General features: G+C 72.4%; 53 protein-coding genes and 4 pseudogenes (1 of these 57 running past the window's edge). 27 read left to right on the forward strand and 30 right to left on the reverse strand.

Annotation, left to right across the window (positions count from 1 at the left end):
* Positions 1-312 (reverse strand): annotated as a pseudogene (locus A6A08_RS28550) (ABC transporter ATP-binding protein); the annotation flags it as partial.
* Between the two features lie 225 nt (positions 313-537).
* Here A6A08_RS28550 and A6A08_RS03640 point away from each other — a divergent pair.
* The 3 genes from A6A08_RS03640 to A6A08_RS03650 all read left to right on the forward strand — a co-directional run bounded on the left by A6A08_RS03640 (position 538) and on the right by A6A08_RS03650 (position 3,292).
* Positions 538-1,491, forward strand: coding sequence for a GlxA family transcriptional regulator (locus tag A6A08_RS03640; protein ID WP_073701264.1), 954 nt, complete (start codon positions 538-540; stop codon positions 1,489-1,491).
* Between the two features lie 48 nt (positions 1,492-1,539).
* Positions 1,540-2,205 carry a DJ-1/PfpI family protein gene (locus tag A6A08_RS03645; protein WP_242422097.1) on the forward strand — a complete coding sequence of 222 codons (666 nt, stop codon included), beginning with the start codon at positions 1,540-1,542 and terminating at the stop codon, positions 2,203-2,205.
* Positions 2,206-2,305: 100 nt separating this feature from the next.
* The gene (locus A6A08_RS03650; protein ID WP_073701266.1) at positions 2,306-3,292 is read left to right on the forward strand and encodes a DUF2332 domain-containing protein; all 987 of its coding nucleotides are present in this window, start codon (positions 2,306-2,308) and stop codon (positions 3,290-3,292) included.
* A 60-nt stretch (positions 3,293-3,352) separates the two neighbouring features.
* On the opposite strand, the gene A6A08_RS03655 is transcribed toward A6A08_RS03650, so the two are convergent.
* A complete protein-coding gene (locus tag A6A08_RS03655) occupies positions 3,353-4,342 on the reverse strand; it encodes an adenosine deaminase (protein ID WP_073701093.1) in 990 nt (329 codons plus the stop codon).
* 202 nt (positions 4,343-4,544) lie between these two features.
* On the opposite strand from A6A08_RS03655, the gene A6A08_RS03660 reads away from it, so the two are divergent.
* From A6A08_RS03660 to A6A08_RS03670, 3 genes are all read left to right on the forward strand, one after another.
* Positions 4,545-5,711 carry an aminotransferase class V-fold PLP-dependent enzyme gene (locus A6A08_RS03660; protein ID WP_073701094.1) on the forward strand — a complete coding sequence of 389 codons (1,167 nt, stop codon included), beginning with the start codon at positions 4,545-4,547 and terminating at the stop codon, positions 5,709-5,711.
* A 129-nt stretch (positions 5,712-5,840) separates the two neighbouring features.
* Positions 5,841-6,650 (forward strand): MerR family transcriptional regulator, encoded by an 810-nt coding sequence (locus tag A6A08_RS03665; RefSeq protein WP_242422098.1) that lies wholly within the window; start codon positions 5,841-5,843, stop codon positions 6,648-6,650.
* 10 nt (positions 6,651-6,660) lie between these two features.
* Positions 6,661-7,221 (forward strand): hypothetical protein, encoded by a 561-nt coding sequence (locus A6A08_RS03670; protein WP_073701267.1) that lies wholly within the window; start codon positions 6,661-6,663, stop codon positions 7,219-7,221.
* Positions 7,222-7,357: 136 nt separating this feature from the next.
* Here A6A08_RS03670 and A6A08_RS03675 read toward each other — a convergent pair whose 3' ends face one another.
* Positions 7,358-8,548, reverse strand: a complete 1,191-nt coding sequence (locus A6A08_RS03675) for an FAD-dependent oxidoreductase (RefSeq protein ID WP_073701095.1) — start codon at positions 8,546-8,548, stop codon at positions 7,358-7,360.
* On the reverse strand, positions 8,545-9,120 hold the full coding sequence (locus A6A08_RS03680) for a TetR/AcrR family transcriptional regulator (RefSeq protein WP_073701096.1): 576 nt from the start codon (positions 9,118-9,120) through the stop codon (positions 8,545-8,547). Before A6A08_RS03680 ends, A6A08_RS03675 begins: the two co-directional genes overlap by 4 nt.
* A 190-nt stretch (positions 9,121-9,310) precedes the next feature.
* Between A6A08_RS03680 and A6A08_RS03685 the strand changes: the two genes are divergently transcribed.
* Positions 9,311-10,327: a MerR family transcriptional regulator gene (locus A6A08_RS03685; protein ID WP_073701097.1), complete on the forward strand. Its 1,017-nt coding sequence runs from the start codon at positions 9,311-9,313 to the stop codon at positions 10,325-10,327.
* A gap of 169 nt (positions 10,328-10,496) precedes the next feature.
* Here A6A08_RS03685 and A6A08_RS03690 read toward each other — a convergent pair whose 3' ends face one another.
* Complete coding sequence (locus tag A6A08_RS03690; RefSeq protein ID WP_073701098.1) at positions 10,497-10,877, reverse strand: Hsp20/alpha crystallin family protein; 381 nt, start codon at positions 10,875-10,877, stop codon at positions 10,497-10,499.
* 106 nt (positions 10,878-10,983) lie between these two features.
* On the opposite strand from A6A08_RS03690, the gene A6A08_RS03695 reads away from it, so the two are divergent.
* Positions 10,984-11,427: a pyridoxamine 5'-phosphate oxidase family protein gene (locus A6A08_RS03695; protein WP_073701099.1), complete on the forward strand. Its 444-nt coding sequence runs from the start codon at positions 10,984-10,986 to the stop codon at positions 11,425-11,427.
* A gap of 211 nt (positions 11,428-11,638) precedes the next feature.
* Here the strand turns inward: A6A08_RS03695 and A6A08_RS03700 are convergent, their stop codons facing one another.
* Entirely contained in the window at positions 11,639-12,670 is a 1,032-nt protein-coding gene (locus A6A08_RS03700) for an aminotransferase class V-fold PLP-dependent enzyme (protein ID WP_073701100.1), read from the reverse strand.
* A gap of 12 nt (positions 12,671-12,682) precedes the next feature.
* Complete coding sequence (locus A6A08_RS03705) at positions 12,683-13,663, reverse strand: phosphotransferase family protein (RefSeq protein WP_073701101.1); 981 nt, start codon at positions 13,661-13,663, stop codon at positions 12,683-12,685.
* Between the two features lie 212 nt (positions 13,664-13,875).
* Between A6A08_RS03705 and A6A08_RS03710 the strand changes: the two genes are divergently transcribed.
* Complete coding sequence (locus A6A08_RS03710; RefSeq protein WP_158069253.1) at positions 13,876-15,117, forward strand: MFS transporter; 1,242 nt, start codon at positions 13,876-13,878, stop codon at positions 15,115-15,117.
* 32 nt (positions 15,118-15,149) lie between these two features.
* On the opposite strand, the gene A6A08_RS03715 is transcribed toward A6A08_RS03710, so the two are convergent.
* Positions 15,150-16,334 (reverse strand): GDSL-type esterase/lipase family protein, encoded by a 1,185-nt coding sequence (locus tag A6A08_RS03715; protein WP_073701103.1) that lies wholly within the window; start codon positions 16,332-16,334, stop codon positions 15,150-15,152.
* A gap of 82 nt (positions 16,335-16,416) precedes the next feature.
* The gene (locus A6A08_RS03720) at positions 16,417-16,986 is read right to left on the reverse strand and encodes a TetR/AcrR family transcriptional regulator (RefSeq protein ID WP_073701104.1); all 570 of its coding nucleotides are present in this window, start codon (positions 16,984-16,986) and stop codon (positions 16,417-16,419) included.
* A 462-nt stretch (positions 16,987-17,448) separates the two neighbouring features.
* Between A6A08_RS03720 and A6A08_RS03725 the strand changes: the two genes are divergently transcribed.
* Positions 17,449-18,432, forward strand: a complete 984-nt coding sequence (locus A6A08_RS03725) for an NAD(P)/FAD-dependent oxidoreductase (RefSeq protein ID WP_073701105.1) — start codon at positions 17,449-17,451, stop codon at positions 18,430-18,432.
* A 108-nt stretch (positions 18,433-18,540) separates the two neighbouring features.
* Here the strand turns inward: A6A08_RS03725 and A6A08_RS03730 are convergent, their stop codons facing one another.
* From A6A08_RS03730 to A6A08_RS03740, 3 genes are all read right to left on the reverse strand, one after another.
* Complete coding sequence (locus tag A6A08_RS03730) at positions 18,541-19,248, reverse strand: helix-turn-helix transcriptional regulator (protein ID WP_073701106.1); 708 nt, start codon at positions 19,246-19,248, stop codon at positions 18,541-18,543.
* A gap of 121 nt (positions 19,249-19,369) precedes the next feature.
* The gene (locus tag A6A08_RS03735; protein ID WP_073701107.1) at positions 19,370-20,146 is read right to left on the reverse strand and encodes a putative protein N(5)-glutamine methyltransferase; all 777 of its coding nucleotides are present in this window, start codon (positions 20,144-20,146) and stop codon (positions 19,370-19,372) included.
* Positions 20,147-20,277: 131 nt separating this feature from the next.
* Positions 20,278-21,228 carry a ribonuclease Z gene (locus tag A6A08_RS03740; protein ID WP_073701108.1) on the reverse strand — a complete coding sequence of 317 codons (951 nt, stop codon included), beginning with the start codon at positions 21,226-21,228 and terminating at the stop codon, positions 20,278-20,280.
* A 407-nt stretch (positions 21,229-21,635) separates the two neighbouring features.
* On the opposite strand from A6A08_RS03740, the gene rox reads away from it, so the two are divergent.
* Positions 21,636-23,060: a rifampin monooxygenase gene (gene rox, locus A6A08_RS03745; RefSeq protein WP_073701109.1), complete on the forward strand. Its 1,425-nt coding sequence runs from the start codon at positions 21,636-21,638 to the stop codon at positions 23,058-23,060.
* A 27-nt stretch (positions 23,061-23,087) separates the two neighbouring features.
* On the opposite strand, the gene A6A08_RS03750 is transcribed toward rox, so the two are convergent.
* Entirely contained in the window at positions 23,088-23,681 is a 594-nt protein-coding gene (locus tag A6A08_RS03750) for a hypothetical protein (RefSeq protein ID WP_073701110.1), read from the reverse strand.
* Positions 23,682-23,788: 107 nt separating this feature from the next.
* Here A6A08_RS03750 and A6A08_RS03755 point away from each other — a divergent pair, with 107 nt between their 5' ends.
* Complete coding sequence (locus A6A08_RS03755; RefSeq protein WP_158069254.1) at positions 23,789-24,370, forward strand: DUF3995 domain-containing protein; 582 nt, start codon at positions 23,789-23,791, stop codon at positions 24,368-24,370.
* Here A6A08_RS03755 and A6A08_RS03760 read toward each other — a convergent pair.
* Complete coding sequence (locus A6A08_RS03760; RefSeq protein WP_242422115.1) at positions 24,346-25,506, reverse strand: MFS transporter; 1,161 nt, start codon at positions 25,504-25,506, stop codon at positions 24,346-24,348. The genes A6A08_RS03755 and A6A08_RS03760 overlap by 25 nt on opposite strands.
* Before the next feature lie 610 nt (positions 25,507-26,116).
* Between A6A08_RS03760 and A6A08_RS03765 the strand changes: the two genes are divergently transcribed.
* The gene (locus A6A08_RS03765) at positions 26,117-26,536 is read left to right on the forward strand and encodes a VOC family protein (RefSeq protein WP_158069255.1); all 420 of its coding nucleotides are present in this window, start codon (positions 26,117-26,119) and stop codon (positions 26,534-26,536) included.
* Positions 26,537-26,863: 327 nt separating this feature from the next.
* Positions 26,864-27,280: an FMN-binding negative transcriptional regulator gene (locus tag A6A08_RS28565; RefSeq protein WP_242422116.1), complete on the forward strand. Its 417-nt coding sequence runs from the start codon at positions 26,864-26,866 to the stop codon at positions 27,278-27,280.
* Between the two features lie 34 nt (positions 27,281-27,314).
* Here A6A08_RS28565 and A6A08_RS03775 read toward each other — a convergent pair whose 3' ends face one another.
* Both A6A08_RS03775 and A6A08_RS03780 read right to left on the reverse strand, forming a co-directional pair.
* Entirely contained in the window at positions 27,315-28,556 is a 1,242-nt protein-coding gene (locus A6A08_RS03775) for an MFS transporter (RefSeq protein WP_073701112.1), read from the reverse strand.
* Positions 28,557-30,134: 1,578 nt separating this feature from the next.
* Positions 30,135-30,995: an alpha/beta fold hydrolase gene (locus A6A08_RS03780; RefSeq protein ID WP_073701113.1), complete on the reverse strand. Its 861-nt coding sequence runs from the start codon at positions 30,993-30,995 to the stop codon at positions 30,135-30,137.
* Between the two features lie 141 nt (positions 30,996-31,136).
* On the opposite strand from A6A08_RS03780, the gene A6A08_RS28570 reads away from it, so the two are divergent.
* Together A6A08_RS28570 and A6A08_RS28575 are read left to right on the forward strand one after the other, a co-directional pair.
* Complete coding sequence (locus A6A08_RS28570) at positions 31,137-31,493, forward strand: hypothetical protein (protein ID WP_242422099.1); 357 nt, start codon at positions 31,137-31,139, stop codon at positions 31,491-31,493.
* Complete coding sequence (locus A6A08_RS28575; RefSeq protein WP_378697646.1) at positions 31,494-32,066, forward strand: recombinase family protein; 573 nt, start codon at positions 31,494-31,496, stop codon at positions 32,064-32,066.
* 42 nt (positions 32,067-32,108) lie between these two features.
* Here the strand turns inward: A6A08_RS28575 and A6A08_RS03790 are convergent, their stop codons facing one another.
* Positions 32,109-32,774, reverse strand: a complete 666-nt coding sequence (locus tag A6A08_RS03790; protein WP_199866832.1) for a hypothetical protein — start codon at positions 32,772-32,774, stop codon at positions 32,109-32,111.
* 251 nt (positions 32,775-33,025) lie between these two features.
* Between A6A08_RS03790 and A6A08_RS27365 the strand changes: the two genes are divergently transcribed.
* Positions 33,026-33,655 (forward strand): hypothetical protein, encoded by a 630-nt coding sequence (locus A6A08_RS27365; RefSeq protein ID WP_143181662.1) that lies wholly within the window; start codon positions 33,026-33,028, stop codon positions 33,653-33,655.
* Here the strand turns inward: A6A08_RS27365 and A6A08_RS03800 are convergent.
* From A6A08_RS03800 to A6A08_RS29305, 3 genes and pseudogenes are all read right to left on the reverse strand, one after another.
* Entirely contained in the window at positions 33,607-36,138 is a 2,532-nt protein-coding gene (locus A6A08_RS03800; protein ID WP_143181663.1) for a Tn3 family transposase, read from the reverse strand. The genes A6A08_RS27365 and A6A08_RS03800 overlap by 49 nt on opposite strands.
* A 10-nt stretch (positions 36,139-36,148) precedes the next feature.
* Positions 36,149-36,490 (reverse strand): annotated as a pseudogene (locus tag A6A08_RS28580) (DUF4158 domain-containing protein); the annotation flags it as partial.
* Positions 36,454-36,642 (reverse strand): annotated as a pseudogene (locus A6A08_RS29305) (DUF4158 domain-containing protein); the annotation flags it as partial. The pseudogenes A6A08_RS28580 and A6A08_RS29305, both read right to left, overlap by 37 nt.
* Before the next feature lie 410 nt (positions 36,643-37,052).
* Here A6A08_RS29305 and A6A08_RS03805 point away from each other — a divergent pair.
* Positions 37,053-37,559: a GNAT family N-acetyltransferase gene (locus tag A6A08_RS03805; RefSeq protein ID WP_073701115.1), complete on the forward strand. Its 507-nt coding sequence runs from the start codon at positions 37,053-37,055 to the stop codon at positions 37,557-37,559.
* A 415-nt stretch (positions 37,560-37,974) separates the two neighbouring features.
* Here the strand turns inward: A6A08_RS03805 and A6A08_RS03810 are convergent, their stop codons facing one another.
* The 3 genes from A6A08_RS03810 to A6A08_RS27885 all read right to left on the reverse strand — a co-directional run bounded on the left by A6A08_RS03810 (position 37,975) and on the right by A6A08_RS27885 (position 39,880).
* Positions 37,975-38,835: a phosphotransferase enzyme family protein gene (locus A6A08_RS03810; RefSeq protein WP_073701116.1), complete on the reverse strand. Its 861-nt coding sequence runs from the start codon at positions 38,833-38,835 to the stop codon at positions 37,975-37,977.
* Positions 38,836-39,077: 242 nt separating this feature from the next.
* Positions 39,078-39,680, reverse strand: coding sequence for a bifunctional 2-polyprenyl-6-hydroxyphenol methylase/3-demethylubiquinol 3-O-methyltransferase UbiG (locus tag A6A08_RS03815; RefSeq protein WP_073701117.1), 603 nt, complete (start codon positions 39,678-39,680; stop codon positions 39,078-39,080).
* A gap of 32 nt (positions 39,681-39,712) precedes the next feature.
* Positions 39,713-39,880 (reverse strand): hypothetical protein, encoded by a 168-nt coding sequence (locus A6A08_RS27885; RefSeq protein ID WP_158069257.1) that lies wholly within the window; start codon positions 39,878-39,880, stop codon positions 39,713-39,715.
* A gap of 118 nt (positions 39,881-39,998) precedes the next feature.
* Here A6A08_RS27885 and A6A08_RS26945 point away from each other — a divergent pair.
* From A6A08_RS26945 to A6A08_RS03830, 3 genes and pseudogenes are all read left to right on the forward strand, one after another.
* A pseudogene (locus A6A08_RS26945) lies at positions 39,999-40,292 on the forward strand (helix-turn-helix domain-containing protein); the annotation flags it as partial.
* A 140-nt stretch (positions 40,293-40,432) separates the two neighbouring features.
* The gene (locus A6A08_RS03825; protein ID WP_073701118.1) at positions 40,433-41,200 is read left to right on the forward strand and encodes a hypothetical protein; all 768 of its coding nucleotides are present in this window, start codon (positions 40,433-40,435) and stop codon (positions 41,198-41,200) included.
* Complete coding sequence (locus A6A08_RS03830) at positions 41,197-41,628, forward strand: hypothetical protein (protein ID WP_073701119.1); 432 nt, start codon at positions 41,197-41,199, stop codon at positions 41,626-41,628. Before A6A08_RS03825 ends, A6A08_RS03830 begins: the two co-directional genes overlap by 4 nt.
* Before the next feature lie 890 nt (positions 41,629-42,518).
* Here A6A08_RS03830 and A6A08_RS03835 read toward each other — a convergent pair.
* The gene (locus tag A6A08_RS03835) at positions 42,519-43,382 is read right to left on the reverse strand and encodes an inositol monophosphatase family protein (protein WP_073701120.1); all 864 of its coding nucleotides are present in this window, start codon (positions 43,380-43,382) and stop codon (positions 42,519-42,521) included.
* Positions 43,383-43,619: 237 nt separating this feature from the next.
* Between A6A08_RS03835 and A6A08_RS03840 the strand changes: the two genes are divergently transcribed.
* Together A6A08_RS03840 and A6A08_RS03845 are read left to right on the forward strand one after the other, a co-directional pair.
* Entirely contained in the window at positions 43,620-44,234 is a 615-nt protein-coding gene (locus A6A08_RS03840; protein WP_073701121.1) for a helix-turn-helix domain-containing protein, read from the forward strand.
* Between the two features lie 156 nt (positions 44,235-44,390).
* Positions 44,391-45,155, forward strand: coding sequence for a cyclopropane-fatty-acyl-phospholipid synthase family protein (locus A6A08_RS03845; RefSeq protein WP_073701122.1), 765 nt, complete (start codon positions 44,391-44,393; stop codon positions 45,153-45,155).
* A gap of 75 nt (positions 45,156-45,230) precedes the next feature.
* Here the strand turns inward: A6A08_RS03845 and A6A08_RS03850 are convergent, their stop codons facing one another.
* From A6A08_RS03850 to A6A08_RS03860, 3 genes are all read right to left on the reverse strand, one after another.
* Positions 45,231-46,805 carry an MFS transporter gene (locus tag A6A08_RS03850; RefSeq protein ID WP_073701123.1) on the reverse strand — a complete coding sequence of 525 codons (1,575 nt, stop codon included), beginning with the start codon at positions 46,803-46,805 and terminating at the stop codon, positions 45,231-45,233.
* Positions 46,806-46,963: 158 nt separating this feature from the next.
* On the reverse strand, positions 46,964-47,749 hold the full coding sequence (locus A6A08_RS03855) for a maleylpyruvate isomerase family mycothiol-dependent enzyme (protein ID WP_083608838.1): 786 nt from the start codon (positions 47,747-47,749) through the stop codon (positions 46,964-46,966).
* Between the two features lie 148 nt (positions 47,750-47,897).
* The gene (locus A6A08_RS03860) at positions 47,898-48,623 is read right to left on the reverse strand and encodes a Mut7-C RNAse domain-containing protein (protein ID WP_073701125.1); all 726 of its coding nucleotides are present in this window, start codon (positions 48,621-48,623) and stop codon (positions 47,898-47,900) included.
* A gap of 39 nt (positions 48,624-48,662) precedes the next feature.
* Here A6A08_RS03860 and A6A08_RS27370 point away from each other — a divergent pair, with 39 nt between their 5' ends.
* Both A6A08_RS27370 and A6A08_RS03870 read left to right on the forward strand, forming a co-directional pair.
* Complete coding sequence (locus tag A6A08_RS27370; protein WP_242422102.1) at positions 48,663-48,818, forward strand: hypothetical protein; 156 nt, start codon at positions 48,663-48,665, stop codon at positions 48,816-48,818.
* A gap of 33 nt (positions 48,819-48,851) precedes the next feature.
* A complete protein-coding gene (locus tag A6A08_RS03870) occupies positions 48,852-49,394 on the forward strand; it encodes an MOSC domain-containing protein (protein ID WP_073701127.1) in 543 nt (180 codons plus the stop codon).
* Positions 49,395-49,455: 61 nt separating this feature from the next.
* On the opposite strand, the gene A6A08_RS03875 is transcribed toward A6A08_RS03870, so the two are convergent.
* Positions 49,456-49,881 carry a DNA-binding protein gene (locus A6A08_RS03875; protein ID WP_073701128.1) on the reverse strand — a complete coding sequence of 142 codons (426 nt, stop codon included), beginning with the start codon at positions 49,879-49,881 and terminating at the stop codon, positions 49,456-49,458.
* A gap of 57 nt (positions 49,882-49,938) precedes the next feature.
* Positions 49,939-50,691 (reverse strand): SDR family oxidoreductase, encoded by a 753-nt coding sequence (locus A6A08_RS03880; protein WP_073701129.1) that lies wholly within the window; start codon positions 50,689-50,691, stop codon positions 49,939-49,941.
* A gap of 205 nt (positions 50,692-50,896) precedes the next feature.
* Between A6A08_RS03880 and A6A08_RS03885 the strand changes: the two genes are divergently transcribed.
* Both A6A08_RS03885 and A6A08_RS03890 read left to right on the forward strand, forming a co-directional pair.
* On the forward strand, positions 50,897-52,279 hold the full coding sequence (locus A6A08_RS03885; protein WP_073701130.1) for an FAD-binding oxidoreductase: 1,383 nt from the start codon (positions 50,897-50,899) through the stop codon (positions 52,277-52,279).
* 158 nt (positions 52,280-52,437) lie between these two features.
* Positions 52,438-53,139, forward strand: coding sequence for a hypothetical protein (locus tag A6A08_RS03890; protein ID WP_073701131.1), 702 nt, complete (start codon positions 52,438-52,440; stop codon positions 53,137-53,139).
* A 159-nt stretch (positions 53,140-53,298) separates the two neighbouring features.
* On the opposite strand, the gene A6A08_RS29205 is transcribed toward A6A08_RS03890, so the two are convergent.
* On the reverse strand, positions 53,299-53,988 hold the 3' portion of the coding sequence (locus A6A08_RS29205; protein WP_338013114.1) for a histidine phosphatase family protein. 201 nt of this gene lie beyond the right edge of the window; 690 of the gene's 891 nt are visible here — the last part of the coding sequence; its start codon lies beyond the right edge, outside the window; it ends in the stop codon at positions 53,299-53,301.

Consider the following 53,988-nt stretch of genomic DNA (forward strand, 5'->3'; position numbering starts at 1 on the left):
GTGGCCGGTGATGGCCTGGGCGAGGGTGGGGTGGGGGTGGGTGGTGAGCAGGTGGGTGTTGGTGTGGGTGTTCAGGTGGCCGTGGGTGGGTGTGGTGTGGCCGGTGAGCAGGTGGGTCAGGGCGGTGGTGGCGGTGGTGGACAGGCCGACCAGGGCCAGGTGTTGTCCTGGGTGCAGGGTCAGGTCCAGGTGGTTCAGGAGGCGGGTGCGGGCCTGGGTGAGGGACACGTCGTGGAACTCGACCAGGGGTGTGGCGGGTGTGGGGGCGTGGTCGGGGTTGCGGCGTAGTCTGCCTCGGTTGGAGAGCCTCACGGGTGTCCGTTCGTGTGGTGTGGTCGTCACCTGCCTGGGATTGTCCTGCGCGGACGAGAGTTCTCGTGATCTTTGTGTGGTGTGGCTCTCGTGGGTGCGGCGCGGGACGTGGGGGGAACGGCCGGTGGGGGATGGTTGGTTCCCGGGGGGTGCCCTGGTGTGGATGGCAGGAAGGGTGGGGTGTGCGACCTTGTGGCCACGGGGGCGGGGCGGTGGGATGGGGCCATGGTTCACGAGGTGGTCGTCGTTGTCTTCGACGGGGTGCAGAGTCTGGACGTGATGGGGCCGTTGGAGGTCTTCGCCGGTGCGGCGCGGGCGCCGGGGGCCCGGTACCGGGTGCGTACCGCCTCGTTGGGGGGTGGGGCGGTGACCTGTTCCAACGGGGTGGGGTTGGTGCCCTCGGCCGCTCTGGAGGAGGTGGAGGGGATCGGCACCCTGGTGGTGCCGGGCGGTGAGGGCGCCCGGCGCGGGGATGGGGAGCTGGTGGAGTGGTTGCGGGGGCGCTGCGGGGACGCGGGGCGGGTGGTGTCGGTGTGCACGGGGGCGTTCCTGTTGGCGCGGGCGGGGGTGTTGGACGGGTTGCGGGCGACCACGCACTGGGATCACTGTGAGCGTTTGGCGCGGGAGTTTCCGCGGGTGCGGGTGGAGTCGGAGCCGATCTTCGTGCGGCAGGGACGGGTGGTGACCTCGGCCGGGGTGTCGGCGGGCATCGACATGGCGCTGGCGTTGGTGGAGGAGGACCTGGGGCGGCGGGTGGCGTTGACAGTGGCGCGGCACCTGGTGGTGTTCCTGCGCCGTCCGGGTAACCAGGCGCAGTTCTCGGCCCCGTTGTCGGCGCAGGTGGCGCAGCGTCCGGCGGTGCGGGAGGTGCAGCACTGGGTCGTTGAGCATCCCGAGGGTGAGGCGTCGGTGGAGGCGTTGGCGCGGCGGGTGGGGTTGTCGCCGCGCCATTTCGCGCGGGTGTTCGCGCGGGAGGTGGGGTGTACGCCGGGCCGGTATGTGGAGCGGGTGCGGTTGGAGGCGGCCAGGCGGTGGTTGGAGGAGAGTGATGCCGGGGTGGTGGCGGTGGCGCGCCGGTGCGGGTTCGCCTCGGCCGAGGTGATGCGGCGGGCGTTCGTGCGGGCGTTGGGGTGTTCTCCGGCGCAGTACCGGGAGCGGTTTCGGCCGCAGGGTGTGTGAGTTCTTTTCGGTGGTCCCTGTCCGGTCGGGGCGGGGAGTGGTCGTGGTGTGCGGGTGAGGGGTGTGGTCGTGGTGCGTGCGGCGATCGCGTTGTTCGAGGGTGTGACCCTGTTGGATGCGGTGGGTCCCTATGAGATGTGGGCCGGGCTGCCGGGGGTGGAGGTGGTCTTCGTGGCCGCTGGGCGCGGGCCGGTGCGTGATGGGGGCGGGACGGGCGCGCTGGTGGCCGATGCGGCCTTCGGGGAGGTGGAGCGGGCCGATGTGGTGTGCGTTCCCGGCGGTGTGGGCCAGGCCCGCCACATGGACGGCGGCCCTTTGGTGGAGTGGGTGCGTGCGGTGGACGCGGCCAGTACCTGGACGACGTCGGTGTGCACGGGGTCGCTGGTCCTGGCGGCGGCCGGGTTGTTGGAGGGGCGTCGGGCCACCTCGCACTGGTTGGCGTTGGAGGAGTTGGGGCGCCGGGGTGCCCGTCCGGTGGAGGAGCGGGTGGTGGTGGACGGCAGGTACGTCACCGCGGCGGGGGTGTCGGCGGGCATCGACATGGGTTTGGTGTTGGCGGAGCGGATGGCGGGGGAGCGGGCGGCGCAGGTGGTGCAGTTGGCCACCGAGTACGACCCGCGGCCGCCGTTCGGGGCGGGATCACGGCACACCGCTCCGGTGGAGGTCGTGGAGTGGATGCGTGCGCGTTCGCGGTTCGCCCTGCGGGGGCGGTGATGCCCGGGGGCGGGGGGTGAGTGCCGTCACGGGGCCGTGCCGGTGCGGGCGGGGTAGGAACACGGCACCTGTGTCCCCCGGTTTCGAGGAGTGGTGGTTGGTGGAGCACGTGGCCGGTGCCGGTCGAAGTGTGGAGCGCGTCGTGGAGTGGTATCGGGGTTTCGCGGAGCACTGTGCGGCCGCCGGTGCCCCGGCCTATGCGCGTATTGCCGGGGCCCTGGCCGAGGATGAGCGGGTGTTGGGGTTGGTGGCCTCGCTGCCGGAGGGCAACAAGCGCCAGCCCAACCTGTTGTTGGGGGCGGTGCGGTTCCTGGGCGGGCCGGTGTCCTCGTGGGAGGAGTTCGGGCCCTGGCTGGTGGAGCACTGGGAGCAGGTGCGCCGGGTGGTGATGCAGCGCCGTACCCAGACCAACGAGGTGCGCCGGTGCGCGACGCTGCTGCCGGTCCTGGCGGGGCTGGAGGGGCCGTTGGCGTTGGTGGAGGTGGGGGCGTCGGCGGGGTTGTGCCTGCAGGTGGACCGGTACCGCTATTCCTATGACGGGGGTGACCCCATCGGTCCGTCCGGCAGTCCGGTGGTGCTGGAGTGTGCGACCTCGGGTCCGGTGCCGGTTCCTGAGCGTGTGCCGGAGGTGGTCTGGCGGGCGGGGATCGACCTGGACCCGTTGGATGTGCGTTCGGATGAGGACATGCGGTGGTTGGAGGCGCTGGTCTGGCCGGGGCCGGACGAGGTGCGGCGGCGGGAGCGGTTGCGTGCGGCGGCGCGGGTGAGCGCGCAGGATCCGCCCTGGTTGGTGGCCGGTGACCTGGTGGAGCAGTTGCGGGTGGTGGCGGAGCGCGCTCCCGGGGATGCGCGGCTGGTGGTCTTTCACAGTGCGGTGCTGGCCTACCTGCCCGGGGAGCGGCGGGAGGCGTTCGTTGCGGCGGTGCGGGAGCTGGAGGGGCACTGGGTGTCGAACGAGGGGGCGCGGGTGCTGCCGGATCTGGTGGGGGCGCGTCCGGAGGCCGGTGGTGACTTCGTGGTGGCCCTGGACGGGCGTGTGGTGGCTTGGGCCGGTGAGCACGGGCAGTCGCTGGCCTGGGTGGGCTGAGCGGGTGGTCTCCGGCGGACCCCGACCCTCGTTGTGGTGGTGGGGCCCGCCGTGTTGTGGCTACCAGGGGTGGGGGTGGGCGTCGACCTCGGCGATGAGTTGGGCTTTGCGCCGGGGTGGCAGGAAGGAGGCGGTGAAGGAGTTGCGGGCCAGTTGGCGCAGTCGGTCGGCGCTCAGTCCCAGGTGGGTGTGCAGGGCCTGGAAGTTGTCGTGGACGTAGCCGCCGAAGTAGGAGGGGTCGTCGGAGTTGACGGTCACCAGCAGGCCGGCGTCCATGAGGGCGGGCAGGGGGTGGTGGGCCAGGTCGGGGACGGCGCGCAGGCGCACGTTGGACAGCGGGCACACGGTCAGCGGGGTCTGGGTGGTGGCCAGGTGGCGGACCAGGTCGGTGTCGTCCAGGCAGCGGATGCCGTGGTCGATGCGCTGGGCGCCGAGCAGGTTCAGGGCCTGCCAGATGTAGGAGGCGGGGCCTTCCTCGCCGGCGTGGGCGACGCGGTGCAGGCCCAGGTCTCGGGCGGCGGCGAAGACCTCGGTGAAGTTCTCGGGCGGGTTGCCGATCTCGGCGGAGTCCAGGCCCACGGCGCTGATGTGGTCCAGGTGGGGGCGGGCTTGGTGGAGGGTGTCCAGGGCTTCGGTGGCGGGGCGGTCGCGTAGGAAGCACAGGATGAGGGTGGTGCTGATGCCGTGGGTGTGTTCGCTGGTGTCCAGTGCGGCGGCCAGGCCGTTGACGACGGTGTCGATGCTGATGCCGCGGCTGGTGTGGGCCTGGGGGTCGAAGAAGATCTCGGCGTGGCGTACTCCCTGGGCGGCGGCGCGGGTCAGGTAGGCGTTGGCCAGGTCGGTGAAGTCGGCTTCGGTGCGCAGTACGTCCATGAGGGAGTAGTACAGGTCCAGGAAGGACTGCAGGTCGGTGAAGGAGTAGGCGCGGCGTAGGTCCTGGACGTCGGTGTAGGGCAGGGTCAGGCCGTTGCGGTGGGCCAGGGTGAAGGCCAGTTCGGGTTCGAGGGTGCCTTCGATGTGCAGGTGCAGTTCGGCCTTGGGGATGGGCATGGTGTGGGTGGGGTCCTTTCGGTTCGGGTGTTGTGTGGCCATTGTGGCTGATGGGTGTGGGTGTTGCGGGTCGGGGCGCGGTGGGCGGGTGGGCTGGGTCGGGTCTGGTTGGTGGTCTTCGGTGCGGGGCTGGTGCGCTGAGGGGGCGTGTGGTGGGTAGGTTCGCCGTGGTCGTGTCGTGTGGGATGTGAGGAGGCCGCGGGTGGGGATCGATGTGGACGCGGTGCGTGCGGAGACGCCGGCGGTGGCCGAGGTGGTGCACCTGAACAACGCGGGTTCGTCGCTGTCGCCGGTTCCGGTGGTGGAGGCGGTGGTGGAGCACGTGCGGTTGGAGGCGCGCCTTGGTGGTTATGAGGCGGCTGAGCGTGCTGAGGCTGCGGTGGAGGGGTTCTACACCGGTGTGGCGCGGATGGTGGGGGCGCGCCCGGAGGAGATCGCTTTCGTGGAGAGCGCCACGCGGGCGTGGGAGTTGGCGTTCGGTTCGGTGGCCTTCGAGGCGGGGGATCGGGTGTTGACCACGGTCAGTGAGTACCCCAGTAACGCGTTGGGGATGGTCAAGGCCGCCCGTGAGCGCGGGGTGCGGGTGCAGGTGGTGGAGGATGACGCGTTCGGGGTGATGGACCTGGAGGCGTTGGAGCGCGAATTGGATCGGGGCGGGGTGCGGGTGGTGGCGGTCAACCACATGCCCACGCACAACGGGTTGGTCAATCCGGTCGAGCGGATCGGGGCGCTGTGCCGTCGGGCGGGGGCGTTGTTCCTGTTGGATGCGTGCCAGTCGGTGGGCCAGTGGGATCTGGATGTGGAGCGGATCGGGTGTGATGTGCTGACGGCCACGGGGCGTAAGTTCCTGCGTGGTCCGCGGGGGACGGGGTTTTTGTACGCGCGTTCGGGTGCGGATCTGGGTGAGCCGCCGGTGGTGGACGTGTCCTCGGCGCATTGGGAGGGGCGGGGGTACCGGGTGCGTGAGGACGCGCGCCGGTTCGAGAGCTTCGAGCGCAGTGTGGCGGGTCAGATCGGGTTGGGGGTGGCCGCGGGTTACGCGGTGGATGTGGGGTTGGCGGCGATCCAGGAGCGGGTGGGGGCGTTGGCCGGCCGTGCCCGGCAGGGGTTGTCGCAGGTGGATGGTGTACGGGTGTTGGACCGGGGGGCGGAACGGTCGGGGATCGTGACGTTCGCGGTGGAGGGGGCCAGTGCGGAGGGGGTGCGTGCGGCTCTGGGGCGCTGCGGGGTGCATGTGAGTGTGTCGCGGGTGTGGAACCAGGTGTGGGAGCGCGAGGTGGCGGTGGATGAGGCGGTGCGGGCCTCGGTGCACTACTTCAACACCGAGGAGGAGGTGGAGACGTTGGTGCGCCTGGTGAAGGAGCGCTAAGACGGGGTGTGGCCCCGCCGTGGCGGGGTGTGTGGCGGCCTCACCGTGCGCGGTGGGGCCGTTCTGTGTGCGGGCGCCCCCCGGGTGGGTGTTGACCGTGCCCTTGGGGCAGGGGCCGCACTCATGGGCATGGTCTCCCACGGACACGCTCAGGGCGGGCTCTCCCCCAAGGCGCTGCGGTTGTACGAGAGGTCGGGTCTGCTGGTGCCCCACCGGGTGGATCCGTGCAACGGGTACCGGTGGTACCTGGTGGAGCAGCTGGGGCGGGCCCGGCGGATCCGGCTGCTGCGTCGGATGGGCATGCCCTTGTCGGTGGTGTCCCAGGCGATGGCGGCCGGTGGGCGGGAGGCCGCGGAGCGGGTGGAGTCGTGGTGGCGGGCCCAGGAGGAGGCGTTGCGTGCGCGGCGCGGTGCGCTGGAGGAGCTGCGCCTGTCCTGGAGCGGCGGCGACGGCGGTGGTGCGGGGGCTGGACCGGTGTGTCGGGTGGGGGTGGAGAGCGCGGGTGCGGTGAAGGTGGCCGCGATGCGGGCCCGTACCGACCAGCAGCGCCTGGTGGCGACCTTCCACGAGCGGGCCGAGCGGATACGCGGTCATCTGCGCGGGCAGGGCGCGAGCCCGACGGGGCCCTTGTGGGTGCTCTACCACGGGTCGGTGACCCCGGACGGGGCGGCGCTGATCGAGGTGGCGGTGCCCTTCATCGGTCACGCCGAGCCGTGTGAGGGGGTGGTGATCCGGTTGGAGGGCGCCCACACGTGTGCGGTGTGCCGGGTGCCGCGCCGGGACTGCTTCCCGGCGCGGATCATGGGCGCCTACGCGGCGGTGGAGCGGTGGGTGCAGGCCCGTGGCGCCCAGCCGTGCGGGGTGTTCCGGGAGGTCTGCCCGGCGGGTTGGGGGACGTGGCCGAGGAAGAGGTGTTCGCGCTGGTGGCGCGGCCGGTGAGGGGTGTGTGATGGAGGAGCGTGTGCGGCGGTGGGCGGGGCACACCCGCTACTCCGGTCCGGGTGTGTACGCCCCGGTGCTGGAGCGGTTGCCCGAGGGGGTGGAGGGGATCGGCCGGGTGGTGCGCGGTGTGCTCGCCCACTACCGGGCGGGGGGTGTGGCGTGGTCCGGGGCGCGGTTGGCCGAGATCGACCACCGGTGGGTGGAGTCGATGCTGGCCACCGACGCGGTCCGTGACGGGCGTCCGTGGGCGGCGGGGCGGCGGGTGCCGTTGGTGGGGTGCTGCCGTGACTACGTGTTGTTGGAGTTGGCCCACCGGCAGGGGGATGAGGTGCTGTTGTGGGACAGCTGGGGGGTGATGGAGCGGTGGGGTGACAGCGGGCTGGTGGATGAGGTGGCCGGTTTGCTGGTGGCGGCCGATGGGGGCGATGGTGCGGCGGAGGAGGAGTTGGCGGCCTGGTATGCGCGTGATGGGCGGTTGAGGCCGCGGGGGCGGGTGTACTGTGCCTCGCCGTCGGGGTACCGGGGGTGGGTGGACCTGGTCCGGCGGGTGGGTGAGCCCGCCGTGTGAGTGCTTCGGTGAGGGGTGCATGGTCGGGTAGAGGGGTGTGCCGGGGTCTTGCTCCTCTGATGGGCGGGTGGTGCCGTTGCGGTGCCCGCCCGAGCGGCTGGGGCGGCTTTTGCGGGTGCGGGGTGGGCTCGTGGCCTCACCTGGTCCGGCCGGTGGCGCCCAGGGGAGTGTGTTCGCGGACGGCGGGGGTGGGTTTGCCGGTGAGCACGCCGGCCAGCAGGCGGCTCACGCCCGGCAGGCCGGTCGTGTGCAGTGCGGCGCGGCGCAGGAGCAGCCGGGCGCGGGTGGGGGGCAGGAACCAGCGGGCGGTGCGGCGGGCGGCGCGTTGGCGCTGTTCGACCTCGGGGCGCCACTGCTGTTCGTAGCGGCGCAGTCCCGCCTCCAGGGTGGGGGCCGAGGCCAGGTGTTCGGCCAGGATGAAGGCTCCGCCCACGGCCAGGGAGGCGCCCTGGCCCGCGAGCAGGGAGACCGCGCCGCAGGCGTCGCCGAGCAGGACGGTGCGTGCCCGGCTCCAGTGGGGTGTGAGGGTCTGGGCGACCTGGTCGTAGTAGACGTGTTCGGGGTCGGGGCAGTGCTCCAGGGCGCGGGGGACCAGCCAGCCCAGGTCGGCGTGGGTGCGGCGGAGTTCGGCGCGGGGGTCGGCGGGTGTTCGGGGGGTGGGGCTGCGGTGCACGGTGAAGGCGGCCACGCGGCCGTCGCGCAGCCCGTACAGGCCCATCTGGGCGCCGGTGGTGTCGGTGAGGTAGAAACCGCCGTCGACCCGGGCGTGGATGCGGGGGTCGGTGAAGGTGAAGGCGGCGGTGTGGAAGCCCAGGTAGCGCAGGTGGTCGGTGTCGGGGCCCCAGAGCAGGCGGCGCACGGTGGAGTGGATGCCGTCGGCGCCGATGAGCAGGTCGCCGGTCAGGGTGCGGCCGTCGGCGAGGGTGGCCTGGACGGTGTCGCCGTGGTGGTGGACCTGGCGCAGGGGTGCGTCGTAGTGCACTTGTACGTCGTCGGGGAGGGTTTCGCGCAGGGCGCGTTCGAGGTCGGGGCGCATGAGGGAGACCATGCCCAGGTGGGAGAGCTGCTGGATGCCGAGTGTGGCGCGGGGTGTGCCGTGGTGGTCGACGAAGGTGGCGTGGTCGATGTGGTAGCCGAGTTCACGTAGGCGGGGCAGGAGGCCCATGAGGTCGGCGGCCTGGTAGCCGGGGCCGAAGAAGTCGATCATGTAGCCCTGGGTGCGTGGGCCGGGGGCCTGTTCGAGGACGGTGACCTGCCAGCCGTGGGTGTGGAGTCGGTGGGCGGCGGCCAGGCCGGCGATGCCGGCTCCGCAGACGAGGGCTCTCATCGGGGTGCTCCTGGGTGGTCGTTGGGTGTGAGGAGTCGGTGCAGGACGGGTTCGACGGTGGGGGCGGTCAGGTCGGGGTCCAGTGCGCGGTGGAGCATGATGCCGTCCAGGGCGGCGGCCAGGGTGGCGGCGGTGGCGTGGGGGTCGGGGACGTTCGCGGTGGTGAGCCAGGTGGTCAGGTGTTGGCGTAGCTGGTCCAGGACCTGGGTGATGGCCTGGCGCAGGTTCGGGTCGCGGGTGGCGGCCAGGTAGGTCTCGGTGACCAGGCGTGAGGCGGGGTCGTCGCCGGGGTAGCGGTCCAGGTCGTCCAGGATCAGGGCGAGTCCTTCGCGGGGTGTGGTGCCCTGCAGGTGTGTGGTGGCTTCTTCGGCGATGGTGCGCAGGGTCTGGGCGGCGGCTTCGGTGAGCAGGGCCTGCAGGGAGGTGAAGTGGTAGTGCACCAGGCCGGGGCCGACTCCGGCGCGTTGGGCCAGGGTGCGGGTGCTGACCGCTGACCATCCGCGTTCGCTGATGAGTTCGGCGGCTGCCTGGAGCAGGCGTTCGCGTACGTGTGTGCCTTGTGTGTTCGTCACCGTGCCACCTTTTGGTCATCTGCCCTGGGCACTTGCCTTGGTCGTTCGCCCAATTATGAGCATGGCACAGTGCCTCCGGGCGGGGCAAGGGTCCCGGCCCGGCGGTGGTGGGTTCCGTGGTCCTCGCCCTCGTGGGTGCGGGGCGGGCGGGTCTTGCGTCTCATGTGGCTTGAGGCTCCACAGTGGCCTCATGAACGACCGCGAGCTGTACCCCATCGGAGACGCCGCCCGCCGCAGCGGCCTGAGCGTCAGCGCCGTCCGGTTCTACGCCGACGTCGGAGTCGTCGATCCCACCGGCCTGACCGCGGCGGGGCACCGGCTGTACGACATCGACGCCATCGCCCGCCTGGAACTGGTGCGCACCCTGCGCGAGCTGGACACCGACCTGGAGGGGATTCGCCGCATGCTCGAGGGCGGTATGGCCCTGCACGACCTGCTCACCACGCACCTGGAGGTCGTCGAGCGCCAGGAGCGCACGCTGCGGGCCCGGCGTGCGGTGCTCAGGGCCCTGATCAGACAGGGCGGCACGATCGCGCGCGCGGACCTGATGCACCGACTCGTCTCGATGGCCGACGAGGAGCGCGAGCGGATCGTCGACGACTTCTGGAACGACGTCAGCGACGGCCTGGACGTTCCCGAGGGCTTCGTCGACCGGTTGCGGACGATGCGCCCGGTCCTGCCCGAGGACCCCACCGCCGCTCAGCTCGAGGCCTGGATCGAGCTGGCCGGGTTGGTGCGGGGTCCGGCGTTTCGCGCCGCGGTCCGCACCTACCTGCACCGGACCTACTCAACCGATGTGGGGCGAAGCGTGGCCAGCGCGCCGTTCCAGGACTTCGTGCACGGCAGCGGGGCCTCGCTCATGGAGGACCTCCTCGCCGCCCACCGCGCCGGTGAGTCCCCCCGGTCCCCGCGGGTGCAAGAGGCCGTCACGCGCTTCATGGAAGCGGCCGCGGCGCTGTCCGACGCGCCTTTCACCCCACAGGTCCGAGACCGGATGGCCGACGGGTACCGGCGGATCCCCGACCTGCTGCGCCGCATCGCCGAGGAGGACGCCGCCTGTGAGGGCCCCGTCTACGACGACACCCACGGCCGGTACCTGTCCCTGGTGGCGGTGGTCAACGGGACCGCGCCCGAAGGGAACGGACAGGATCCGATCCCCTACGTCTGGATCGCCGAGGCCATGGGCGCCCCGGTCGCCGGCTCCTGAGCTCCTCGCCGCCGCGGGACCTGCCTTCGTCCCGCGTCGGTGGCGCACGTCCCCGTCTGCGGGGCGCGGGCCGGGTGTGGTGCTTCGCGAAGGTCGCCGCAACCCGGGGGAAGGGGGGAGGGTGTGAGGTCCCCCGTGGTCCTCACACCCTCCCAGGGCCCGCGTCGCCTCAGGCGGCGCCGCCTTGGTCGATGAGGACCTTGCGCGGCCTGGCCTGGTCCGCTACCGGGACGCGCAGGCTCAGGACGCCGTCGGTGTAGTCGGCGCTGATGTTGTCCGCGTCCAGGTTCTGGCCCAGGCGTAGCCGGCGGGTGACGGTGCCGGTGGGCCGCTCGGCGACCAGGACGCGGCCCTGCTCGTGCCTGGCGGGTCGCTGGGCGCGCACGGTGAGCACGTTGCCCTGCGCCTGCAGGTCGATGCTGTCGGCGTGGACGCCGGGCAGGTCGATGCTGACCAGGAGCGCGTCCTCGGTGCGCACCACGTCCATGGCGGCCTCATGCAAGGCCGGGGAGCGGGTGACGTTGAAGGGGATGGTGCGGGTGAGAAGCATGTGATGACCCCGAAGAATCTTCCTTGATGCTGTCAGACTCAAGTTTATTGATCGACATGGGTGCGTCAAGGCGGTGTAGGGTACGCCACAACCGGGTTCTGGGATCATGGGGAACACACACCCGCCCGCAGGAGACGAGGTCGCCGTGCCCCACACCGCCGATGAGGATGCGTTCCTGGACTTTTGGCGCGAGCGCCGCCTGTGCATGCTGGCCAGCCCGCGCCCGGACGGCAGCATCCACCAGGTGCCGGTCGGGGCCACCTACGATCCCGACCGGCACCTGGTGCGGGTGATCTGCTCGGCCACCAGCTACAAGGCGCGTAACCTGGCCGCCCACCCGGGGACCCGGGTGTCGGTGTCCCAGGTCCAGGGGCGTATGTGGTGCACCGTGGAGGGCACCGCGGCGGTGACCCGGGAGGCGGACGCGGTGGCCGAGGCGGAGCTCCGCTACACCGAGCGCTACCGCGCCCCGCGGCCCAACGCCGACCGGGCGGTCATAGAGATCACCGTCACCCGGGTACTGGGCAACGTGCGTCCCGAGCGCGGGTGAGAGCGCGCCCGCCGCGGCGCGGGTCAGGGCGATGGTCCCGGCGCTGGTGGCGCCCGGTGGTGAGCGGTCCCGGTCGCCAAAGCGTGCCGTCGCCTCCGGCCCCGCCCCCGCTCCAGCGGCCGGTGTGCGGCCGTGGTGGGCGGGTGGGGTCCTCGGCGCGGAGCGAAGCGCCGCGTGCGCGCCGGAAACCGGTGGGTTCTCGCCGTCGCCGCTACCGGAGCAGGACCTTGGCGGCCCGTTCGGCGTCGTCGAGGGTGTTGTACAGGTGGAAGGACAGGCGGGTGCGGCCCCCGCGCTGGGTGGTGATGATCCCGGCCCGGGCCAGGCGCTCGGTGGCGTCGTCCTGGTCGAGGCTGGTGATCGCCGAGTGGGCCGGTTCCTGGCCCAGGGCGGCGCGGAAGTGGTCGGTCAGTGTGGTGTTGTGCTCGTGTACCCGTTCCAGGCCCACCTGGAGCAGTACCCGGGTGGAGGCGGCCGCGGCCAGGGCCGCGAACCAGTTGGGTGAGGTGTCGAAGGCCCGCGCGGTGGGGGCCAGGTCCATGTCGGTGGCGTACATGGCCGCGGCGGCCTGGCGTGCGGCGGACGGGCCGGCGTTGTTGGGGCGCAGCCGCTCGCGCAGGGAGGGGGCCAGGTAGGCCAGTGCCAGGCCGCGCGGGGCCATGAACCACTTGTAGGCGGAGGCGATCAGGGCGTCGAAGTCGGTGGCGCGCAGGGGCATCCATCCGGCGGCCTGGGTGGCGTCGGCCACGACCAGGGCGCCGTGGGCGCGGGCCGCGGCCACGATGTCCTCGGTGGGGGCCAGACGCCCGGTGGCGGACTGTACGGGGCTGAAGGCGACCAGGTGGGTGTGCTCGTCCACGGCCTGGGCCAGCTCGTCCAGGGGGACGGCGCGCACGGTGAGGCCGCGGTCGGCCTGGGCGTGCCAGGGGAAGACGATGGAGGCGAAGTCGCCCTGGGGGACCAGGACGCGGGCGCCGTCGGGCAGGCTGGCGGCGATGGTGCCCGCGATCTGGGCGGTGCTGGTGCCCAGGGTGAGGTCCTCGGCGGGTGCGCCCACCAGGGCGGCCAGGTTGGTGCGGGCCTGTTCCAGTTCCCTGCCCCAGGCGGCGGGGTCGCCGGTGGCGGTGCGCCATCCGTCCAGGGCCCGGGTCAGGGCCTGGTGGGCGGGGGCGGGCGGGATGCCGTACTGGGCGGTGTTGAGCCAGACGGTGTCGGTGTTCCACAGGTCGGGGATCGTGTCCATGGCGCGAGTGTTTCAGGTGGTGGTGGCCAGGGCGGCGTGGAGGTTGTGTTCGGCGATGGCGAGCATGCTGTCGCGGTCGGGGAAGGGGCCGTCGAGCAGGCGCAGGGGTCCGGCGACCAGGGACAGGTGCATGGCCAGGGCGTACAGGTCGGTGCGGGCGCCGTCCAGGGGCCGGGTGGTCAGGCGCGGGTGGTGGTGGCCAAAGCGCAGGCGCAGGAAGACGTGTTCCCATTCGGCGTCGAAGAACATCAGTCCCTCGATGTCGATGAGGGCGGGGATGCCGTCGGTGTCGACCAGGACGTGGTCGGGGCCGAGTTCGCCGTGGATGAGGACGTGTTCGCCGCGGGGGGTGATGCGCGCGGCCAGGGTGTGCAGGGTGTGGGTGAGGCGTTGGTGGTGTGCGCGGGCGCGGGGGTCGCGTGCGGCGGCCTCGTCCAGGTCCTGCAGGGCCCGTCGCAGGATCAGGTGGTGGCAGGAGGGGGCGGTGGGGGTGACGCCGTCCAGGACGTGGGCGACCTTGCCGAAGGCGGGGGCCTGGTGTCCGTGCATGGTGCGCAGGGTGTGGGCGAGGCGGTCCAGGACGCCGGTCATGGCTTGGGGGTCGTGGTGCAGGCGTTCTTCGAGGGTGGGACCGGGGATGTCCTCGACCACGGCCAGGGCGCCGGGGTGGTGGGTGGCGGTGGTGTCCAGGGCGTACAGGCGGGGCACGCGCACACCCAGGTCGGTCAGCCTCCGGTGGGCGGCGGTGAACAGGTGGGGGCCCGAGGCGTGGGAGAAGGGGTCGGCCGGGTCGGTGCTCTGCGCGTCGGTGGGCCAGTAGTCCTGGCTGTCGTGCCACAGGTAGGCGATGACGGTGGTGTCGGCCAGGGTGAGGCGGTAGACGCCCTTCTTGGTGCCGCCGCGCAGGCGTTGCACGGTGTGCGCGGGTCCGGGCTGGTCGAGTAGGGCGGGCACGGCACGGGCGAGGGTGTGGTGGGCGGTGGGCGCGCTCATGGTGTTCCCGGGGGTCGTGGTGGGGTGAGGGGGCATCCTCGCACGGCGCGGGCCCGGCGGGCCACGGGTTTGGCGGTGGGTCGTGCGGTTCCGGCCGGCCCCTGGAGAGGGGTGGGGGAGGGCGGGTCCGTCTCTGTCGCAGGTGCGCGCTAACGTGCCCGGGTCAGGAAACCACCGCCTCCGGCAGGCCCGTCGTCATGGAGGTCGCCCCGATGGTTCGTCGCGGACACGGACCTCCACGGCTCTACTGGGCCTGGCTGGCCGGAACCGGAGCGACGGCGCTGGGCACCCAGATGCTGGTCTTCGGGCTCGTGTGGCACGCGGCCCTGCTCAGCCCCGGTACGGCCGCGGCGGTGCTCTCGGCGCAGGTCGTGCCCCGTGTTCTGCTGACCTTGCACGGGGGCGCGCTGAGCGACCGTGTCGGGGCCCTGCCCGTCATGGTGGCCGCGAACGTGGTTCTGTGCGTCCTGGCGGCCGCGGGTGCCCTGGCCATGTCCGCGGTCGATCCCGGTCCGGCCGCCATGGTCGTGACCGCGCTGGCCCTGGGCACGGTCGACGCGGTCAACATTCCGGCTTCGGCGTCGGTTCCCAAACTGCTGGTCCCCTCCGCCGCCATGGGCCGTGCCATGGCGGCCCGGCAGATCGTCCTGCAGGGCGCCGTGCTGTGCGGGCCGCCGTTGGGAGGGGCCGCGATCGCCTTTCTCGGGTTGCCGGCCACCTACGGGGCCGGGGCCCTGGGCTACCTGGTGATGCTCATGGTGCTGCGCTTCGTGCGCTCTCGGGCACGGTTTCCGCCTCCCGCCGATGCGGGAAGGGGGCTGAACCGCCAGGTGGGGCAGGGGGTGAGGATCGTGTTCGGCACGCCGCTGCTGCGTGCGGTCGTGCTGCTCACCGGGGCCTTCGCCATGTTCGTCATCCCCTTCTCCCCGCTCCTGGTGCCGGTGGTCTCCACCGTGCGCGGCTGGGACGCGGTGGCCACGGGAGCGGCGGCGGGCGCTTTCGGCGCCGGTATGGCCTGCGTGACCGTCGTGGTCCTGTGGCGCGGGACCGTGTCGCGCGCCGGGTCGGCCGCCGCTTGGGGGATGGTCGCCGCCGGGGCGGGGGTCGCGGTCGCCGCGGCCGCTCCGGGGGCGACGGTCTTTTGCCTGGTGTCCTTGGTCGTGGGTCTGGGCACCGGCGTCTTCTCCACCCATGTCGGGCCCCTGTTCATGGCCGCCTGCCCACGGGAGGCGGTGGGGCGGGCCCAGGCTGTGGTGACCCTGGTCCAGTGGGTGCCGCTGTTGTGGGCCAACCCGCTGATCGGCGTATTGGCGCAGACCTGCCCGGTGACCGCTCTCCTGGCACTGTGGGGCGGCGGGGCGGGTGCGGCCGGAGCGGCGGCCCTGTGCGCGCGGACCTTCCGTACGGCGGTCCTGTCCCGGGGCGCCCGGGAAACCCAACGGGAGAGCGGTTGAGGCTTCGGCCCGGCGGCGCCGGAAGGGGTGCCTCAGGTGTTCTCGGTGGAGAAGGGGCCGCCCGCGCCGAAGGCGAGCGCGGCGAAGCGTTCGCCGATGCGACGGTGCGCTGCGGCGTCGGGGTGGAGCTGGTCGGGCAGCGGCAGCTCGGCGAAGTCCGCCTCGCCGTAGAGGTCGCATCCGTCGAGGTAGCCCAGGTTCGGGTCCTCGGCCGCCCGCTGCCGCACGATGCGGGACAGCTCCTGGCGGATGAGGGTGAGCGTCAGCTTCCCGGCGGCGCGCTCGTCGGGGGCGCCGGTGGCCCGGAATCGGAGGCGTCCGGTGCTCAGGGCGCTGAGGTCGAAGGCTCCGGGGCCGGGGGTGTCCTCGTGGATGGGGCAGTAGAGGGGGGAGACCACCAGCAGCGGTGCGGTGGGGTGCCCCTCGCGGAGGGTGTCGAGGAAGCCGTGCACGGCCGGGCCGAAGGCGCGCAGGCGCATCAGGTCGGTGTTGACCAGGTTGATGCCGATCTTGACGCTGATCAGGTCGGCGGGGGTGTCGCGCATGGCGCGGGCGGTGAAGGGGTCGAGCAGGGCGCTGCCGCCCAGGCCGAGGTTGACCAGTTCCACGCCGCCCCGGGAGGCGGCCAGTGCGGGCCAGGTGGTGGTGGGGCTCGCGGCGTCGGAGCCGTGGCTGATCGAACTGCCGTGGTGCAGCCACACCCTGCGCTCTGCCGGTGGTGCGGCCTGGACGGGGGCGTCGGTGCGCAGGGCCACCAGTTCGGTGGTCTCGTTGTGCGGGAGCCAGATCTCGACGTCCTTGACGCGGTCGGCCAGGCCGGTGAACCGTGCGGTGCCCACGGGGCCGGGCCGGTTCTGGGCGGTTGCGGTGCTCATGTCGATGGTCACGGTGTTGCCGCCGCTCACACTGGCCTGGTCGGTCAGGCGGCCGTCCACGAGCAGGTCGTACACGCCGTCCGGGCGGGGCGGGGCGCCCTGGTAGACCCTCTTGGTGGGCAGTGTGTCCAGTTCCACGGTGGTGGCCCGGGTGCGAAAGGCCAACCGTACGCCGGAGGGCTGGGACTCGGCCATGGCCAGCTGCGGGTCGGCGCACTGTGCGCGGGCCCGGGCGGGCAGGCGGTGGGGCAGCACGCCGTGTTCGGTGTGCTCCAGGTCCAGGGCGCCGCGTAGCAGGTCCGGGGTGATGGGCGTGGTGGTCCAGTGGTGCGGGGTGTGCATGTTCAGCCTGTGGGTCGGAGTGTGCGGGGTGCTTGCGGTGCGCTGGTCGGGTGCGTGTGGTCGGGGTGGGTGCGGGGTGTGTTCAGGGCTCGGGCCAGTTCCGCAGCAGGGCGTCCAGGGCGTCCATGGTCCGTGACCAGGTCTGTTGGGTGTCAGGGGCGCTGTGGCTGAACCCTCCGCCCATCTCCAGGCTCACGTAGCCGTGGAAGACGCTGCCCAGCAGCCGGACCGCGTGGGTCTGGTCCGGTTCGGTCAGGTCGTAGCCGCGCAGGATCGCCCGTGTCATCTGGGCGTGCCTGACGCCGGCGCTGGCGGCGGCCGTGGCGGGGTCGAGTCTGAACTGGGTCGCGGCATAGCGGCCGGGGTGTTCGCGGGCGTAGTCGCGGTAGACGTCGGCCAGGGCGGTCAGGGCGTCCTTGCCGGCCCGGCCGGCCAGGGCGTCGGCGGCCCGGTCGGCGAGTTCCTCCAGGGCCAGCAGGGCGATCCGGGTCTTGAGGTCGTGGGAGTTCCTCAGGTGTGAGTACAGGCTCGCGACCTTGACGTCGAATCGTCGTGCCAGCGCCGAGACGGTCACGTGGTCGAAGCCGACCTCGTCGGCCAGTTCCGCTCCCGCCCTGGTGAGGCGCTGCGGTGTCAGTCCTGCGCGTGCCATACCCTTCCTCCCGTATGCCTTCAACGACATTACATTTTCCTAATAGGTTTAGGCAAATTCCTGTGCCTTCATGGCGGTGGTGAAGGCGCGGTGCCCGGGGCGCCGGTACGCGTGGACGGCGTCCTTCCGGCGCATCCGGCCCGGAGAGGGCGGCGCCGGGGCGCCGAGTGTCGCGGGAGCGTGTGAGCATCGACTCCCCACCCGGCGGGGAGCAACCCCCATGCCGTGCCGGGCCTACCCGGACTCCACCGAGGACAGGGCCGGACCGACCCCGCGCACGCTCGGCGAGCGCGCCGGGGAGAGGGGCTGCGGCTCCCCCTCGGTCAGGGCGGGCGCCATCGTCCGGTGGCCGGCCGAGGACGACGGCCCGGGGTGCGCCCACACCCCCGGTTTGCTGGAGTGGCAAATAACTTTGTCAGGTCTTGGGGGCGGGCACAGCATGGGCGGTGAAAGGGGAACACCATGGACACCACCACACCACCCACCACCACCGAGAACCACCACGAGGTCGTCGTCATCGGCGGGGGCGCCGCCGGGCTCTCCGGAGCCCTGGCCCTGGCCCGCGCCCGACGCTCGGTCCTGGTCGTCGACGACGGCCGACCCCGCAACGCCCCCGCCGCGGGCGTGCACACCTTCCTGACCCGCGAGGGCACCCCGCCCACGGAACTGCTGGAGACCGGCCGCGCCGAGATCACCGGCTACGGCGCCCAGGTGCGCACCGGCCGTGTCGTGGACGCCCGGGCCCGCGCCCAGGGGGGTTTCGGCCTGCGCCTGCAGGACGGGGCCGCCCTGACCGCCGACCGGCTCCTGGTCGCCACCGGCCTGGCCGACGAGCTGCCCGGGATCCCGGGGCTGGCCGAGCGGTGGGGCCGCGACGTCCTGCACTGCCCCTACTGCCACGGCTGGGAGGTGCACGACGAGGCGATCGGCGTCGTGGCCACCAGCGCCATGGCCGTGCACCAGGCGCTGCTGTGGCGCCAGTGGAGCTGCGACATCACCCTGTTGCAGCACAGTGCCGCGGACCTGGACCAGCACGAGCGCGACCGGTTGCGCGCACGCGGTGTGCGCGTGGTCCCGGGTCCGGTCGCGAGGGTGCGGACCGAGGAGGGGCGACTGGTCGGGGTGGAGATGGCCGATGGCACCACCGTGGCGCTGAGCGCCCTGGTGGTGGCCACCCACATGCGGGCCCGGGTGCGGGGCCTGGAGGGATTGGGACTGAAGGTGGTCCCGGCCCAGGCGATGGGCCAGGTGGTGGGCACACAGGTGGAGTCCGACGCGACGGGCGCCACCAACGTGCCGGGCGTGTGGGTGGCGGGCAATGCCGCCACCCCCTTCGAACAGGTCATCGGCGGTGCGGCCGCCGGGCTGCGGGCGGGTGCGGCGATCAACGCCGACCTGGTCGCCGAGCAGGCCCGCCGTGCGGTGGAGGACCTCTCCGCCGCCTGAGCGCCCGGGGGCGCCCGGACGGGCCGCGGGGGCGCGGCCCCGGCCGTACCGTACGCGGTGGCCACAGGAGGGGCCACCGCGTGCGGTACGGGGGCGTGGCGCGGATACTCAGCGCAGTGCCGACGCCTCGATGCCCAGCAGCTCCCGCCAGGCGCGTTCGCCGTGGTCGGTGACCCTCAACGCCCGCCCCGTGCCCGCGGGCACGCACCAGTGCGAGGCCAGGGCGTGCCGGCACAGCGCGGCTCCGGCCGCACCCGCCAGGTGGGTGCGGCGCTCGGTGAAGTCCAGGCACGCGCGTACCAGCGGGCGCCGCCCCGTGCGCGGCAGGGGTATGCCGTGCTCGGCGAACCAGGCCAGTCCCGCGTCGGTCAGCGCGAACCCGGTGTCCTGGCACAGCAGGCCCCGGTGGGTCATCGCTTCGGTGAGGGCGCAGCCCAAACGTCCGGCCAGGTGGTCGTAGCAGGTGCGTGCCAGCGCCAGCGCCCGGTCCGCGCGCACGGTGCGCAGGTTGCGGGGGCGTTCGCCGACGGGGGTGGGCTCGGCCTGGGCGGCCAGGGTCTCCACCAGGTGTGCGGCCCGGGTGTCGGCCAGGCGCACGTAGCGGTGGCGGCCCTGGCGCTGCTGGGCGAGCAGTCCGCCCCGGACCAGTCTGCTCAGGTGGTCGCTGGCGGTGGAGGCGCCCACGCCGGTGTGGCGGGCCAGCTCGCCCGCGGTCCAGGCCCGCCCGTCCAGCAGCGCCAGGCACATCCGGGCGCGGGTGGGGTCGGCGAGCAGGGCCGCCAGGGCGGCCAGGCGGTTTCCGTCAGGGGCGTGCATGCTCTCCAGGATGGGGCGGGCACCGTGCGGCGGCGACCGAAGCGTCGCCGCCGCGGTGCGTTGCACGGGGCGGGCGGATCCGCGCACGGCGCGGTGCGGGTGTGCGCCCGCCCCCGGGGGGTCAGCGGGTGCCGGTGAGCACGGTGGCCTCACGCTCGGGGCAGCAGGACACCTCGCAGGACAGGCCGCCCCGGGCGAAGGCCTGCCTGGCGGCGCGGACCTGGTGTTCCTGCACCTCCACCAGCAGGTGGCCGCCCGGAGCCAGCCACCGCCCGGCCTGGGCGGTGACGCGGCGGACCAGGTCCAGGCCGTCCGCGCCGCCGTCCAGGGACCGTTGGTTCTCGTGCACGCGTGCTTCGGCGGGCAGCAGGGCGATCCGGTCGGTGGGAACGTAGGGCACGTTGGCGACCAGGACCTGGACGCGCCCGCGCAGCCGCTGCGGCAGGGCGCGGTACAGGTCGCCGTGGTGCACCCGATGGCCGGGCAGGTTGCGTCGGGCGCAGGCCACGCTGGCCGCGTCGATGTCGGCGGCGTGCAGGGTGATGTCGTCGCGTGTGTGGGCCAGGACCGCGCCCAGGGCACCGGAGCCGCAGCACAGGTCGACGGCCACGGCGCCGGGGGTGAGCAGGGAGGCGGCCTTGCGGGCCAGGAACTCGGTACGGGGGCGGGGGACGAACACGCCCTCGTCCACCTGTAGGCGCAGTCCGCAGAAGGCGGCCCATCCCAGGACGTGTTCGAGTGGCAGGCCCGCGCAGCGGCGGTCGGCCATCGAGGCCGCTTCTTCTGGGGTGCGCGCTGTGGAGGTGATCAGGTGTGCTTCCTCCTCGGCGAAGACGCAGCCCGCCGAGCGCAAACGTGTGATCAGGGTGGAGGAGGGTGAAGAGGGTGGGGACGCCACGAAAGCCTTCCAGGAGACTGTCGGGCGTTCCGTCAGGACGCGGTGGTGTGTCCTGGGGGTGGGAACGCCCAGCCTGCGACAGGGGGAATCGTTCTCACCTCCTCGGCCGGTCCTTGCGGTGCCCGACAACCCTATCCCATAGGGGTGGCGCGGTCGGGGTTGCGGGGCGGGAGCGGTATGCGTTGCAGGTCCTGGGCCAGTACGACGGGTCCGTCGAACTCGGCGGCGGCCTGGGCGAGGAAGCGGGGGTCGTCCTGCTGTTCGTAGCGTTCGGACAGGTGGGTGAGTACCAGGGTGCCCGCCCCGGCTCGGGCGGCGATGCGTCCGGCCTGGCGGGCGGTCAGGTGGCCGTAGGAGCGGGCCAGGTGCTCCTCGGTGTCCAGGTAGGTCGACTCGATCACCAGCATGTCGGCGCCGTGCGCCAGTTCCACCGCCTGGTCGCATTCGGCGGTGTCCATCACGAAGGCCAGCACCTGGCCCCGGCGGGGGCGGGCGCACTGGGCCAGTTCCACCCGGCGACCGTCGTCAGTGGTGACGGTGCCCTGGCGTTGCAGGAGCCCGATCATGGGGCCGTGTACGCCGTGGGCGGCCAGCTGGTCGGGCAGCATCCGCCACCCGTCCGGTTCGGCCAGCCGGTAGCCGTAGGCGGGGGTGGAGTGGCGCAGTGGCAGTGCGGTGATGTGCACGTCCTGCTCTCCCAGGGGGCAGGACCCGATGCCGCCGACCGGTTGGGCCACCACGACGTCGGTGTCGCGGAAGGAGGTGGCGTGGCGTAGCCGCTGCCAGTACTGCTGCCCCTGGGCCGGGTAGGCCACGCGCACGGGGTGGGGCACCTGGTCCCGGGCGATGCGCTGGATGGTTCCGGGCAGTCCCAGGCAGTGGTCGCCGTGGAAGTGGGTGATGCAGATACGGGTGATGTCGGTGGCGGCCAGGCCCGCCAGGCTCATCTGGCGCTGGGTGCCCTCGCCCGGGTCGAACAGGATGCCGTGGTCGTCCCACCGCAGGAAGTAGCCGTTGTGGTTGCGGCGGCGGGTGGGCACCGCGCTGGAGGTGCCGAGGACGACGAGTTCGCGTACGGACATGGGTGGGATCCTGCCACAGGCGCCGGCCCGGCCGCGCACGGTGCGTGGGCGCGGCCGTGGGGGCGCGTCACCGTCTCGGGAGGGGGCCGTCCGTCCGCGGGGATGGGAGGAGCAACGGCAGGGAGGTCTTTTCACTCCCTGCCGTTTTCAATGTACAGCGCACCCGGGGGCTTGCGGCAAGACCCGGGGCGTGGCGCAGAATCTCCTCGACCGAGGCGGGGACCCGCGCGGATCAGGACAGGATGGGCGCGGTGCGTGTGCTTTTCGAGGTGCGTCGCGCGGGAGGTCGGATTCATCGGTGGGATCTGTGGTGCGGTTGCGGGGGCCCGGCGCGCGGGTGCGGGTGTGCGCGGTCGGGCTGTGCGGAGCGGCCGGCCCGAACGCAGCCTTGTCGAACGGGGGATGTCATGGTTGACGTGGTCATCGTCGGTGGCGGGCCGACCGGCTTGATGCTGGCCGCCGAACTGCGGCTGCACGGTGTGCACGTGGTCGTGCTGGAGAAGCTGACCGAGCCGACCGGACAGTCCCGCGGGCAGGGCCTGCACGCGCGCAGCGTCGAGGTGATGGACCAGCGCGGGCTGCTGGAGAGGTTCCTCGCGGTCAGTGAGAAGTTCCAGGTCGGCAGTCTGTTCGGGGGGATCTCCAAGCCGTGGCCGGAGCGGTTGGACACGGCCCACCCGTACGGCCTCGCCACCCCGCAGCCGGTCACCGAGCGGCTGCTCGGCGAGCGTGCCCTCGAACTCGGTACCGAGGTGCGGCGCGGCTGCGAAGTGGTCGGGCTGGGCCAGGACGGGGACGGGGTGACCGTGGAGCTGGCGGACGGTGCGCGGCTGCGCTCGCGCTACCTCGTCGGGTGCGACGGCGGCCGCAGTGTGGTGCGCAAACGGCTCGGCGTCGGTTTCCCCGGCGAACCCGCCAAGGTCGAGACGCTGCTGGGCGAGATGGAGGTGGCCGAGGATCCGGAGAGGATCGCCGCCGTCGTCGGGCAGGTCCGCAGGACCCAGTTGCGGTTCGGCCTCACCCCTTCCGGGGGCGGGGTGCACCGCGTCATCGTGCCCGCCGAGGGGGTGGCCGAGGACCGTGCCGAGCCGACCTTGGAGGAGTTCAGGCAGCGGTTGCGGGCTCTGGCGGGCACCGACTTCGGTGTGCACTCGCCGCGCTGGCTGTCCCGGTTCGGCGACGCCACCCGCCAGGTCGAGCGCTACCGGGTGGGCCGGGTGCTGCTGGCCGGCGACGCGGCGCACATCCACCCGCCCACCGGCGGGCAGGGGCTCAACCTCGGTGTGCAGGACGCGTTCAACCTCGGCTGGAAGCTGGCCGCCGCGGTCCGGGGCTGGGCGCCGGAGGGGTTGCTGGACAGTTACCACGCCGAACGGCACCCGGTGGGCGCCCGCGTGCTGGACAACACCCGTGCGCAGATCACGCTGCTCGGGACCGATCCGGGTGCGGCGGCGCTGCGGGAGCTGTTCTCGAGGCTGTTGGACTTGGAGGAGGCGAACCGGTACGTGACCGGGCTCATCACCGCGGTCGATGTCCGCTACGACTTCGGTGAGGGGCATGGGCTGCTCGGCAGGCGGATGCGGGACGTGGGGCTGAAGCGGGGGCGCCTCTATGAGCTGATGCACGGCGGTCGCGGGCTGCTGCTCGACCAGACCGGCCGGCTCTCGGTAAAGGGGTGGGCGGACCGTATCGACCACGTCGTCGACGTCGGCGGGGAACTGGACGTGCCCGCCGTGCTGTTGCGGCCGGACGGCCATGTGGCGTGGGTCGGTGAGGATCAGCAGGACCTGCTCGGCCACGTGCCCACGTGGTTCGGCGCTGCCGTCGGCTGAGTGCCCGGTGGTGGTCCGCCCCGCGGGTCACGGCGTGGGCATGAGGCCCGCGCAGGCCAGCAGTGCCGGTGCGACCAGCAGGATCAGGGCCAGCACCACGGGCGCGCCGAGCACCCCGAGGACGGCCGGTCCTGGGCGCGTCCGGTGCCTTCGGGAGTGGGAGAGGGCCAAGGCGCCGTAGCCCGCCGCGAACACCAGGAAGAAGAGCAGGTAGGAGAGGGCGGCGGCGTCGACCTGGTCGGCGCCGCCGGTCAGACCCGAGACCATGCCCAGTGCCTGGACCACGCTGCCCAGGGCGTACACGCCGAGGGTGGCGAAGGCTCCCCACAGCAGCACGGCCAGGACGGTCGGGGGGCGGGGGCCTGGCCGGGTGGTGACGGACAGCAGCGCCACCGCCGCTCCGAGCACCTTCAGGGCCACGACGAACCAGTTCACCACGGTCAGGCCGGCGGCGTACTCGGCGTAGGGGCCCTCGGTGAAGCGGCCGGTGAACTCGAAGGCGATGTTGACCGCCGCGAATCCGACGCAGCACAGGGCCACCAGCCACCCGGTCACGGTGACACCGGTACCGGGCCGCCTCTGGTCGTGGGAGGGGCCGTGCGCACAAGTGGTGGAGGACATGGCGTAAGCCAATACGTGTCGGCGTGGCCGTGTCCTCCCTCTTGCGGGGGAGGGGGATGGCTCTGCGGCGGGAGGTGCGGGCCGGGGCGCGGTCGCAGGATGGGGGCATGAACTCGTGGAGACCGAAGTCCTCGACGGCGGCCTGGGCCGGAGCCGTGGCCCTGCTTCCCTACGCGGTGATGAAGACCTACTGGGCGTTCGGCGGGACGGCCGGCAGGCCGGCCGGGGACCTGGCCGAGCAGCTCAGGGCCCATGGCGCGCCCGAGGCGCTGGTGTGGATGGAACGGCACGGTCTGGACTTCACCGTCCTGGGGGCGCTGGCCGGAGCGGTGTTGCTGGTGGCGCTGGTCCTGCCGTGGGGGACGTGGCTGCCGCGCTGGGTCCTGCTGGTCCCCGGCTGGGCGGGTGCGGTTCTGCTGACACCGTACGGGTTGGCCACCATGGTCGCCGCACCGCTGGGGTTCACGGTCGGTGACGCCGAGGGCTGGTCGTGGTGGGTGGGGCTCGTCGCCGGTGCGGCCTTCGCCGGGCTCGGCGCGGCGCTGGGTGTGTGCAGCTGGTCCTGTCAGCGGCGGACCGGGCACAGGCCCGGGGCCGGGCCGGGTTCTTCCGATGCGGTGGGGGCGTCCGGGGCGCGGGGTCTGCCGGGGCGGGAGGGGGAGGCCTACTCCTCCGCCGGGCCGGGCTGACGTGCCGCCCGCTCGGCCCGGTCCGCGCGAGCCGCCAGCACACGCAGGCGGCTCCACACCCACACCGTCGCAGCCGTGATCACCACCGCCGCGAACACCGCCGGAACCCGCAGGTCCACGCGGCCGAGCAGGCCGCCCGCCAGCGTGCCCAGGGGCAGCAGCGAGAAGGACAGCATCTTCTCCACCGTCAGCACCCGCCCCATCAGGTGTTCGGGTACCACCATCTGCACCACCCCCGCCGACAGCACACCGGCCAACGTGCTCGTTCCCGCCAGGGCCGACCACGCCAGCGCCGCCACCCACGCGTTCGGGGCGAGGACGAACACCAGGCACATCCCCGCCTGTCCCAGGAACCCGGTCACCATGACCGCGAACCGGCCGAACCGTTCACCGGCCCGGGCCGCCAGCGCGGCACCGGTGATCGCTCCCACCGCCGCCACCGACAGGAACACCCCGAACAATGGTTCGGGCACCCCGAAGTGGTTCTGGACCAGCAGTACGAACACCCCGGCCAAGGATCCGGCGCCGAAGTTCGCCACGGCGACGAACAGCATCAGTGCCCGCAGCGGCACGTCGCGCCACACGAAGCGCAGTCCTTCGGCCAGGTCGGAGAGCACCGGGCCGAGCACCGGCCTTCGCCCGTCGCGCGGGGGCGGCTCCGGGGAGCGCGCCTCCCGCGCGCCGGGCCCGCGGGAGGCCGGGGGGAGTCCGAGCAGGACCAGGGCTCCCAGGACCCAGGCGCCGGCGTTGACGGCCAGGGGCAGGAACGCCGCCACCACGAACAGGAACCCGCCCAGGGGCGCACCGACGAACTCCCGGGCGACCTCGCGCCCGCTCACCAGGCGTCCGTTGGCCCGGTCCACCGCGCCTCGCGCCAGGGAGGGCAGCAGGGCCCGCGCCGCCACGTCGTAGGCGATTTCGCAGCTCATCACCGCGAACATCACCACGTACAGAAGCGCCATGGTGGCCTGTCCGGCGGCGATGAGGCCCGCCAGCGCGAGGATCACCGCGGCCCGTGTCAGGTTGGCGGCGACCATCATCCGCACCCGGTCGACGCGGTCGGCCAGGACCCCGGCGAACAGGCCGAGAAGGAGCCAGGGCAGGTAGCGGGATGCGGTCAGAGCGGCGACGGCCAGGGGGCGTGGGTGGGTGTCACCGCGAGCATGGGCAGGGCGGTGAGCATGATGCCGTCGGCCAGGTTGCTGGACATGCCGCCCGCCCAGAAGCGGTGGAAGGCCGCGCTGAGCCGTGGCGGGGGCGGTCGGCGACACGGTTCCTTCGGGTCGGGAGCGGGCCTCACCCTAGCGCCGTGCGGGGACAGTCCCCCGGTGTGCGTTGCGGCCGGTTCCGGGCCCGGGGGCGGTCCTGGACGCCTGGCTCACCGAGAACGCCGAAGGGACCGCTTGCGTCATCGGCGGTACCGCGTTCGGTGCGAGGTCGCGTGTCCGGTCGCCGGCCCCGGCTTTGGAGGGGCTCGTGTTCGATCTGACCGTCCCGGTCGACCCGGAGGAGTCCGGCGGGGGGCGTCGAGGGAGCGGTCGACCGCTGTGTCGCGATGATCCGGGCGGTGCAGCGATTGGTGGTCCTCACGAGTTCCTGACCTCGGTCGGGAACGCTTGGTACGGTACGGCGGAGCAGTGCGGTGGGTGCGGGGCCTGTTGTGAAGGTCGGGCTTGGCCCTGCTCCGGCCGCGGTCGTCCTGAGCGGTTCGGCGCCTTGTCGGTGGCCCGGTCTAGGATGCCGACCATGACTGCTCACACTGACGAGAGCCTGTTCTCGGGGATCGGCCGTGCGGTCGTCCTCGTCGAGGATCCCGATGCCGCTCTGGCCTTCTACCGCGACGTCCTCGGTTTCGGTGTCCTGCACGACGAGACGGTGGGTGGATACCGCTACCTGCACATCGGGGTGCCCGGCCAGGAGACGGTCGGCCTCTGGCTCATGACCGCCACCAGTGGTCGGGAACGCGGGCTGGTCGGCGGGCAGTGCGGTGGTCAGCCCCTGCTCGTCCTGTACACCGCCGACCTGGACGCGGTCCGCGAACACCTGCGCGGGCACGGCGTGCGGGTGTGGAACGAGCAGGAGGATGCCGACAGCCGGTCTTTGCACCTGGCGGATCTGTACGGGAACGTGATCGTCGTGGCGCAGGTGCGCGGGTCGGTGGTGTGACGCAGGGTGCCGGGTAACCCGCGAGTGGCGTGGGTGTCCCCTCGCCTCGCGTGTGTTGTGCGGGTCAGGAGGCGGGGCGGGTTCGGGCGGCAGGTGGACGGTCATGGTCAGGTGACAGGTTTCGGTGCCCGTACCGCGGTGGGCGTGAGGGACGTCGCCGTCGAAGGTGGTCGAAGGTGGCGGTCTGGCCGGTGGCGACGGTGTGCTCGGTGCCGTCGACGAGCAGGGTTGTGCGGTCGGAGACGACGCTGAGTTCGCCGAGCCGGGCCAACCCGCTGTTCCTGCTCGCCGCCCGCGGCGGGGACCCGGCATCGCCGCCGGCCTCCTCTGCCCGGCCCCTGGCGCGCCAACGCCGGTACCCCGCTCCGTGACGGTGTTCCCACCAGCTACTACACGGCCGTCCAGTTCTCCTGCCGCGCCGACAGCGTCGACGACCCCGAGGTCAAAGCCGAGCTGCTGCACCGACAGATGGCCCACTTCCAGTCCGACGGCGACCACGCCCCCACCGCCGCCGACCGGCGGCTCCCTACGGCCAGGTGCTGTCCGGCATCCGCGGTCTGCGCCTGGAGGCCGCCCAGCCGGCCGACCGGGACGTCGCGGCTCCTGGAGGTGTTGGCGGGCAGGAGCTCGACCGTGGTGTCGGCCCGGTCGGCGGTGGTGAGGCGGATGCGTCCCGCGGGGATGGCGAGAAGGGCGGGGATGTCGGTGGAAGGTCCTGCCTCCGTGCCCGTCGCTGTCGGCTGAGCACGGAGACAGGACGAGCGCCCACCTTCTAGTTCTAGGAGGCCGCCTGTGGGGTGTGGCCCAGAGGGAGCCAGGCCACCACGGCCAGCAGCCCCACCGCACCGGCCGCGATCCAGAACGGGACCAGGAGCCCCGCGTACTCCGCCAGGAACCCGCCCGCCAGAGCCCCCAAAGCAGCGCCGCCCAGGTCGGCCAACATGTAGACACTGCCCACCCGGCCCAACAGGTGGTCGGGGGTGATGCGCTGGCGCACCGTCGTGGCGGCGACGCCCCACACCACGGTGTGCACGCCGAACAACCCCATGATCACCCCTGCCACGACACCGTTGGTGGTCAGGGCCAGAGCGGCGTAGGTCGCCGCCTCCACCAGCAGCCCCGCGCGCAGGATCCACACTCGCCCCACACGCGGTTCCAGCCGTCCGTAGACGCGTGAGCCCACGATGCCGCCCACCGCGCCGGCGGCGATGAACAGCCCGAACCCCGTCTCGGACAGCCCGAGGTGTTCGCGGGCGTAGAGCACCCAGACCGCGAAGGCCCCCAGCCCGGTGAGGTTCATGACCAGGATGCACCCGCACAGGGTGCGCAGCCCGGGCGTGCGCCAGACGAAGGCCAGACCGCGTGCGATCTGCGCCCGGAGCGTGGCCTGCTCGTTCTCTTCTGCTTCGGGGGCGGGGGTGCGCGCCTGGGAGATGCGGGCGATGAGCAGACCCGCGAGGGCGAAGGCCAGCGCGTCGAAGGCGAAGGGCAGGGCCCACAGCACGGCGAAGGCCAGCGCGCCCAGGGGCGGGCCCAGGAGCTGGTTGTTCAGGGAGAACGTCAGGGCCAGGCGGGCGTTGGCCCGCCCCAGCGACTCGCGGCCGACCACGCGGACCAGGGCCGCCCCGTAGGCGGTGTCGGCCAGGCTCTCGCCCGCCCCCATGAGGAACAGCGCGGTGTAGAAGAGCCACAGGGGCACCTCGCCGGTCAGCACGGTCAGGGCCAGCACGCCCAGGACCGCCGCGCGCGCGAGGTTGGCGGCCACGAGCACCGCTCGGCGGGGGAACCGGTCGGCCAGCGCTCCGGCGACCAGGGCGAACAGCAGCTTGGGCAGCTGCTGGACCGCGACGGCGGCCGAGACCGCGACCGCGGAGGGCGACAGGGAGGCGACCAGGAGCGGGCCCGCTGCGAGCAGGGCCCCGTCGCCGAGGTTGGTGATGGCCGAGGCGCACCACAGGCGGGTGAAGTCGGGCCCCAGAGGGGGCAGGTGCGTGCGGCGGGCACGACGGAGAAGGGACATGGCGGAAACTCCCCGAGGCATGGCGAAGGCGCCGATCGGCGCGTGGACGGGACAGCACGGTCGGGTGCCGTCCGGCCCGCCTCGGCGGGGAGTCGCGTGATGTGGAAGCGGAAGGGCCCGCGGCCTACCGCGAGGGCTCCCGGTGCCGGGCGGGCTGGGCGATCGGGCGCGCGGTGGTGGTGTGCATCGGGGTCCTTTCGAGGGTCGGTCGTGCCTTGCGGGTGGACGGGGGCCGAGGGTTGGGCGAGGGGCACGTTACGCAGAAGACCGCCGGGGGGCGAGGGATTTTCCGGCGGGTGGGGCGCCGTGGTCTGCTTCGGTGTCTTCGACCCCTTTGGTTCTTCGGTCCGTCGAAAGCCAGCGCGGCAGTGGTGGGGCGGGCACGGTGGCCGGTCCTCCGGCAAAGGTTAGGGCGGCGGCGGCCTGGCCGTCCCCCGGCAGGGCCTGGGCCGCGTCCAGGAACGGTGGGTCGAAGCCACGGAGGGGCGCCTTCTCGGAGGTCGCGTCAGGACGAGTTGACATCGGTGGGCATGAGCAAAGCCCCCGCGCGAGGCTTGGTCGCGCGGGGGCTCTCGCATCTCGCCGGACCCCGCGGACCCCCCGATACCGGCGGTCCGGCGCGAGCCGCGCGCTCAACCCCCGTCGGCGCCCGACCCCCGCACCCGCGCCGTATCCTCCCGGAGCCACACGGCCGTGAAAGCCGCCCCCCGTGGCCCACGGGGCGCGCAGGTACGCACCCGCCTCCCTACCCGCCCTGCGGCAGGCAAACATCGAACTCCCTTGTCCTTCGCCGTGGCTTCGGGAGAACCGGACCGAGTGGTCGGTGCGGGTGAGCAGATCGCTTGCGTGGCAGACCTGTGCAGGGTCCTCGCGTGCTGTCGGCCCGGCACCGGTCGGCCTTGGTGGGTGATGTCGCGAGCCCCACAATAACGTTTCGTTGAAAACGTTATTAATAAACGTTATTGATCTACGCAAACCGAACAGGCCCCTCCAAGGCCTCCGATCCTCACCTCCGATAAGTGGGCCTTATGGGAGGTCAGGGTTTCGGCGGTGCCCCGGGGGCCCTTTCCGCGCAGCAGGGGGCCGCAACGTTATTCACGGCAGGTCAGCGGCCTCCGAAAACGAGGCGGGTACAGCCGGGGGTGTAGAGAAAGGGGTGGTCGCATCTGATGCCACCCGGATGCGGTGACCCCGACCACCGGGTGCGCGCGCACCACGGGGCCCTCTCCGCGTTCGTCAGCACGTGGCTCCCCGACGAGTCCGGAGGGACCAAGCCGAAGAGAGCGGCTTTTCTTCAGCGCAGGTGGACGATGGCTCGCCCGCGCACCGAAGGTCCTTGCGGCCATCGGTGCACGCCGCTCCGGCGGAGTTCGGGGCAGCTCCAAGGCCCGGCCAGACCCCCGGCCCCGCGCAACAGGGGGTCGAGAAGGATTACTACAGGATTTAGCGGTAGGCCCGTGGCCCACAGCTGGAACAAGGACATGCCGCACGGGGTGAACCGTGTGGAGGTTGCTGACCGGGGTGAACGCCAGGGATCGCAGGTGGTCCGGCTTGGTGGTAGCTCCTGTGGCTGGCGGGTCAGGTGCTGAAGAAGTCCGCCAGGCGAGAGACGACCGCTTCGGGGGCCTCTTCGGCCATGTGGTGGCCTGAGTCGATGGCTTGGCCCCGCACGTCGTGGGTCCAGGGTTTCCAGATCTCCACCGGGTCGCCGTACAGGTCTTCGAGATCGTCTCGCAGCGACCACAGGATCAAAGTCGGGCAAGGCAGCCGTCGGCCAGCGCGACGGTCGGCCTCCTCATGGCTGAGGTCGACCGTGAGACCGGCTCGGTAGTCCTCCAGCATGGCGCGCACCACGACTGGGGTCCGGGTCGCCGCGCGAAACTCGTCGTAGTTCTCTTGCCCCATGCGGTGCGGGTCACCGTGGTACCAGCTGTCGGGGTCGGCATTGATGACGCGTTCTGGGGTCTCGGGTTGGGCGAAGAAGAACCAGTGCCACCAGCGTGTCGCGAAATCGGGGGTGATGCGGGCGAGATGCTCACTGATCGGCACGCAGTCCATGAGTACTGCGTGCGAGACCGCGTCGGGGTGGTCCAGGGCGAGCCGGAAGGCGACGTAGCTTCCGCGGTCGTGCCCTGCCAGAGCGAACCGGTCGTGTCCCAGGGCTCGCATCACCTTCGCCAGGTCATGGGCGACCGCACGCTTGGAGTACTCGGTGTGGTCCTCCGAAGGCGCGGGGCCACGCGAGCGACCGTATCCTCGCAGGTCCGGGCAGATGACGCTGAAACCGCGTTCGACGAGTCGAGGGGCGACGCGATGCCAGGTCGCGGAGGTCCTGGGGTGGCCGTGCAGTAGCAGCACGGGCGGGCCTTCACCGCCATGGCGGACAAAGATGGAGGCGTCGTCTACCTGGATCTGCTCGGCGGTGAAGTCCTTGAACACCCGCCGAGTATCTCTCATAAACGACCGGTTGTGAGAGTTCTGCGAGTCGTTCGCTGCGCGCCCCGTTTCCGCAGGTGACCATTCGCAGAAGTCCTCTCGAAACCAATGTGTTGTGCGAGGGGGTTCTGAGAGACTGCGGTCATGGACTTGACGCCCGGTCAGGCCGCGCGAGCGGTCGAAGGCCACGACTGCCCCAACTGTGAAGCGCCCGCCGGTACCCCGTGTCGCACCCGGGGCGACAAGACGGCCGCGAAGTATCACACCCCACGGTTCGTCCTGGTTCCCGCGCTGCGCGAGAAACTGGACGTCGACGTCCCCGTGGACCGCAGGCCCGGCAGGGCCTGGACACAGGGTCCCGCGCTCGGGGTGGTCCCGGCGTCGTCCACCGAGGTGGCCGTGCGCATCGGGTACGCCCGCACCTCGACCGCCCGCCAAGAGCTGGCCAGCCAGCTCGACGCCCTGCATCGCGCGCAGTGCCACAAGGTGTTCTCCGAGTAGATCAGCACCCGCGTCAAGGTGCGGCCCGAACTGGTCAAGGCGCTCGCGTTAGCCCACGAGTTCAAGGAGGCCGCCCCCCAGACGCCGGTCATCCTCACCGTTCACGAGCTCAAGCGTCTGGCGCGCAACGCCGCCGAGCTGATGTCGCTCTCAGCCGACCTCCAGACGAGCGGTATCCAGCTCGAACTCCTCACCGGGCCGCTCACCGGTATCTACGATCCCAACGGCATGGGCGCGATGTTCTTCGCTGTGCTCGCGGTGGCGGGCCAGATCGAACGCAACTACATTCGGGAGAAGACCCTCGAAGGTCAGGTCATCGCCGCCGCGAAGGGCAACCACGGCGGTCGGCCCAAGGTCATCGACGAGGACATGCTCACCTTCGCCCTCGCGCTGAAGGACAAGGGCGTGCCCGTCCCCGAGATCGCCAAGAAGCTCACCATCAAGGTCGGCAAGAACGCGGGCAAGTCCCCCTCGGTCGCCTCGCTCTACCGCGCCCTGGCCGAAGTCGAAGCTATGGACGCCGACCTGCCGCCCAGGCCCAAGCCTGCCCGCATCCAGATTCCCGGCGGGTAGGAGTTCCCACCGGCTCGTACCTCTCAACCGTGGACGCGCCGGTCAGTGCGCGCCGAGGTAGTTCAGGTCATGGCAGGTGCTCAGGGCCGTGGACCGGTTCTGAGGTGGGGTGTCCTGCCATTCGGAGCGGATCGCCTGGAGACGGTCCACGTCCTCGGTCAGGTCGGGCATCCGTTCGCGGAGGCGGTCCGCCCAGGCCGCGGTCAGGGCGCGACCGTTGGCGTACAGCTCGCCGTCGCGTCCACCCACGGCCATCAGGACCCCGTGCTCGGACGGGGTCACCATCGCCCCCGCTCCGTCGCTGACGCGGCCTTGGGCGATCAGGTCCTGCGTCGCCTCCTGGACTCGTTGCAGGGCCGTTTCATCTACCGCGGGCACGGGCGCGGCCGTTCGGGGGGCGCCCAGGGCGGACACACCGTCCTCGGGAGCGCCGACCAGGCCCCGGCCGCTGATCTGGCCGCGTTCGTAGAAGGTGACCATCTCGGCCAGCAGCGGCATCTGGGCGCGTAGCCGGTCGGCCACCGCCGGGGTGAGCCGCTCGCCGTTGGCCAGCACCTGCCCGCTCTTGCTCTCGGCCACCGAGAGCACCCCTGCGTCCGGGGCGAAGTGGTACTTCACGTCTTGGCCGGAGTCCATCAGCCCCAGGGCGATCGCCCGATCCCAGGCCTTGGCCAGCCGCGCCATCTCCTGCTCCGGGAACGCGGGCACCACCGGACCGGGCCAGGGCGCGTTGGAGCGCAGTCATTTGTTCCGGCGGTCCTGCTTGGCCCGTTTGGCGTCGCGCCCCATCACAGCCTCCCCATGTGAATCACTGCGCGGAAGGATATCGGCACAGCTCAGCACCGCCGGGAGAATGTCAAGATCGTGCGAGTCCACCACCTGTTCGCCCAAACCTGCACCGGCGAGGGGCCGCCTCCCCTACGGTTCTGCGCACAGAACCGACTCTGGAGGAGGACCCGATGGCCGTTGCACCAGCGCGCTTCCTGGACGACATCTACTTCAACGAACGCGAGAGTCCGGACCTGCTCGCCGCGGCCGAGCACCTGGACAGTGTGGGCAGCGATGACAGCGTCCAGCACGCGGTCGCCGCCGTCCTGGCCCGCCGGCGCCGTGCCCAGCTCGCCGAGCGGGGCATCTCCGTCGGCGCCTGGAAGTGCCCTTGCTTCCTGCGCGAGGGGCGGGGGCGGCTGCACCGCCGGCACCACGGCGCCGACCACGAGATCGGCCGCTGCTACGACCTGGGTGACCACCCGCGCGGCTGGTACCGGGGAAAAGACCTGGTCGCTCTGACCTACGAGCCCTACGACGGGCACAGCGCCGCCGGCGCGGGCCGACTCGCCCAGGCGGTGGATGGACGAGTTGGAGGTGTCGGTGTGCGCGTGCTGCGCGGTGCACTTCCCCGCCATGTCCACCGCGGTGGTCATCACCCGCGCCGAGGAACCCCACGACCACCTGTGAATCGGGCCCTGGACTTCCTCGCCCGGCTCCCGTCTGCCCCCAAGGTGCCGTGCCCGCCCCCTGGGGGCGGGCACGGGGTTGCTCACTCGGGTGCGCTGGCGGGGTCGCGCAAGGGGCGCAGGCCCTCGTAGGCGTCGGGGTGGGGGAAGGCGTAGGAGCCCAGGAAGTTGATGTGGTCGAGCCCCAGCGGCGACAGCCGGGCGCACATCTCCTCTGTGGCGGGGAACCCCTCCGCCCGGAGCTGGGTGACGGCGGCGTCGATGTACAGCGAGTTCCACCACACCACGGCGTTGAGCACCAGACCGAGGGCGCCGAGCTGGTCCTCCAGCCCCTGGCGGTAGCGCTGGCGGAGTTCGCCGCGGTTGCCGAAGCAGATCTTGCGGGCCAGCTGGTGGCGGGATTCGGAGACGTTGAGCTGGGCGCCGATCATGCGCCGGTAGGGCTCGTCGTGCAGGAACTGGAGCAGGTGCAGGGTCTTGAAGATGCGCCCGTAGTGCGCGAAGGCGTCCCCCAGCCCGGTGGGCCTGCCTTCCCGGGAGAGCATGCGCACCAGGTCATAGCCGCGCACCGCCCCGGTGGTCAGCGATCCGGCCAACCGGAGCATGTCGGCCCAGTGGTCGCGCACCGTGCCCAACCGGACGGTGTGGCGCGACATCTGATCCAGGGGCCCGTAGACGGCACTGGTGTTGGTGCGCCACAGGCGGGTGTCGCCCAGGTCGGCGATGCGCGGGGAGAACTGGTAGCCGCAGATCGCGAACAGCCCGAAGACGATGTCGGAGTAGAAGGCGGTGTCGGTGATGACCATCTCCGGCTTGGGGCCGCCGTCCCGGGCGTGCAGGGCGTCCAGGATGTAGAGGGAGTCGCGCACGGTGCCGGGTACCACCAGCCCGCCCAGGCCCATCACCTGGTCGTTGACCACGTTCAGCCAGGTCGCGCCGCGTTTGCGCAGCCCGAAGTACTTGGGGTTGGCTCTCGCGTGCAGGTTCTGTGAGGGGACGACGAACCGTATGCCGTCGGCCGAGGCGATCGACCCGCCTCCCCACGCGGCGGTGACGCCGATCTGCGTTTGGGCCTGGATGAGGCGGGCGTTGGCGGCGCGCAGGTTCTCGGTGGACACATAGGCGCGGTCGACCTGCTGAAGGCGGCCCAGCGTCAGCGCGGGCACCCCGACCTCGGCCACGGGGGTCAGGCCGATGTTGTACGCCTCGGCGACCAGCAGCGCGCACACGCTCGTGGCGAAGTCGTCCATACCCGCATCGGCGCCGTCCTGGCGGGTGAAGAAGTCGATGAAGCCGGTGCGGGCGGCGACCTCCATGAGCAGGTCGGGCAGGTCCAGGCGGGGCACCATGGCGTCCACCAGGGCGCGGAACTCGCCCATCAGCGGCGGCTCGGGAGCGGCCTGGAGGGGTTGCACGCGCAGGCGCCCGTCGGTGAACTGGATGGCGGTGTTGGCGCCGAGCCCGTCCAGGTCCCGGGTGTAGCCGGCCTCCAGCGCCGAGGACAGCGCGGCCAGATGCCCGGCCGGTTCGGCGTCCAGTTCCAGGGCGGTGAGCACCCGTTCCCGGGTGGCCTCCCAGAGCGGGCCCGACAGCAGCCGGGCGCGGGGGTCGCCCCACCGGTCCGCCCCGCGGGCGAAGACGTCCCGGCGCTTGAGGGCGCGGTGCAGGTGCTCGATCACGCACATCAGGAACGCGGCCTTGTCGATCCGCCCGTCTTCCAGGTCGGGGTTGGCGAAGATCGGCCGCTTCCACGAGCCGGTGGTGAGTTCGGCGTGGGCGGCGATGTCCTCAGCCTTGTAGTGCTTGCGGCTTCGAGCCATCGCCGCAGCTGTGGTCAACGCATGCAGGACCGGCCGTCCGGCCTCCACGGCGTCGAAGTCGATGACCTCCACCAGCAGTTCGATGAACCCCTGCACGGTGCGGTAGCGCTTGACCAGGCGGGCCCGCCACTCCGCGGCCTCGTCCTCATCCTCGGGCACCTGCTCGGCGATGGTCTTGACCGCCTCCATCAGCTTCTCGCGCGGCACCACCTCCTCAATGGCGTTCCACACCTCCGCCAGCGACACCACCCGGGTGGTGGTGGCCTGCGGGGTGTTGATGAGCACGTCCATCGCCGCGGCCATCTTCTTCGCCGCGCTCTTCAAATCGGGCAGGGCGCGCAGCTTGTCCTCGTTGCCCTCGCGCACCGCACAGTTGAGGAGCTTGGAGGTGATCAGCACCTCCAGCACGTCCAGGGCATCATCGACCGAGACCGTCTCCAGATGGCGGACGGTGGCCAACAACGTGGCCTCCCTGCGGTCCTGGACCAGGTCGGCCAACGCGGGGGCCTTGGCGCGTATCCCGTACCGGGCCAGCGCCTCCAGCTTGATCTGGGGGACGTCGTCCACCTGCACCTTCCCGGCGCCGATCCCGGAGATCTGGCTGGTGCGGTCCAACGCCTGGACCAGGGCCGGGGCTGGAGACCCGGTCGGGTTCGGTGCGTAGCCGCTCCAGCTCGGAGAAGCGGGCCTGGTCGGGGACCTGGAGCAGGGCGCCCAGTTCGGCGCGCACCGGGTGCGGGATGCGCCGGGCCACCACCTGGTGCAGGCGGGCGTTCTCCGCCTTGCGCACCCCACTCACCAGGCGGGAGAGGACCGTCAGGCCGAGCAGCAGGATCTGGTGCTCGAGCAGGTAGAGCACGGCCCGGTCGAACAACGCCTTGGGGCCTTCCTCGCTGGCCCACACCCGGGCCGCGAGGTAGGCGCGCAGGTCCCCTTCCCCGGCGGAGAACTCGCGGTAGCCGAAGGTGTCGCGGATCTGCCAAGCGTGCTCATAAGCGGTCTGAGCCCGGGTGCGGTACTCCTCCAGGCGGCCCGGGTCGACGTCGAGCTGGTCGGCGACGAAGGCCACCGCGTGTTCGGGCACCGGGTGGGGCGGTCGGGTTGGAACACCCCGAGCATGCGCACCGTGCCCCACGGCACGGCCCACCCCAGCCGGGTGGACGGGGTGCGTTTGCCCATGGCCAGGTCCAGGGCGAGGGGGGTGAGGCGGAAGAACTGTTCCAGGTCGCCCGCCGCCAGCTCGGCGGGGAAGCGGCCGTAGCGGGCGATCTGTTCATTGGAGAGGTATTCATGCGACATGACCACGAACGTAGGGGCCGCGAACAGGGCAAACCGGCCCCGTCACCGAACCGTCGCCCAGGTCACGGCTCTACCGCTAAATCCTGTAGTAATCCTCCTCGACCCCCCAACACGTCGTTGTACGGGGCCGTCCGCCACACGGCGGACGAACACCCAGCGTCGGACTCCCCGCGAGGAACCTCCCGATCCCGACACGCTCCATCTTCTCCGGGGCTATGATGGGACGCGTTCGTACAGGACCGAGGAGACACGGGGAGGTGAGGTTGATGACCGCGCTCAAGGCCACCATGAGCAGCGCCCGTGTCGCCCTCACGTCCCGGGCCGTGGCCTGACCCCGTCCTGTCCGCCCCGCTGGAGCGCGAGCTCGCGGGCACCGTACGAACACGATCTCGAAACGGACCACTTCCACCATGTCCCATTCATGGAAGACGCGCGCCGAGACCAGCGCCGACACCGGCGCAGTCCGCGCCATCAGCCTCGCAGCCTTCGACACCGCCTACGAGGCCGACCTGGTCGAGGCCCTGCGCCGCGACCCGGCCTGGATCGAGGGCCTGTCCCAACTGGCCGTGGCCGAGGACGGCACGCCCGTGGGGCACGCGCTGCTGACCCGCTGCCACATCGACACCACCCCGGCCCTGTGCCTGGCCCCGTGCGCGGTGCTGCCCGAATACCAGCGCAGCGGCGCCGGTTCGGCGGCCGTCCGCGCCGCCCTCGCCGAGGCCGGGCGCCGGGGCGAACGCTTCGTCACCGTCCTGGGCCACCCCGCCTACTACCCGAGGTTCGGCTTCACCCGAGCCTCCGCACACGGCATCGGCCTGGACATCGAAGTCCCTGACGAGGCCCTGATGGCCCTGTCCCTGGACGGGTCGTCGCTGCCCGGTGGCACCATCCGCTACGCGGCACCGTTCGGCATCTGAGGAACCGGACCAGGGGGTGTGCGGTTCCTTCCGTGCACCCCCGGTCCCCTCCTCTGACCAGGCCGACAGGTCCTGACCGTGCGCATCGGGCCACCGGGGCCGACACGCGGACCCGGCCGAGGGCCTGTGAGCCCTTCCCTTTCCCCATGGTCGTACCAGGTGGTGGTGCATGCCCCACCGGAAAGGCGCAGCGTGCGTCACCACCGGCACGGCCGGACAACACAAGGTTCCCCATGACTGGAACATCCCCGCCGTCAGCCCACCGTTTGGTCGACTACGGCTGGACCTAAGACCTCCAGGACGCCTTCGCTCCCCACCGGGCCCAGGGCGCGGTACCGGCTCGCATCGTGCGGGGCGAATGCGCGTGGGCGCCGGAGTCCGGGTGCGGGCGCGCGGAAGCGGCCCGCGCCTTCTGCTATGTGGCGTGCCCATGGTCGTGGCCGGTGACCTGCTCGGCGATGGCGCGGCCTTCCCGGGCGATCCACGACTCGGCGCGGGGCATGCGGTCCTTGACGCCCTCCTCCCACAGGCGCCGGAAGATCGGGTCTCGGTCGGCGGCGGCGCGGGCCCCGGCGTGGAAGCGGTGGATCGTCCGCGTCGCCAGGGGGACCAGGTCCGCGCGCTGCCGCTCGGTCGCGCCGTAGGCGTCGACGAAGACGCCGACCCGGTGGGCCGCGTCGAGACCGGCGAAGGCGGGGGCGCGGTCGCGCGGATCCAGCAGCGGAACCCACCAGTAGAGGGCGTTGACGATCTCGTAGAGGCGGGTGGTGGGCCGTGCCAGGTCGAAGTCGATGAGGGCCGCGGGCAGGCCGTGGCGGAAGACGACGTTGCCGGGGCAGTAGTCGCGGTGCCCCACGAGCTCGGGTTCCCGTCCGAGGGGGTCCCGGTCGGTGGCGGCGGACCCGGGGATACCGCCCCAGACGGCGTCCGCCGGCGGGATCCAGCCCTCGGCGGCTTCGTGCAGCCGCCGGATCAGCCGGGCCAGTGCGACCAGGACGTCCTCTCCGGCGGCCTCGGCGGGCAGTGGTTCGCGGGGGACGTCGCCGGGGACGTGAGTCAGTACTTCGCGGCCCTGTTCGTCGGTGCCGAGTGGGACCGGCGCGGCGGTGAAGCCGGCGCTGTGCAGGTGGGCGAGGTAGGCCTGGACCGTGGCGGTGAAGGGTCGGACCGGGCGGCGGACGGTGTCGCCCACCCGCACGATGCCCGGAGTGACACCGTCGCCGACCAGGGGTTCGGCGGTCGGGTCGCCGTGTCCGGTGCGGGAGGAGTCTGTCATGGGGATCTCTCCGGTCGGCTGAGGGGAGCACGGGGTGGCCGCTCGGCCCGCCCACGGTGTGCGGAAGGGGCGGGGGAGACCCGCCTCAGTGCCCCACGCTATGCCTTGCGGCCGTTCGAGGGCGTGCCCGCACGGGCCGGGTCGCGGCCGGGCGCGGACCCCCGCCCGCGACCGGCGGCACCCGGACCGGTCTCCTCACCGCCGGGAGCCGGGTCCATGGGTGCCGCCGAGAACGGGCGGTGTCACCTCACGCGTCGTGCTCGCAGGACGGTGTCGTGGGTGTGGTGCGTGCCCGCGGGGGCGGGAGCGGTCCGTGGACGGGTCTCCTCGACCAGGACCGTCCAGTCGTCATCGAGGAGTTCGGCGATCTCGGCGGGCTGGTAGTAGTCGTGCGGGTCGAGGTCGCCTTCGCCGCGTGGCGGCAGGTCGGCGAGGTCGTGGCCGACGACGAGGAGGGTGCCGCCGGGCGCCACGGCGGCCAGCAGGCCGCGTAGCGCGGTGTGGGTCGGCTGGCGTGGGAGCGGGAAGTACTGAACGGTCACCAGGTCGAACGCGCCGGCCGGCGGTGGCACGGTGGTCAGGTCGGCGCGTGTCCACGCCACGCGGCCGTCGACGTCCGCGCCCGTGGCGGCGGCGCGCTGCAGGGCGATCCGGGAGATGTCGACCGCGGTGACCAGCCAGCCGCGCCGGGCCAGCCAGAGCGCGTCGGAGCCCTCGCCGCATCCCACGTCGAGTGCCTGTCCCGGCGGTAGGTCGGTGACCTCGGTGACGAGCACTCCGTTGGGGGAGCCGCTGAAGAGCTGGTCGCGGCTGCCGTATCTGTCGTCCCAGAACTGTGCGTCCATTGTCCTTACCTCGGTGGTGGTGTCCGGTGTGGTCAGAGGCCGTGGCGCCGGTGGCCGGTGATCTGCTCGCAAAGGCGTGCCTCCGCTCGTGCGGAGAAGGGGTCGTGCCGGGTCTGTGCCTTGGGCGTGTGCGCTGACGGCGCGTTGCGGGGCTGGCCGCCGTCGGTCACCGCGTCGTATCGGTCGCTGTGTCGGGTCATCGTGCGCGCCTTCGGCACCAATCTGCCCCCGCCGACGGCTGCTCGACAAAGTTCTTTGCGGGAACAGCAAAAAAGTGGGCATGGTCGGTGTAGGAGCGACGAGGACGGGTTCGGTGCCGTGCTCAGCGCGGTCGGTCCGCGGCTTCGCGAGTTGCGCCGTCGCGGTGGGGCCACCCTGGCCGTGCTGGCGGAGGCCACCGGGATCGCGGTCAGTACCCTCTCCCGTCTGGAGTCGGGCCACCGTAAGCCGGGCCTGGAGCTGCTGCTTCCTCTGGCGAGGGCCTAGCAGGTACCGCTCGTCGGCGCCCCGGCCGACGGTGGCCCACGGGTGCACCCCCGGCCACGCACCCACAGCGGCATGACCGTCATCCCGCTGACTCGCAGGCCCGGTGGGCTGCAGGCCTTCAAGCAAAGGTCCGCGCGTTTCGCGCCGCATCCTCGGCCTTGGCCTGGGGCCGTGGTGATCCTCCTCGATCCCCGGCACGCCGTAGGATGTCGGCGTTCCCAGAGATTTCGGCAAGCGGCGGAGGACCCGGTGAGGCGGATCCCGGTATGACGACCCATGACGCCGGCGCGACCGTGCTCTGGCGGGACCCTGAGCGCGAACGGCTCGTCGGCGAGTTGGCCGTGCTGGCGGAGGAACTGGCCGACCTGCGCTTGGAACTGGCCGCCGCCAAGTCCCGTCTGGAAGCCTTCACCCATTTCCACGACCGGATCATGGCGCCCCTCTACGCGGAGCTGGACGAGATCGAGGCGTGCATCGCCGCGCTACGGGTGCGGCACGAGGACGGACCGGAGGCCAGGCGCGACGCCGAGGCGGCCCGGGAGCGGGCACGGGAATCGGCCTGGGCGGCGCAGGCGGCAGAGGCCGAACCCGAGGAGGACGGTGAGCGGCCGCGTCCCCAGATCACCACCGAGACGCGTCGGCTGTTCCGCGACCTGATCCGGCGATGCCATCCCGATCTCGCCGAGGACGAGGCCGACCGCGCGCGGCGCGAGGAGTTCACGCAGCTCGTCAACGAGGCCTACGCACGCGGTGACGCGCAACGGCTGGCGGAGCTGAGCCGGGGGTGGCGCAGCGGCGACGCCGCGGCCGTCCGCCGAAGCGGTCTGGACGAACCCCGCACCGCTGTTGCGGATCTGGCCGACCAGGTGGAGAGGGCCCGAGCGGAGCTGGAGCACCTCACCACCACGGGAATGGGTGAGATCCTGTTCCACGAACGGGACCCGGAGGCGGTCGTCCACCGCCTCGCCCAAAGGGTCCGCACCCGGATCGCGCGGCAACAGCGGGTCCTGTCAGAGATGAGGCGCAGTCGATGACCGACCGACTTCCCGTTCCCCGTCCGAGCGGCGAGCCCGCCGCGCGCAGGTACCTGGCCGAGCGCACCCGGGACCTGCTGCGGGAGGAGCCGCCGCGTACCGAGCCGGGCGTGCCCGCTCCGGGTTCGCGTTTCCTGGTGTCGGCCGACCTGGGTCATCTGGACCGGGGTCAGGTCCTGTCCATGGTGCGTGAGTTCCTCCCGCGGGCCGTGGCGGCCGGAGAGCACGCGTGCGAGGACGAGGGGTTCCGCTACGAGGTCCATCCCAACCCGTCCACGGACGTGGTGCCCTATGCCTGGAACATCCTGCTCATCCCCCTCACCCCGCAGGACGCCCCCGCAGGGTTCCGGCGCGCCGTTGCTCTGTACGAGTGGTTCGAGGAGCGGGGGTTCGCGGCTTCTCCCGCCATGGACCGCGAAGCTCCCTAGACGAGGGGGGTCGGTAAGGAACGTGCCACCAGGGGCCAGGTAAGGGACCGGCCGATGTTTGCCCGCGGTGAAGCGGGTAGGCAGGCGGGTGCGTACCTGCGCGCCCCGTGGGCCACGGGGGGCGGCCTCCACGGCCGTGTGGCTCCGGGAGGATACGGCGCGGGTGCGGGGGTCGGGCGCCGACGGGGGGTTGAGCGCGCGGCCCGCGCCGGACCGCCGGTATCGGGGGATCCGCGAGGTCCGGCGAGATGCGAGAGCCCCCGCGCGACCAAGCCTCGCGCGGGGGCTCTGCTCATGCGGGGGTTGGGGCTTGTTGCCGGGCCTGAGGAGGAGCGCTTCAGGGCCCGGCGGTGACCCCCTGACCGGACACCGGGCGGGGTCACGCGCTGGAACCCCGCCCGGCTCTTTCCGGCGGCGGACGTGGCGCGGGGCCGACCTGGTGCGGCCCCGGGGACATCGACCGCCATGCGCCTACGCCAGCAGCTCGATGACCTGCACGATGACGTCGACGGGAGCGTCGAGGGCGCCGCCCGCCTCGGCTGAGGCGGGTGCGGCGGTGGCGGACAGGGCAATGATGGACAGGCGCCTCATGGGTCCTCCTCGGGTGTCCTACGGAAAGCGTCGCAAATGTAACTCTCCGTATTCAATGAGGGGAAACCCGTAACCCTCCGTATGGAATGTCCGGTGTACTCCCGGCCGGGGGTGGCCGTCCCCACCGGACGGTCGGCCCCGGAGCAGGCGTACCGGGATGGCGGCGGAGACGTCCTACCTGCACTGTGTCCGGTGTTGCGGTGTGCCCGCCCACCGGGGTGCCGCCGCGGCTTCGTCGAGGCCGTGCGCGCTCTGTACCTTGAGGCGGACGCACCGCGCTGACAGCGGTGCCGGGGTCCTCAGGTCGCGGACCGCACGGCGTGCAGGGCCTCCGCGTGCAGGCGGGTGTTGCCGAACAGCGCGGCTCCGGTGTCGAACCGGTCCCCACCGGCGAGGTCGCTGAAGGAGCCGCCCGCCTCACGGACGATCGGCACGAGGGCGGCCACGTCCCAGGGGCCCGCGCCCACCAGCAGGAAGGCGTCCAGTCGGCCCGTGGCCACGAGCAGCCCGCCGTGGCAGGTGCCGGAACCGGTCGAGGGTTTGGCAGGTGTGGCCTCCGCGTGCCCGTGACCGGTCCAGTCGCATGCGGGGACCACGCGCCCTGAGCGGTCGGCGAGTGCGGCGGCCGCCCGGCGGGCGTGGTCGGTGATGCGCTGCGGGGGCGGCCAGATCCCGACCGAGGCGCGCTCCAGACGGGCCGTGGCCGTGACGCTCAGGGCGCGGGCGGACCCACCGGGCCGTGGCGGCCACGGTTCGACCGCCGTCCACGCGCCCTCGCCCGGCATCGCCCACCAGCGCCGGCCCAGGGCCGGGGCGATGACCAGGCCCAGACGGACGCGGTGGTCGTGCGTGAGGGCGATCAGCGTTCCCCATTCCGGTTCGCCGGCGAGGAAGCTCCGGGTGCCGTCGACCGCGTCGACGATCCACCGGCGCGGGCCGCTTCCCCTGTCGCCGAACTCCTCGCCGGTGAAGGCGTCGCGCGGACGCTCGTGGGCGATCAGCGCACGCAGTTCCCGCTCGATGCGGCGGTCGGTCGGGGTGACGGGGCTGCCGTCGCTCTTCCTCTCGGCTTCGTGGCCGCCCGCGGCGAGGTCGCTCATCGCGATCCGTCCGGCGAGGTCGGCCATCCGGTGTGCGAGGTCCAGGTCTTCGTCGTCGCCCATCCGTTCCCTTCGTCGCCTCAGCGGTGCCGTGCCCACAGGCCATCGTGTCAGCAGGGCGGAGACCGGGTACGTGGACTGGTTAGGCCGTCGGTGCCCGCGGGCCCGGTCGGGACCGGGGCGTGGTGTGCTCCGTGGTCGGGGTGCCGGCATGGTCGGGTACCGCGGTGCCCTCACGGCAAGCGTGTGAGCCCGCCCTCGTTCGGGCAATCCGCGTTGCCGCCATGGCAAGGTGGTGTCATGGACCATGATCCCGGCCACGACCTCGACCGCACGCTCGGAGCGGTGGGGCACCGCCTGCGCGCACTGCGCCAGCAACGGGAGATCACGCTGGCCGAGCTGTCGGAGGCCACCGGCGTCTCGGTGAGCACCCTGTCCCGGTTGGAGTCCGGTGCCCGTAGGCCGACCCTGGAACTCCTGCTTCCTCTGGCCAGGGTCCACGGGGTCACCCTCGACGAGCTCGTCGACGCCCCGCCCACCGGGGATCCGCGCATCCACCTGCGCCCGGTCACCATGCACGGCATGACCATGCTGCCCCTGACCCGCCGGGCCGGCGGTATCCAGGCGTACAAGCTGGTGATCCCGGCCGACGGCCGTCGGGAACCCGATCCGCAGACCCATGAGGGCTACGAGTGGCTCTACGTCCTCAACGGGCGGCTGCGGGTCGTGCTCGGCGAACACGACCTGGTGCTCTCACCCGGTGAGGCCGCCGAGTTCGACACCCGTGTGCCGCACTGGTTCGGTGCCGCCGGCACCGGGCCGGTCGAGTTCCTCAGTCTGTTCGGCAGACAGGGCGAACGCGCGCACCTTCGTGCCCGTCCCAGGGGCGCGCGTCCTCCCGAACAGTCCGACTAGCGTGTGTCCGCCCGCGCAGACGACTCGTTGTCCTGGCCGTTCTCGGAGGGGGGACCTGACGGGTCCGGGCCGGCCCCTCCACAGGCCCGGCGGCGTGAGCGTGGTGAGGCGAGACCGGGTTGCGCTCGGGAGGAGGATCGGCTTGGGTTCGTACTCGTGACTGCTGTGAATGATCTCCTGCGCCCGGACCGCTATCCGCGCTCCTCCCGCTATGACCCCGCCTGGTTGCTCGACCTTGACATGGGGCCGAACCCGTTGTGGTTGCTGGAGGATCTCGCCCGTGACCTCGGTCTGCGCCCGGGGATGCGGGTTCTCGACCTCGGCTCCGGCAAGGGAGCCACGTCGGTGTTCCTGGCCCGCGAGTACGGTGCCCGGGTCGTCGCGGCCGACTGGTGGATCGCCCCTGAGGACGCTGCGGCCGTCTTCGCCGAAGCGGGTGTCGGCGGCCAGGTGGAGGCCGTGCGAGCCGAGGCGCACGCCTTGCCGTTCGAGGAGGAGGGCTTCGACGCCATCGTGAGCGTCGACGCGTTCGAGTACTTCGGTACGGCGGACAACTACCTGCCCTACCTGGTGCGGTTCCTTCGCCCCGGCGGGCAGCTGGCCGTGGCCACTCCCGCCATGACACGGGAGGTCCGGGAGCTCGGGGCCATCCCGCCCCACATCAAGAAGGTGGTCGGCTGGGAGGCGATGGCCTGGCACACGGCGGAGTGGTGGCGCTTCCAGTGGGAGACCACCGAACTGGTGGAGGTCACGTCCGCGCGGCTGCAGCAGGACGCCTGGCGGGACTGGCTGCTGTGGGCCCGGGCATGCGCCGAGCACCAGCCGGACGGCCGGAGCGCACACCGGCCCGTCATCGACATGCTCACCACGGACGGCGGGGAGTTCCTCTCCTTCGCTCTGGTGACCGCGCGCAGGAACTGAGCAGGTCACTTCGCCGGTGGTTCTGCCAGCGCTCGTGCTCGGAGGAGGCAGAACCTGGGGAAGCGGGGCGGGACTTCAGGCCCTGGTCCGGTTCGTGTCCTGGTGGTCGTGCCCGTCGTCGCTGTGGGGGGTGCGTGCGCCCGCTGCCGTCCCGCGCAGGAGCAGGGCGGCCGTGAGGGTGACGGCCCCCAGCAGTACCGCCAGCATGACGGTGGTGACCTGCATCCCCTGCACGAAGGCCTCTCGTGCCACGGTGAGCAGTCGTTCGCCGCCGGGGCCGGCCAGGTCTCCGGCGGCGGCCACCGCGCCGCCGAGGGTGTCGCGTGCGGCCTCGACCGCGTCCGGCGGTGTGTCCTCGGGGAGGGTGGCCCCGCTCAGTCGGCGGCGGTAGACGGCGGCGCCCAGGCTTCCGGCGATTGCCACGCCGAGGGCGATCCCCAGCTCGTTCCCGGTCTCGGCGGTGCCCGAGGCCGTCCCGGCGCGCTCGGGCGGGGCGCTGCTGATGATCATGTCGTAGGTCAGCACCATCGCGGGGTTGAGCGCGAGGTTGAGCAGGGTGAACCCGGCCACGGTCAGGGCCAGTCCGAGGGGGCCGGCCGCGGCGATCAGGACGAGGCCGACCACGCCCAGGGCGAACGCTCCCGTGATCACGCGCACCGGTCCCATCCTGCGGGAGAGCAGGGGGACCAGCAGGTTCGCGGCCACGCCCGCGACCATCGCGGGCACGGTCCACAGACCGGCCGCCAGGGGCGACAGGCCAAGGACCAGCTGCAGGTACTGCATGACGAAGAACTGGACGGCTCCCAGGACGAACAGGCCGGTGGTCTGGGCGCCCAGGGACACGCTGAAGCCGCGGTGGGAGAAGAGTCCCAGGTCGAGCAGCGGGTCGGCCAGCCGCCGCTGCCGCCGCACGAAGACCCATCCCAGGAGGGCGCCGGCGGCGATGGAGAGCAGGGACGCCGCGGTCGGGCCGTCCTTGGCCGCCTCCTTGATCCCGTACACCACGGGCAGGATCGAGGCGATCGCCAGCACGACGCTGGCCAGGTCCGGGCGGCCCGCCGCCGCGGAGCGGTACTCCGGTACCACCAGCGGGCCGAGGACGAGCAGGATGAGCATCACCGGTACCGCCGGAAGGAAGACCGAACCCCACCAGAACGCCTCCAGCAGGGCGCCGCCCACCAGCGGCCCGAGGGCGCCTCCGAGCATGAAGTTGGCCGACCACACCGCGATGGCGAACCTGCGCTGTACCGGGTCGCGGAACATGTTGCTGATCAGTGACAGGGTGGAGGGCAGCAGGGTGGCCCCGGTGACGCCGAGGAGTGCGCGGGCCAGGATCAGGACCTCGGCGCTGGTGGCCAGGGCGGCCAGCACCGAGGCGGCGCCGAACGCGAGCGCTCCGGTCAGCAGCAGCCTGCGACGGCCGATCCGGTCGCCCAGTGTGCCCATGGCGATCAGGAGTCCGGCGATCATGAAGCCGTAGATGTCCACGATCCAGAGCATCTGTGTGCTCGTGGGCTGCAGGTCGGCGCTCAGGTGCGGCACGGCCAGGTGCAGCACGGTGAAGTCCAGTGCGATCACCAGGGCGGGCAGGGACAGTACGACCAGTCCCGCCCATTGGCGTGCCCCCGCCCGGTGTGCGGCCTCGGACATGGTCGGGTCTCCTTGGTCGTTGCGTGTGCCACGACGAGGCTAGGAACTCAAGTTGGGTTGAGGTCAACTCGGAGAGGGGTTCGCCGCGCACCGGTGGGGTCGGCCCGTGTCCTGCTTCGGCCCGCCGGGGCAGGGAGGGCAGGGAGCCTTGCGGTGTCTCAGCGGCGCCACTGGACCTGTGCGCGCTCGCGCCACAGGTCCAGGGCCCTTCGCTCGCCGGTGACCGTGCACCGGTCGCCGGTGGAGCGGTTCCACAGCAGGAGGTACAGCTCGTGCGCCGGTCCGGTCACGGTGGTGTCGGCGTCGGGGGCGCTTCCGCGCGTGTTCGTGCGGCCGGTGGGGGTCAGCGACACCGTCCAGCCCTGTCCGGTGTCGGTGGCCTCCAGGGACAGCACCAGCGGGGGGTCGGCCACCAGCGGGCCGCCGGGCCTGGCGAAGAAACCCAGGAGGAGTTCCTCCACTCCGTCGGCGGCCAGCGCCGGGTCGACGGGGTCGATCGCGCCCTCTCCGGGGGCGGGGGCGTGGTCCGGGTGCGCCGACTGGGCGTCGACGCGGTGGACGGTGGTCTCGTGGGCCTGGCGGCGCGCCCAGAACGCCAGGGGTGAGGGCGCGGGCAGGAACGTGAGGCACTCGGTGTCGGGGGCGGCGTCGGAGAGGGTCTTCACCAGGTGGGCGTGGCCCTCGCGGAACCAGTCCAGGAGGGTGTCGTCCCCGGGGTGGGGGAACACCGCCTTGGCGGTCTGTCCCCGTACCGGTGGTCCGCCGTTGCCGGAGGCCACGTGCGCCGCGGCCCAGCGGTGCACCTGGCCGGTGTGGGTGATCAGGTCGCGCACCCGCCATCCGGGGCAGGTGGCCACGGCGGCGTCGAGGCCGGTGGCGGCGGCGGAATCGGCCATCATGCGGCCTTCACGGTCCAGGGCGTTGATGTGCGCGGTGACGTCCACGCCGACATGGTGGCACATCGGCGGCCGCGTCCCGCCCCTGGGGGAGGGGGTGCGCGGGCCCCCTTCGTGCGGGAGCCGGGCAGAGCCCGGGTGCGGGTGCGGATCCGGTCGGCGCGGTCGCGTCCGGGGCCTGTTCCGGGTCCCGCGTTCAGGTGGAGTCCGGGCGTGAGGAGACGAGCTCCTGGGCCTGGCGCACGATACGGGTCAGGTGTGAGTGGTGGGCGCCAGGCCAGTACACCCGGCCGCAGGAGCGGCAGCGTGCGAACGCCTCGTAGGTGGCGCGGGTGCCCGGCTCCAGGCGACCCTGGACCTGGTGTTTGGCCACCGGTGCCAGCGCGCCGTTGCACGCCGGGCACCGTGTCCACGGGTGCAGTGAGGGGGCGAACCGCTCCAGGACCTCGCGCAGCTGGTCGTCGGGGCGGTCCTGGTGTATGTGGGCGCCGGCGCGCAGGCTTCTGCGGTGCAGGAGCCCGCGGTCGCGGGTGAGCAGCACCCTCTCCTCGGCATTGGCCTGTTCCACCAGTTCCTCGTCGTCGCGGTCGTTGTCGTAGGCGGTGTCCACGCCCAGCAGGCGCAGGCGGCGGGCCAGGGTGCCCAGGTGGACGTCGAGCAGGAACCGCGTGTGGTCGAAGGGCGGGGTCTGCGGCCATCGCACGGCTTCGACGTCGACGACGTCGCCCGTGCCGGGGCGGTGGGAGGGCGGGCGCGGGTGGCCGTTGACGTGCAGGGGTCCGACCTCGGTCAGCGGTACGCCCAGGGACTGCACGACGTGGCCCACGGTGGAGGTGGGCTCCGTCTCCACGCGCACCGGTCCGTGCCGGTGCCGCGGGGTGAGGAAGAAGCGCAGTTCGGGCGCGAAGCGCAGGTCCAGCATCACCCGTTCCATGCCTCCAGCATGCCACGGGGGTGCGGTGTGTCCCCGGTGGTCGGCGTGGCCGGGTACACCCTGGGCGGCGGGCTGAGCTGGTTCGGTCGCCGCCACGGGTGGGCGGCCGACGGCGTCACCACCCTGGAGTTCGGCCTGTATCCGGTACCGCGGCTGTATGCGGGCGGATCCGGGGATGGTTAGGTTGTGGGCGTCGCGTGAAGGAGGGGGCGTTCCATGGGCCCGGTGGTGGAGTCGGTCAGCAGCAGCGCCGGACACACCTTCAGCAAGGATGTGCTGCCGGGGATCCGTCTCCTGGCGGGGCTGGGTGTGGAGGGAGACGCCCACCTGGGCGCCACCGTCCAGCACCGCTCCCGGGTGGCCGTGGACCCGACCCGGCCCAACCTGCGCCAGGTCCACCTGCTCCACGCCGAACTCCTCGACGAGGTCGCCGGGGCCGGGTTCTCGGTCGGCCCCGGCCAGCTGGGGGAGAACGTCACCACACGCGGGCTGGACCTGCTGGCGCTGTCGACCGGTACCGTCCTGCGCTTGGGGGATCGGGCCAGTGTTCGGATCACCGGTCTGCGCAACCCGTGCCTGCAGATCGACGGTTTCTCCCCAGGGCTGCTCAAGCAGGTCGTGCACCGCGGTGAGGACGGGGCGTTGGTGCTCAGGGCCGGGGTGATGGGCGTCGTCGTGGCCAGCGGCCCCGTCGAGCCCGGTATGCCCGTTCATGTGCAGGTGCCCGAAGGGCCCCACGTCCCCCTGGAGCGGGTCTGAGCCCCCGGTCCGCCCCCTGAGGAGGCCGGAGCCCTCGCCCCGGCTCGGACGTGTGCGGTCTTCAGGTGTCGGCGCGCTGGGCGAGGCGTTCGTGGCGTTGGCGGGCGGCCTGGGCCGAGCCCAGTCCCAGGCCGAAGGCGATCTCCTGCCAGGTCATGCCGCGTCCCTTGGACATCTGCAGCAGTCCGGCCTCCAGTTGGTCGAACTCCGCGCGCGCCCAGGGCACCAGGGTCAGGGCGGCGGTGAGGTCGTCCTGGTCCACCGCCGGGGAGCCCTCTTCGGGCAGGGCGCTGCCTGCGGCCAGGTCGGCGACGCGGCGCAGGGCGTCCAGGGGCGGCATGGGCATGTGGTGCTCGTCCCAGCGGCGGCGGTGTTCGCCGTCGGCGTGCCGCTCGGTGATGCGTACCAGCGCCTGGTGGGTGCGCGTGCGGCGGGCGGCGCCGGGGTCGGGCTGGGCGAAGGCGTTCTCGGGCCGTGGTTCGGTCATGTCCTCAGCGTGGAGCCCGCACCCCCACTTGTCAACAGTATATTTTCAACGCTTTGTTCAACCAGTGGTGCGGCGGTCCAGGAACTCCTGGAAGGTGACCGTGCCGACCGCCCGCTCGGGGCTCAGGTGGTGCCCTTCCCGGTAGGCGGCGAAGACGGACCCCGGCAGGCGCACCGGCAGCAGGCGCCGCTCCGGCCCCGCCCAGGACAGGTAGGCGCCGGCCAGGTCGTGGAAGGACTCCACGCGCGGGCCGCCCATGTCCGGGACGCGCCCGACGGGGTCGCCCTCGGCCAGCCGCGTAAGGCGGGCGGCGACCTCCCCGGCGTCCACGGGCTGCACCTCCACCTGCGGCACGGGCATGAGCGGAAGGCGGGCCGCGCCCGCGCACAGGGTCAGGACCAGGTCGTGGAACTGGGTGGCGCGCAGCACAGACCAGCCCAGGCCGGAGGCCTCCAGGGCCCGTTCCACGGTGTGCTTGTTCCGGTAGTAGCCCAGCGGTATCCGGTCCACGCCGACGATGGAGATGTAGACCAGGTGTTTGACGCCCGCCCGGCGTAGCGCGCGGAGCAGGTGGGCGGCGGACCCGATGTCTCCGCCGGCGGGTGTGGTGGCGCAGTGCACGACGGTGTCCGCGCCCTGGACGGCGTCGGCCAGTCCGGTCCCCCTGCGCAGGTCCACGGAGAAGGAGGAGGGGTCCTGGGGGGCGGGGTGGCGGCTCAGGCTGCGTACCTGGTGCCCGGCTCGGCGCAGGCGTTCCACGACGAGGCTTCCCAGGGTTCCGGTACCGCCGGTGACCAGGACTGTCTTCATGGGTGCTCCTTCACTGGCCGAAGGACCATGCTAAGACGCCGGGGCCCTCGCGCGGTGGTGCACGCGACGGTCGCGGCGCTTTCTGCGCGGATGCTCCCCGCGCCCCCGACCGGGGCGGCGGTGCCTTCGGGGCGGGGTGTCCGGTTAGAGTGCTGGCGGCGTCGGCGCAGCGGAGCGCCGGAGCACCGTGGTGAGGAGGATGCCCATGTCCGGGATCGCCGAGAGGCTGAGGACAGCGGTCGGCGCGGAACAGGTGGTCACCGACCCCCAGGTCATGGAGGGCTACTCCCACGACGAGGCCGAGTGGGCCTCCCACGGTCTCCCCGCCGCGGTCGTGCGCCCGCGCGGGACCGAGGACGTCGCGGCCGTCGTGCGTGTGTGCGCCGACGCGGGCGTTCCGGTGGTCGCGCGCGGCGCGGGCACGGGGCTGTCGGGGGCGGCCAACGCCGTGGACGGCTGGGTGGTGGTCTCCTTCGAGCGGATGGACCGCGTCCTGGAGGTCGACCCCGTCCAGCAGACGGCCACCGTGCAGCCCGGGGTGGTCAACGACGACCTGCGTGCGAGGGTGGCCCGGGACGGCCTGTGGTACCCGCCCGACCCCGCCTCCTCCCCCTGGTCGACCATCGGCGGGAACGTGGCCACCAACGCGGGCGGTCTGTGCTGCGTCAAGTACGGGGTCACCCGGGACTACGTGCTGGGCATGGAGGCGGTCGTGGGCTCGGGCGAGGTGGTGAGGCTGGGCCGCGCCACCGCCAAGGGGGTGACCGGCTACGACCTGTGCGGGCTCATGGTGGGCTCGGAGGGAACCCTGGGCATGGTCACCGAGGTGACGCTGCGGATGCGGCCGCTGCGCACCGGCACCGAGCACACGGTGGTGGGCTACTTCGACTCCCTGGTGCAGGCCGGGCGCGCGGTGGCGGCGGTCTCGGCCGCCGGGGTGGTCCCCTCCGCGATGGAGCTGATCGACCGGTTCTGCCTGGAGGCGGTGGACTCCTGGAAGAACATGGGCCTGTCCGCCGAGGGCGAGGTGCTGCTGCTGGCGCGCAGCGACCAGCCCGGGGCCGCGGGCGAGCAGGAGGCCGACCGCATCCTGGAGTGCTTCCGGGGGGAGGGGGCGGTCTACGCGGTGCGCTCCACCGACCAGGAGGAGGCCGAGGCCCTGTTCGAGGCCCGCCGTCTGGCCTATCCGGCGCTGGAGCGGCTCGGTCCGCTGCTGACCGAGGACATGTGCCTGCCCAAGGCGAAGCTGCCGTTGATGTTGGAGCGCATCGAGCGGATCGGGGAGCGTTTCGAGACCCGGATCGGCAACATCGCGCACGCCGGCGACGGCAACCTGCATCCCCTGTTCATCGTTCCGGCCGGTGACGAGGCCGCCAAGAAGCGCGCGCAGGAGGCCTTCGAGGTGATCGTGGAGGAGGCGCTGGCCCTGGGCGGCACGGTCACCGGTGAGCACGGCGTGGGCCTGCTGAAGATGCGCGGCGCCGCCAAGGAGATGGGGCCGCAGGTGCTGCGGATGCACCGGGCGGTCAAGGACGCCCTGGACCCGCGGGGGATCTTCAACCCGGGCAAGGTCTTCACCGCGGACTGACCCCGGCTCCGGCTGCTGGGAGGGCGCCGCGCGGCGCCCTCCCGGCGCGGGCCGGTCGGGCCCCGAACCGTGGGGGGGAGAACGGGAACCGGAGAGGGAGTGGGCCGCGTCTCAGTGGGGAAGAGGGGAAGAGCCGCACTTCGGACGAGGAGTCCCCCATGGAGAGCCCCACTGTCCTGGTCCTGGTGATCGTGGCCCTGACGGTCGTCGGTGTCGGTGCGATGGCGGTCGCGGGTACGGCCGCCGAACGCCACCGCTCCCGGGCCCTGGCCGCCTGGGCCCGGTGCCGGGGGTGGCGCTATGACCGGGAACGGCCCGAGCTGGTCGACCGGTTCGACGGCGTCCCGTTCCTGGAGCGGCGCTCCAACGCCCGGACCAGGCACGTGCTGTGCGCCGAGCGGCGCGGCCGCCGGGTCATGGCCTATGAGTACGGCTACACCGCTCCCCACCCCCAGCACCACAACCGGACCGTCACGCACGTGTACACCGTGGTAGCGGCCGCCCTGCCCGAGGCCGTTCCGCTGCTGCAGGTGGAGGAGGTGGGCGCCTCCCCGGCCCCGCCGCTCCCCGTGGCGGGCGCGCACCCCTGGATCTCGGGGCAGGCCGGGTTCGACAAGCGGTTCAGGGTGGCCACCGACGGCGACGCCTTCCCCGGGACCGTCCTGGGGCAGGACACGCGTGCGTGGCTGCTGTCCCGGCAGGGCCCCGTCCCGTTCCGCTTCGGTGGCCGGTACCTGCTCTCCTGGGAGCGGGGGCGCCTGGACACCGAACGGGTCCAGGCGCGGGCCGACGCCGTGATCGACCTGCTGGAGCGGATTCCCGCCGGGGTGTGGGAGGGCACCCAGGGCAGCCTGGGCTAGAGAGCCCTGAAGGGCCCGCGGACCGGCGGGCGGTCCTTCGCCCTGCTGTGCGCGGCCCCGGTGCGGTGGACGGTGCCCTCCCCGGCGCGGTCGGCACCCCTGCCGTGGTCCGTGCGCTCGTGCAGGCGATCGCGTCGGCCCCTCGACCAAGGACGGGGGTCAGGCCAGGTGGGAGGTGTCGTTGAACGCCAGGACCGTCGCGGGCCGGTCCGTGTCGTAGCGCAGGACGGTCAGGGCCGCGTTGTCCGGGGCCAGGGTCACCCACCGCCATGCGGGCGCCCCCAGTGCGGTGCACAGCAGCCAGCCGATCGGGTGGGCGTGGGTGATGACCGCCTCGCGGAGCTCCCTGTCGCCCCGGGCCGGTCCGGTGAAGCGCTCCAGTGCGCGGCGGGCCAGGCCGGGGCCCGGGAGGCGCTCGTGTTCGGGCAGCGAGTCGACGAAGTCCAGGACCGTGTCGGCGTACCGGGGCGGTATCTGCGCGCGGGTGGGCAGGTGGGGTGTGTAGTCGCCCGCCTCGGGGGCCGCGACCGGTTCGGTCCCCAGCTGTTCGGCCGCCAGGCGGGCGGTCTGGGCGGTGCGCGGGAGGGGGCCGTGGTAGAGAGGGCCTCCACATCCGCCTCGCGCAGTCTTCGGCCGAGCAGGGCGGCCTGGCGGCGGCCCTGCTCGGTGAGGGTCCCCTGGTGGTGGTCGGCCTCGGCGTGGCGGGCCAGGTACAGGTGACGGGTCGCGGGCACGGCCTCTCCTCGGGTCGGGGGTGTGTGCGGTCCGATCCCCGGCCGCCGTGCCGGGTTCGGGTTCTTGTGTACGGGTGCGCGGTCCGGCCCACCGTGTGCGGGATCCCTCGGCCGT

This window comes from Nocardiopsis sp. TSRI0078 (genome assembly GCF_001905145.1).
In the GTDB taxonomy this organism is placed as follows: domain Bacteria; phylum Actinomycetota; class Actinomycetes; order Streptosporangiales; family Streptosporangiaceae; genus Nocardiopsis.

Bases quoted from the DNA above. Each gene is read 5' to 3' on its own strand.
- A6A08_RS03640 (WP_073701264.1), top strand. From the start codon at position 538: ATGGTTCACGAGGTGGTCGTCGTTGTCTTCGACGGGGTGCAGAGTCTG.
- A6A08_RS03655 (WP_073701093.1), bottom strand. From the start codon at position 4,342: ATGCCCATCCCCAAGGCCGAACTGCACCTGCACATCGAAGGCACCCTC.
- A6A08_RS03665 (WP_242422098.1), top strand. From the start codon at position 5,841: ATGGTCTCCCACGGACACGCTCAGGGCGGGCTCTCCCCCAAGGCGCTG.
- A6A08_RS03670 (WP_073701267.1), top strand. From the start codon at position 6,661: ATGGAGGAGCGTGTGCGGCGGTGGGCGGGGCACACCCGCTACTCCGGT.
- A6A08_RS03675 (WP_073701095.1), bottom strand. From the start codon at position 8,548: ATGAGAGCCCTCGTCTGCGGAGCCGGCATCGCCGGCCTGGCCGCCGCC.
- A6A08_RS03685 (WP_073701097.1), top strand. From the start codon at position 9,311: ATGAACGACCGCGAGCTGTACCCCATCGGAGACGCCGCCCGCCGCAGC.
- A6A08_RS03690 (WP_073701098.1), bottom strand. From the start codon at position 10,877: ATGCTTCTCACCCGCACCATCCCCTTCAACGTCACCCGCTCCCCGGCC.
- A6A08_RS03695 (WP_073701099.1), top strand. From the start codon at position 10,984: ATGGGGAACACACACCCGCCCGCAGGAGACGAGGTCGCCGTGCCCCAC.
- A6A08_RS03700 (WP_073701100.1), bottom strand. From the start codon at position 12,670: ATGGACACGATCCCCGACCTGTGGAACACCGACACCGTCTGGCTCAAC.
- A6A08_RS03705 (WP_073701101.1), bottom strand. From the start codon at position 13,663: ATGAGCGCGCCCACCGCCCACCACACCCTCGCCCGTGCCGTGCCCGCC.
- A6A08_RS03710 (WP_158069253.1), top strand. From the start codon at position 13,876: ATGGTTCGTCGCGGACACGGACCTCCACGGCTCTACTGGGCCTGGCTG.
- A6A08_RS03715 (WP_073701103.1), bottom strand. From the start codon at position 16,334: ATGCACACCCCGCACCACTGGACCACCACGCCCATCACCCCGGACCTG.
- A6A08_RS03720 (WP_073701104.1), bottom strand. From the start codon at position 16,986: ATGGCACGCGCAGGACTGACACCGCAGCGCCTCACCAGGGCGGGAGCG.
- A6A08_RS03725 (WP_073701105.1), top strand. From the start codon at position 17,449: ATGGACACCACCACACCACCCACCACCACCGAGAACCACCACGAGGTC.
- A6A08_RS03730 (WP_073701106.1), bottom strand. From the start codon at position 19,248: ATGCACGCCCCTGACGGAAACCGCCTGGCCGCCCTGGCGGCCCTGCTC.
- A6A08_RS03740 (WP_073701108.1), bottom strand. From the start codon at position 21,228: ATGTCCGTACGCGAACTCGTCGTCCTCGGCACCTCCAGCGCGGTGCCC.
- rox (WP_073701109.1), top strand. From the start codon at position 21,636: ATGGTTGACGTGGTCATCGTCGGTGGCGGGCCGACCGGCTTGATGCTG.
- A6A08_RS03750 (WP_073701110.1), bottom strand. From the start codon at position 23,681: ATGTCCTCCACCACTTGTGCGCACGGCCCCTCCCACGACCAGAGGCGG.
- A6A08_RS03755 (WP_158069254.1), top strand. From the start codon at position 23,789: ATGAACTCGTGGAGACCGAAGTCCTCGACGGCGGCCTGGGCCGGAGCC.
- A6A08_RS03765 (WP_158069255.1), top strand. From the start codon at position 26,117: ATGACTGCTCACACTGACGAGAGCCTGTTCTCGGGGATCGGCCGTGCG.
- A6A08_RS03775 (WP_073701112.1), bottom strand. From the start codon at position 28,556: ATGTCCCTTCTCCGTCGTGCCCGCCGCACGCACCTGCCCCCTCTGGGG.
- A6A08_RS28570 (WP_242422099.1), top strand. From the start codon at position 31,137: ATGGACTTGACGCCCGGTCAGGCCGCGCGAGCGGTCGAAGGCCACGAC.
- A6A08_RS27365 (WP_143181662.1), top strand. From the start codon at position 33,026: ATGGCCGTTGCACCAGCGCGCTTCCTGGACGACATCTACTTCAACGAA.
- A6A08_RS03805 (WP_073701115.1), top strand. From the start codon at position 37,053: ATGTCCCATTCATGGAAGACGCGCGCCGAGACCAGCGCCGACACCGGC.
- A6A08_RS03810 (WP_073701116.1), bottom strand. From the start codon at position 38,835: ATGACAGACTCCTCCCGCACCGGACACGGCGACCCGACCGCCGAACCC.
- A6A08_RS03815 (WP_073701117.1), bottom strand. From the start codon at position 39,680: ATGGACGCACAGTTCTGGGACGACAGATACGGCAGCCGCGACCAGCTC.
- A6A08_RS27885 (WP_158069257.1), bottom strand. From the start codon at position 39,880: ATGACCCGACACAGCGACCGATACGACGCGGTGACCGACGGCGGCCAG.
- A6A08_RS03825 (WP_073701118.1), top strand. From the start codon at position 40,433: ATGACGACCCATGACGCCGGCGCGACCGTGCTCTGGCGGGACCCTGAG.
- A6A08_RS03830 (WP_073701119.1), top strand. From the start codon at position 41,197: ATGACCGACCGACTTCCCGTTCCCCGTCCGAGCGGCGAGCCCGCCGCG.
- A6A08_RS03835 (WP_073701120.1), bottom strand. From the start codon at position 43,382: ATGGGCGACGACGAAGACCTGGACCTCGCACACCGGATGGCCGACCTC.
- A6A08_RS03840 (WP_073701121.1), top strand. From the start codon at position 43,620: ATGGACCATGATCCCGGCCACGACCTCGACCGCACGCTCGGAGCGGTG.
- A6A08_RS03850 (WP_073701123.1), bottom strand. From the start codon at position 46,805: ATGTCCGAGGCCGCACACCGGGCGGGGGCACGCCAATGGGCGGGACTG.
- A6A08_RS03860 (WP_073701125.1), bottom strand. From the start codon at position 48,623: ATGCTGGACCTGCGCTTCGCGCCCGAACTGCGCTTCTTCCTCACCCCG.
- A6A08_RS03870 (WP_073701127.1), top strand. From the start codon at position 48,852: ATGGGCCCGGTGGTGGAGTCGGTCAGCAGCAGCGCCGGACACACCTTC.
- A6A08_RS03875 (WP_073701128.1), bottom strand. From the start codon at position 49,881: ATGACCGAACCACGGCCCGAGAACGCCTTCGCCCAGCCCGACCCCGGC.
- A6A08_RS03880 (WP_073701129.1), bottom strand. From the start codon at position 50,691: ATGAAGACAGTCCTGGTCACCGGCGGTACCGGAACCCTGGGAAGCCTC.
- A6A08_RS03885 (WP_073701130.1), top strand. From the start codon at position 50,897: ATGTCCGGGATCGCCGAGAGGCTGAGGACAGCGGTCGGCGCGGAACAG.
- A6A08_RS03890 (WP_073701131.1), top strand. From the start codon at position 52,438: ATGGAGAGCCCCACTGTCCTGGTCCTGGTGATCGTGGCCCTGACGGTC.